General features: G+C 66.2%; 37 protein-coding genes (2 of these 37 only partly in view). 15 read left to right on the top strand and 22 right to left on the bottom strand.

The features are described from left to right. Positions 1–1814, bottom strand: the 5' portion of a protein-coding gene (locus ABWW33_RS18690) for a putative bifunctional diguanylate cyclase/phosphodiesterase (RefSeq protein WP_353403201.1). Its footprint begins 490 nt before the window's first position; 1814 of the gene's 2304 nt are visible here — the first part of the coding sequence; its start codon is at positions 1812–1814; its stop codon lies off the left edge, out of view. Positions 1815–2046: 232 nt separating this feature from the next. Next, positions 2047–2784: a PEP-CTERM sorting domain-containing protein gene (locus ABWW33_RS18685; RefSeq protein WP_353403200.1), complete on the bottom strand. Its 738-nt coding sequence runs from the start codon at positions 2782–2784 to the stop codon at positions 2047–2049. Between ABWW33_RS18685 and ABWW33_RS18680 the strand changes: the two genes are divergently transcribed. Then, entirely contained in the window at positions 2777–3076 is a 300-nt protein-coding gene (locus ABWW33_RS18680; RefSeq protein ID WP_353403199.1) for a hypothetical protein, read from the top strand. The genes ABWW33_RS18685 and ABWW33_RS18680 overlap by 8 nt on opposite strands. Before the next feature lie 30 nt (positions 3077–3106). Then, a complete protein-coding gene (locus ABWW33_RS18675; RefSeq protein WP_176651549.1) occupies positions 3107–3298 on the top strand; it encodes a hypothetical protein in 192 nt (63 codons plus the stop codon). Here ABWW33_RS18675 and ABWW33_RS18670 read toward each other — a convergent pair. From ABWW33_RS18670 to ABWW33_RS18655, 4 genes are all read right to left on the bottom strand, one after another. Continuing rightward, a complete protein-coding gene (locus ABWW33_RS18670) occupies positions 3295–4497 on the bottom strand; it encodes a XylR family transcriptional regulator (protein WP_353403198.1) in 1203 nt (400 codons plus the stop codon). The genes ABWW33_RS18675 and ABWW33_RS18670 overlap by 4 nt on opposite strands. A 241-nt stretch (positions 4498–4738) precedes the next feature. Continuing rightward, positions 4739–5794, bottom strand: a complete 1056-nt coding sequence (locus tag ABWW33_RS18665) for a helix-turn-helix transcriptional regulator (RefSeq protein WP_353403197.1) — start codon at positions 5792–5794, stop codon at positions 4739–4741. A gap of 280 nt (positions 5795–6074) precedes the next feature. Continuing rightward, positions 6075–6665 carry a PEP-CTERM sorting domain-containing protein gene (locus tag ABWW33_RS18660; RefSeq protein WP_353403196.1) on the bottom strand — a complete coding sequence of 197 codons (591 nt, stop codon included), beginning with the start codon at positions 6663–6665 and terminating at the stop codon, positions 6075–6077. Positions 6666–6722: 57 nt separating this feature from the next. Continuing rightward, on the bottom strand, positions 6723–9074 hold the full coding sequence (locus ABWW33_RS18655) for a dockerin (RefSeq protein WP_353403195.1): 2352 nt from the start codon (positions 9072–9074) through the stop codon (positions 6723–6725). A 229-nt stretch (positions 9075–9303) separates the two neighbouring features. Between ABWW33_RS18655 and ABWW33_RS18650 the strand changes: the two genes are divergently transcribed. After that, positions 9304–11931, top strand: a complete 2628-nt coding sequence (locus ABWW33_RS18650) for a glycoside hydrolase family 3 C-terminal domain-containing protein (protein ID WP_353403194.1) — start codon at positions 9304–9306, stop codon at positions 11929–11931. Between the two features lie 7 nt (positions 11932–11938). Here the strand turns inward: ABWW33_RS18650 and ABWW33_RS18645 are convergent, their stop codons facing one another. The 8 genes from ABWW33_RS18645 to ABWW33_RS18610 form a co-directional block, all read right to left on the bottom strand. Further along, positions 11939–13501 (bottom strand): alpha-N-arabinofuranosidase, encoded by a 1563-nt coding sequence (locus ABWW33_RS18645; RefSeq protein ID WP_353403193.1) that lies wholly within the window; start codon positions 13499–13501, stop codon positions 11939–11941. 16 nt (positions 13502–13517) lie between these two features. Further along, positions 13518–15131 carry a DUF5597 domain-containing protein gene (locus ABWW33_RS18640; protein ID WP_353403192.1) on the bottom strand — a complete coding sequence of 538 codons (1614 nt, stop codon included), beginning with the start codon at positions 15129–15131 and terminating at the stop codon, positions 13518–13520. Between the two features lie 121 nt (positions 15132–15252). After that, on the bottom strand, positions 15253–18324 hold the full coding sequence (locus ABWW33_RS18635) for a TonB-dependent receptor (protein ID WP_353403191.1): 3072 nt from the start codon (positions 18322–18324) through the stop codon (positions 15253–15255). 127 nt (positions 18325–18451) lie between these two features. Further along, on the bottom strand, positions 18452–20836 hold the full coding sequence (locus ABWW33_RS18630; RefSeq protein WP_353403190.1) for a hypothetical protein: 2385 nt from the start codon (positions 20834–20836) through the stop codon (positions 18452–18454). Then, positions 20833–23655 carry a beta-galactosidase GalA gene (gene galA, locus ABWW33_RS18625; protein WP_353403189.1) on the bottom strand — a complete coding sequence of 941 codons (2823 nt, stop codon included), beginning with the start codon at positions 23653–23655 and terminating at the stop codon, positions 20833–20835. Before galA ends, ABWW33_RS18630 begins: the two co-directional genes overlap by 4 nt. 22 nt (positions 23656–23677) lie before the next feature. Then, positions 23678–25990, bottom strand: coding sequence for an alpha-L-fucosidase (locus ABWW33_RS18620; RefSeq protein WP_353403188.1), 2313 nt, complete (start codon positions 25988–25990; stop codon positions 23678–23680). Between the two features lie 20 nt (positions 25991–26010). Further along, a complete protein-coding gene (locus ABWW33_RS18615) occupies positions 26011–28083 on the bottom strand; it encodes a beta-galactosidase (RefSeq protein WP_353403187.1) in 2073 nt (690 codons plus the stop codon). Beyond that, positions 28080–29666 (bottom strand): GH39 family glycosyl hydrolase, encoded by a 1587-nt coding sequence (locus tag ABWW33_RS18610; protein WP_353403186.1) that lies wholly within the window; start codon positions 29664–29666, stop codon positions 28080–28082. The genes ABWW33_RS18615 and ABWW33_RS18610 overlap by 4 nt, the downstream gene beginning before the upstream one ends. Before the next feature lie 401 nt (positions 29667–30067). Here ABWW33_RS18610 and ABWW33_RS18605 point away from each other — a divergent pair, with 401 nt between their 5' ends. The 3 genes from ABWW33_RS18605 (at position 30068) to ABWW33_RS18595 (ending at position 34781) form a co-directional block, all read left to right on the top strand. Beyond that, positions 30068–31225, top strand: a complete 1158-nt coding sequence (locus tag ABWW33_RS18605) for a glycoside hydrolase family 5 protein (RefSeq protein ID WP_353403185.1) — start codon at positions 30068–30070, stop codon at positions 31223–31225. A gap of 12 nt (positions 31226–31237) precedes the next feature. Continuing rightward, positions 31238–33406 carry an alpha-L-rhamnosidase-related protein gene (locus tag ABWW33_RS18600; RefSeq protein ID WP_353403184.1) on the top strand — a complete coding sequence of 723 codons (2169 nt, stop codon included), beginning with the start codon at positions 31238–31240 and terminating at the stop codon, positions 33404–33406. Positions 33407–33611: 205 nt separating this feature from the next. Beyond that, positions 33612–34781, top strand: coding sequence for an ABC transporter substrate-binding protein (locus tag ABWW33_RS18595; protein WP_353403183.1), 1170 nt, complete (start codon positions 33612–33614; stop codon positions 34779–34781). Positions 34782–34786: 5 nt separating this feature from the next. On the opposite strand, the gene ABWW33_RS18590 is transcribed toward ABWW33_RS18595, so the two are convergent. The 3 genes from ABWW33_RS18590 to ABWW33_RS18580 form a co-directional block, all read right to left on the bottom strand. Continuing rightward, the gene (locus ABWW33_RS18590; protein WP_353403182.1) at positions 34787–35233 is read right to left on the bottom strand and encodes an FKBP-type peptidyl-prolyl cis-trans isomerase; all 447 of its coding nucleotides are present in this window, start codon (positions 35231–35233) and stop codon (positions 34787–34789) included. Between the two features lie 37 nt (positions 35234–35270). Further along, entirely contained in the window at positions 35271–36227 is a 957-nt protein-coding gene (locus ABWW33_RS18585) for a GGDEF domain-containing protein (protein ID WP_353403181.1), read from the bottom strand. Between the two features lie 62 nt (positions 36228–36289). Further along, complete coding sequence (locus ABWW33_RS18580) at positions 36290–36904, bottom strand: TetR/AcrR family transcriptional regulator (protein ID WP_176651558.1); 615 nt, start codon at positions 36902–36904, stop codon at positions 36290–36292. 165 nt (positions 36905–37069) lie between these two features. Here ABWW33_RS18580 and ABWW33_RS18575 point away from each other — a divergent pair, with 165 nt between their 5' ends. From ABWW33_RS18575 to bcaP, 5 genes are all read left to right on the top strand, one after another. Beyond that, positions 37070–37951, top strand: coding sequence for an NAD(P)H-binding protein (locus ABWW33_RS18575; protein ID WP_176651559.1), 882 nt, complete (start codon positions 37070–37072; stop codon positions 37949–37951). Continuing rightward, on the top strand, positions 37948–39033 hold the full coding sequence (locus ABWW33_RS18570; protein ID WP_218087775.1) for an efflux RND transporter periplasmic adaptor subunit: 1086 nt from the start codon (positions 37948–37950) through the stop codon (positions 39031–39033). Before ABWW33_RS18575 ends, ABWW33_RS18570 begins: the two co-directional genes overlap by 4 nt. Then, on the top strand, positions 39030–42137 hold the full coding sequence (locus ABWW33_RS18565) for an efflux RND transporter permease subunit (protein WP_353403180.1): 3108 nt from the start codon (positions 39030–39032) through the stop codon (positions 42135–42137). The genes ABWW33_RS18570 and ABWW33_RS18565 overlap by 4 nt, the downstream gene beginning before the upstream one ends. Beyond that, positions 42134–43558: an efflux transporter outer membrane subunit gene (locus tag ABWW33_RS18560; protein ID WP_353403179.1), complete on the top strand. Its 1425-nt coding sequence runs from the start codon at positions 42134–42136 to the stop codon at positions 43556–43558. Before ABWW33_RS18565 ends, ABWW33_RS18560 begins: the two co-directional genes overlap by 4 nt. A gap of 172 nt (positions 43559–43730) precedes the next feature. After that, a complete protein-coding gene (gene bcaP, locus ABWW33_RS18555) occupies positions 43731–45170 on the top strand; it encodes a branched-chain amino acid transporter BcaP (protein ID WP_353403178.1) in 1440 nt (479 codons plus the stop codon). Here bcaP and ABWW33_RS18550 read toward each other — a convergent pair. Together ABWW33_RS18550 and ABWW33_RS18545 are read right to left on the bottom strand one after the other, a co-directional pair. Continuing rightward, the gene (locus ABWW33_RS18550; RefSeq protein ID WP_353403177.1) at positions 45154–45711 is read right to left on the bottom strand and encodes an Rrf2 family transcriptional regulator; all 558 of its coding nucleotides are present in this window, start codon (positions 45709–45711) and stop codon (positions 45154–45156) included. The genes bcaP and ABWW33_RS18550 overlap by 17 nt on opposite strands. After that, the gene (locus tag ABWW33_RS18545; protein ID WP_353403176.1) at positions 45705–46925 is read right to left on the bottom strand and encodes an amino acid aminotransferase; all 1221 of its coding nucleotides are present in this window, start codon (positions 46923–46925) and stop codon (positions 45705–45707) included. Before ABWW33_RS18545 ends, ABWW33_RS18550 begins: the two co-directional genes overlap by 7 nt. A gap of 126 nt (positions 46926–47051) precedes the next feature. Here ABWW33_RS18545 and ABWW33_RS18540 point away from each other — a divergent pair, with 126 nt between their 5' ends. From ABWW33_RS18540 to ABWW33_RS18525, 4 genes are all read left to right on the top strand, one after another. Further along, complete coding sequence (locus tag ABWW33_RS18540) at positions 47052–47570, top strand: Lrp/AsnC family transcriptional regulator (protein WP_353403175.1); 519 nt, start codon at positions 47052–47054, stop codon at positions 47568–47570. A 209-nt stretch (positions 47571–47779) separates the two neighbouring features. Further along, the gene (locus tag ABWW33_RS18535) at positions 47780–50251 is read left to right on the top strand and encodes a TonB-dependent receptor plug domain-containing protein (protein WP_353403174.1); all 2472 of its coding nucleotides are present in this window, start codon (positions 47780–47782) and stop codon (positions 50249–50251) included. 32 nt (positions 50252–50283) lie between these two features. Then, complete coding sequence (locus ABWW33_RS18530) at positions 50284–53748, top strand: indolepyruvate ferredoxin oxidoreductase family protein (RefSeq protein ID WP_353403173.1); 3465 nt, start codon at positions 50284–50286, stop codon at positions 53746–53748. A 165-nt stretch (positions 53749–53913) separates the two neighbouring features. Next, positions 53914–55494 (top strand): DUF3300 domain-containing protein, encoded by a 1581-nt coding sequence (locus ABWW33_RS18525; RefSeq protein ID WP_353403172.1) that lies wholly within the window; start codon positions 53914–53916, stop codon positions 55492–55494. Positions 55495–55513: 19 nt separating this feature from the next. Here the strand turns inward: ABWW33_RS18525 and panD are convergent, their stop codons facing one another. The 3 genes from panD to ABWW33_RS18510 all read right to left on the bottom strand — a co-directional run. Next, positions 55514–55873: an aspartate 1-decarboxylase gene (gene panD / locus ABWW33_RS18520; RefSeq protein WP_353403212.1), complete on the bottom strand. Its 360-nt coding sequence runs from the start codon at positions 55871–55873 to the stop codon at positions 55514–55516. 5 nt (positions 55874–55878) lie between these two features. Further along, positions 55879–57216, bottom strand: a complete 1338-nt coding sequence (locus tag ABWW33_RS18515; protein ID WP_353403171.1) for a spinster family MFS transporter — start codon at positions 57214–57216, stop codon at positions 55879–55881. Positions 57217–57330: 114 nt separating this feature from the next. Then, on the bottom strand, positions 57331–57671 hold the 3' portion of the coding sequence (locus ABWW33_RS18510; protein WP_353403170.1) for an acetyl-CoA C-acyltransferase. Its footprint extends 838 nt past the window's final position; the window shows 341 of its 1179 coding nt (coding positions 839–1179); its start codon lies off the right edge, out of view — the gene reads right to left on this strand; its stop codon occupies positions 57331–57333.

Below are 57671 nucleotides of genomic sequence, written 5' to 3'. Positions count from 1 at the left end.
AATTCCGGCGCGGCCATGTTGACGTGCACCCGGATCTGCGGCATGCCGGACGCCTGCAGCAGCGGCAGGTCGCGGCACACCTGCTCGATGACCCAGCGCCCGATCAGCACGATCAGCCGGCTTTGTTCGGCCACGGGGATGAACTGGTCCGGCGGCACCACGCTGCCGTCGGCTTTCCGCCAGCGGATCAGCGCCTCCAGCGCCACCACCCGCATGTCCTGCGTGTCGCATATCGGCTGGTATTCGAGGAAGAATTCATCCCGCTGCAGCGCATCCTGCAGCGCCGACAGCATCAGCAGCTGGGCCGCCACGGCGCCTTGCTGCATATCGTTTTCGCTGCCGAAGTAACTGACCAGGTTGCGGCCGTTGCGCTTGCTGACGTACATCGCCACGTCGGCCGCGTGCAGCAGGCGCGCCGTGTCGCGGGCGTGCTGCGGGAACAGGCCGACGCCGATGCTGGCCGATACCGACAGTTCGTGGCCCATGTAATTGAAGCGCGTGCGCGCCGCCGCCAGCACGGCCCCGGCCAGCTCGTCGAGCGCGGACTCGCCGAGGCCGGCCGGCGCCATCAGTGCGAACTCGTCGCCGCCCAGCCGCGCCACCACCGCACCGGCGGGCGCCAGGCCACGCAGCCGGTCGGCGAACTGGCACAGCACCACATTACCGGCGGCGTGCCCGAAGCCGTCGTTGATGGGCTTGAATTGGTCGAGGTCGATGTACAACAGGCCGAACGGACTGCCCTGCTCGCAGGCGGCGTCCAGCAGTTCATGAAAGTGGGCGCGATTGATCAGGCCCGTCATTTCATCGGTCTGGGCCAGCACCCGCACCCGCTCCTGCTGGATCATGCGCTGGGCGGTCTGGGCGATCAGCGCGCTGATCGATTCGGCCAGGCCCGGCAGCTGCGCCTCGCGCTGACGCGGCGCGACGCTGAAAAATTCCAGCACGCCGGCGCAATGCAGGGCGCCGTCGGCGGCGACATAGGTCACCGGGAAGAAGAAGCCCGATTGCAGGCCGCAGCGCTGCGCCGCCTGCACCCGCGCCATGTCGGCGTGCGTGGCGCTGGCGTCGACCCATTGCGCCCGGCCCTCCAGCCAGGTCTCGCCGACCAGGCCCTCGCCCGGCCTGACCGCCAGCGCCGTCGCCGCGGCGCGGAATTGCGCATAGTCGCGGTCGGCCGTGTGCCAGACATGCCGGCAGCGCAGCACCTCGTCCGCGCCGCTGTGTTCCAGCGCCCAGAACGCGCCCCAGTCCCAGCCCAGTTCCTCGCACACCAGGTGGATGATCTTGTAGACCGCCTCGTCGAAGGTGTCGGTGCCGATCAGGTAACGGGTCAGCGCGAAGTTGAAGCGCTCGCGCATGGCGGCGCGCTTGGCGCCGGTGATGTCGGTCAGCATGCCGGTGGCGACCGGCCGCTCCGCCGCCGCCAGCGCCTGCAGGCGCAGCCAGCGTATCCCCTGTTCGTCCTCGATGACGCGGAACTCGCAGGTTTCGGCGCCGCCGTGCCGGCTGATGGCCGACAGCGTTTCAGCCAGCAAGGCCGTATCCTCGGCCACCACCTTGGCAGCCCAGCGCTCGCCCGCGTCGCCGGCCCCGACGCCGAGCAACTGCAAGGCAACCGCCGACAGGCGCATCTGCGAGGTCTGGCGCACCATCGACCAGCGGCCCAGGCCCGCCAGCTCGTCGACGGGATCGGCGCCTGCCGTGAACGCGAGGTCCAGGCCGTGCGCGCCCACGCCGCAGGCCCATCCTGCCGGGTCGTTCTGCTGGCCCGGCGCATGCCGGATGGGACGAGGCGTTACAACGGAGTGCTCCATAGCGATTCCTGACAGTAGTTAAAGGCGTGCTCGCCTGCCAGCCGAACCGGGGCAATACGTTCAAAACGCCCTATTAACGATCACTTTGGCGATCGCGCGCACCACTGCATGGAATTCCTGCACCGCAGCTAAGCGCCGGGAGGCGGACGGCGGGCGCGACCTCTGGCATGGCATGGACATGCAGAATCCGTGCCAACTTGCAAACCGCTAGTTCAGGAATGGGAAAGGGACTTCAGGCCGACCGTGCGCGGCGGCGCGCCAGCCATGCCACCAGGCCCAGGCCGCCGAGCATCATTCCCCAGGTCGATGGCTCAGGCACGGCCGCCGTCAGCGACACGCCGTCCAGCAGCAGGAACGGTGGCGCGCCAGGCGCACCGCCTTGGGCCAGGAAGGACAGCGCCTGGCTGACGCTGGTCGCGGTGAAGCTCATGGTCGCGGTTTTCCAGCCGCTGAAGCCGCCGTCGGCAATGCTCAGCGCGCTGGTGTTCTGGCTGGCGCCGCCGAAGCCGACCAGCCAGGAGTTGCCGTTGTTGGCGCCATCGAAACCTACCTGCTGCGCCAGCGCGTAGTCGAACTTCAGCGTGTAGGCGCTGCCGACCGACAGGCCGTTGATGGTCTGCGACAGCGTGCCCGGGTAATACAAGGCGTCGGAGGCGAACACGTTGACGCCGTCGGCCGAGGCGCTGTAGCCGTTGCCTTGGCTCTTCAGCCAGATGGCCGAGTTGTAGGTGTTGGCGATGCTGCTGTCCAGCACAAAGTTGTAGCCGCCGTCGTTGCCATTGCTGCTGGTCCAGCCGGTCAGCGTGGTGCGGTTGGCGTCGTTGGTGACGGTGGAAGAAAGCTGCTTGTTGCTGCCGTTGGTGGTCGACTCGAAATTGCCGTTGGTGACCAGGTTGGCGGACGCGTGGGCAAAGCCGGCGCTCAGGGCGGCGATGGCGGACAGGGACAACAGAATAGATTTGATGCGCATGACGCAAGCTCCAGTATTGACGGTAAGTGGCGGGGAAACTGCCGGCGATTTTGGGGCCGACGACAGCTCGACGATGGCACTCATGTCGAACTGGGTTTTAGCATGGGCTTTTGTTAAAACCAACCAAAAGTCATTGCAACGAGGCCATTCTATCAGAATACCTTTTCAGAAACTAAAATATTCTAAAAACAATTTATATTTCTTTGTATCAATTACTTTGAGCGAATACAAGAACCTGCGGAGGTCTGCCAGCCCCCGCAATGCCGCGCAGAATTTTTTTGTTTTGTATTAATGTTTCCCTTTTTAAGCTTGGGAATTGAGCATGAACGGCGATCAGCGCACCAACAAAACCATCAGTTCCGCGGTGGAGCACGGCATCTGGCTGGCGAGCTCGCAGGGTTCCGCTGTGGCATGGGCCTATATGCAGGCGTATCACGTGCCGGTCGATGCGATACGCCGCGTGCTGGCCTACCCGGAAGCGCGCCGGAAGTCCGGCAGCGGCTGCTGCCGCTAGCCGGTGGCGGCCCGCAGTTCAGCCGCGCCGAACATCCGGTCCCGGTAGGTGCGCGGCGTGCAGCCCAGTTCGCGCTTGAACACCAGGTGCATATACTGGGTCGAACCGAAACCGCAGCCCAGCGCCACCTCGGCGATGCTGCGCTCGCCACTGTCCAGGCTGGCCTTGGCGGCGTCGAGTTTGCAGCGCAGCACGACGTCGTGCACGCTGCATCCCAGTTCCTGGCGAAAGTAGGTCTCCAGCGAAGAACGCGACACACCCAGATGCACCGCCACCTGGTGGCTCCTGAGACTACCGCAGGCATGCTGGCGGATAAAATGGCAAGCCCTCATCACCTGCGGATGCCCGGGTGGCTGGTGCAGGCTGGATGCGAGCGCGTTGACCCCGGCCGGCGGCACCAGCACCGGCGCGTTCGGCACGCGGACCCGATGCAGTTTCTGGCTCAACAGATGGGCCGCGGTGCGGCCCATCTCGCGCGCGCCGTGCATGACGGAGCTCAGCGGTATGGGGGTGAGCATGCGTACCAGCGGGTCGTTGTCGATGCCGATCACGGCCACCTGCGCCGGCACCTCGATGCCGGCCATGCCGCACGCCTGCAGCAGCTGGCGCGCGCGGGCGTCAGTCACGGCAATGATGCCGACCGGTTTCGGCAAGCTGCGCAGCCAGTCGATCTGGCGCAGGACCGCCTCGTCCCACGAACGGGGATTGGTCGCGCAGCCGCGGAAGATTTCGGCTTCGCAGCGGTCGCCCCACATCAGGCGGCGGAACGCATGCTCGCGTTCCTGCGCCCAGCGGTTGCCGCTGGCCTCGGGCAGGCTGAACATGGCAAAGCGCTGCAGGCCGACGTCGATCAGATGCTCGCGCGCCTGCTTGACCAGCTGGAAGTTGTCGGTCGCCACATAGGGCACGCCGGGCGGATACTGGTCTTCGACGGCGTAGGAACCGCCCACCGCCACCACCGGCAAGTGGCAGTCCGACAAGGCCGCCGCCACGCAGGGATCGTCGAAATCGGCGATGATGCCGTCCCCCTGCCAGTTGCCGATGCCGGCCAGCCGCAGGCAAAAATCCTCTTCCATGAACACTTGCCAGACCACCCGCGTGCTGCCCAGATAGTCGGCGATGCCTTCCAGCACCTCCCGGTCAAATGTCTTGTTGGCGTTGAACAGCAGCGCAATCCGGTATGTTTTCGTGGCCCCCATATCACGTCGGCGCCAGTTGGCGGTGCGGCAACCGGCTGCCGGCCCCCCGCAGCGTGCACGTTGGTATCCAGGTCATCGTCTCCTCCTTGTCGTTATTTTTTTATGTAACGTACCCTCTCGGCATGGCCGGAGTTTTCCAAGGAGAATAGGAAGATCTGCTGGATCGAGCTAGCTTTCAGGTCGAAATTGCTAGTAAAACGGGGATAGTTGAAGAAATGGTGACGATAGAGCCGAAGCCCGGCTAGCGCGGGCAGGCGCTGCGGAAGGCCTTGGGCGTGCAGCCATACTCTTCCTTGAACAGCTTGTTGAAGTAGGAAACACTGCCGTAGCCGACAGAATAGGCGATCTCCGCCACCGTTGCCGTGTCCTTTACGGACAGCAGCCGCGCCGCCTCCGTCAGGCGCAGCTTGTTCAGATAGCCGCTGAAGGTGAAGCCAAGTTCGGTCTTCAGAATGTCATAGATCTTGTTGCGGTTGACTCCGGTTTGCTCGATCACCTTCTCCAGGTCCAGCTCGGCATCGGCGTAGCTGCTGCCGATGAATTGCAGGATGGCCATCTTCTCCTTGTCGCGATGAGGCTCCAGAGATAATTGCCGATACGCAACAAAAGGCAAGTCTTTCTGCAGCTTGTCCTTGACATCGTCGATCAGCGCCAGCGCATGCTGCCTGAAAAACCACACGGCAAAGCCGCTCCAGGCCAGCAGCAGCAGCACTCCGTACAGCAGCAGGTAGCGGCGGTCGCGCCCCCTCAGTTCCAGTTCGCTGATCTGAACGTCCATGGTGGCCCCCCGCGGACTTTGGAAGGTGCTGCCGATGGCGATCTTGGGCACCCGGTCGAGCTTGTAGGTCTGGCGCGACAACGCCTGGTGAGCCATGGCAAACCACCACTGGGGAGTTTCCAGGCGGGTCAGGTCCAGCTCGACACGCGATTCGTTGTCGCTGCAGGAGAAATAGGCGAGCGGCGTGCGGTAGCTCAGAAATTCCGCCTGCTTGGAGATGCCACCGACGAAGGTGGGAATGCTGAGCGACAGCATGTTCGCCGGCGAACACTTCACCAGCAGGGAGATCGAGCTGTAGCGCGACAGGTCCACGTGGATCTCCTGTCCTTTGCGGTCGAGGAAAAACAATTCGGGGCCGGCAAAGGCGTCGACCGACTTCGCAATGTTGAAGTCAAAGCTCAGCCGCTGCTGGGTTTCATGCAGATGCATGATGGCATTGCCGCCCGGACGCGTATCCCAGCTGGGCTTGGCTTGCCAGGCCAGCGGGCTGTCCCGGGAGGGTAACAGGGAAAGCTGCAAATAGCTCTGTTTCAGGCAGATGTAGCCGAGGACTACGCTTGCTGCGATCAGACAAAAGCACACGACTAGTACTTTTTTATAAAATTCATGCATTGAAAGCCTGGATCAGAGAGTATGACGGTCGCACGTTGAGCTGGCTGCCGGTCCGGCGTTGCACGCGATGTTACCCGCTCGATGATCATATGGCAATAAGCGCACGGTCGGATACCCGCCAGCCCGCCGATGATAAAAAAAGGGCGGCCGAAGCCGCCCAAAACTACGGGAGAGGTAGTTGGAGAAATCAGACTTTCTTGCGGCGGTTCATGAAGGCCAGCAGGCCCAGGCCGGCGCCCAGCATCGCGTAAGTGCCCGGTTCCGGCACGGCGCTGACGTCGATGTTGTCGAGCTGGTTGAAGGCGCCCGAGCTCAGGCGCAGCTCGCTGATGCCGGTCTGCACCGTGTTCCAGCTTCCCTCGCCTTCCAGCACGCCGATCTGCCTGCCATCGGCCGACAGCGCGCTGCCGTCGGAGTAATAGTCGAAGCCGGCCAGGTTGAAACGGCCGCCGCCCACGCGGGTCACGGTCACGAAGGTATCCACGCCGTTTTCCATGCCGTCATGCCAGTTGTACGTCTGCGGCTCAAACGTGCCATCGCCGATGTGGGCCAGGCCGGACGCCGCGTTGGGCGCGTTCAGGGTCAGCAGGAAGCCGGCCTCCTCATAGGTCAGGTTGTTGCCGCTATAGCTCATGTTGGCCGGCAGCGGGCCGGTGTTGCCGTAGACGACGAGCTCGGCCAGGCCGTCGAATGTCAGGACGGCGGCGGCGGCGCTGCCGGCCACCGAGCTCAGGCCCCAACCCAGGACCAGGGCGCCGGCGATGCTTGTTAACTTCATAGGTTTCAATTTATTCTCCGAATAAGTGGATACATGCAGGTTGAGCCGGACCATGGGTCAGTAGCTGAACAGGACGCCGCGGCCGCCGCCGCTGAGGTACAGGCGTCCAGGTACGGTCTGGTCGGCCGCCAGCGTGCCGATGCCGCCGAACTGGTGCTTGTCATCGTTGAAGCGGGTCCAGGTGACGCCGCCGTCGTCGGAGCGGAACACGCCCGACACGTTGTTGATCACGCCGACCACGTACACCGAGGCCGAGTACTTGGCGCCGGCGGGCGCCTTGCCCAAGGCGATGGAAGTGGCGCCGTACACATCGGGCTGATAGATGGACTGCCCCCAGATCGGCGCAGCCGCGCTCAGCTTGGTCCAGGTCGCGCCCGAATCGAGCGAGTGCAGGATGCTCTTGCCGTCCACCACCCAGATGTCGCCCTCCACGTTCGGATTGACCGCCACCGACGTCGCGTAGAAATCGGCAGTCCACGAATTGGCCGCGAACGTGCTGCTCTCGGTGAAGGTGTGGCCGCCGTCGGTCGACGTATAGAAGTGCGCCGTTTCCGACCACTGCACCCACCAGGAGCCGCCCGAATTGTAGGCATACACCTTGTTCGGGTTCTTGCGGTCGGCCACCAGGCGGTAGGCGCGATCGATGCCCATATGATTCAGGGCCGGCAGATTGGTGTAGGTCCAGGTCGCCCCGCTGTCGGTGGTGTAGGCCGGCGTCGAATGGGATGGAGCCCAGATGACGTTGTTCAGTTTGGTGACCGCGAGGTTGCCCGCACCGCCGTCGTTGGCCGCCACGTCAGGATGGTTGGTCGGGAACACTTTCCAGGTGACGCCGGAATCGGTGGAATAGGCGCCGGCCGCGGTGCTGTTCCAGACGTGGCTGCCGGTCGTTGCCATATAGGCCGGATTGGACCAGGCCATGTCCGAACTGTAGGTGCTGTTGAACATGCCCCACGAGCCGCGTGAAGGCGACTTGAACAGTTCCGTCTGCACCGACGTGCCGACGTCGCCCGCGCTGCGCAGCAGCGTGTAGCCGGCGCCCGGAGGCGGCGCCATCAAGGCGCTGGTGGCGACTTCCTCGATGCCCTCGGAGGCATTGGTCCAGGTCGGCTTGGCCGCCGAGGCGTTGCGGGTTTCCCACACGCCGCCGCCATGCACGTGCAGGATGTGCTCGCGGTTGTTCGGGTCGATCTCGACGTCGTCGGTCCAGCCCGAGAAGCCCGCGTCGGGCAGGTGCGGGGCCATCGCGGCGATCTCGCGCCAGGTGGCGCCGGCGTCGTCCGACAGCTGCACCACCGGCTGGCCTTCGTAGTTGCCCCAGGAGTTGGTGACGCCCAGCGCGATGCGGGTGGCCGCGCCGGTGCCGGACACCGACAGGCCGCCCATGCCGAAGTTGACCCACTGCTCGGTATCGTACTTCTTCAACAGGGTCCAGTGGGTGCCGTCGAATTTGTACAGCCTGGACGGACCGCCGGCGCCGGGGCCGGTATCCCTGGTAAAGGCCACGTACATCATGCCGTCCTTGTTGCGCACCATGTGCGGCACGTAAAAGCCCGCCACGTCGGCGGGGGTGGCGATCCCGTTCCAGGTCGCGCCGCCGTCGGTGGTCTTGTACATGCTGTAGCCCAGGCCGGCCACCGCGGCATAGTCCGGCGCGACGGCCGTGTAGATGGTCTGGGTGGCGCTGCCGCTGCCCTTGGTGTCGGTGTCGAAGATCACCTGCTCGAATCCGACCACGCCGCTCCAGAAGACGGCGCTGATTTCAGCGTTGCTCATGTTGTGCGAGGCCAGCGACGTCAGCTGGTTCCAGGTCTGGCCGTAGTCGCTGCTTTTCCACAGGCCGTTGGCGCGCGTTGCGTAGAACAGGATCGAAGGCTTGTTGGGGTCCACCATCAACCGCTCGCCGACGGCGCGCCCCTGGTTGTTGCTGCCCGCCGAGAACGGCAGGTTGACGTGTTGCCAGTTGTCGCCGCGGTCGGTGGAAATGTACAGGCGGGCATTAGGGCTTTCCGACAGATACATGCCGGCGCTCATGTAGACGCGCTGGTCGTCGTTCGGATCGAGCGCCATGGTCTCGCTGCCGTGGTAGAAGCCCTCGGTGGCGCCGAAACCGTCGGTGATCGGCAGCCAGGCGTTGGTGGCCGCGTCCCACCGGTAGGCGCCGCCGATGTCGGTACGCGCATACAGCACGTTCGGGCTGGTCGGATGATAGATCAGGCCGGGGACGTAGCCGCCGCCGCCGAACTTCACGCTGGCCCATCGCGTGGGCGCCGGCGCCTTGGCGGCGCCGCCCATCTTGAGGGAGGCCGCTGTCTGCGTCGGTGCGGCGCTGTCGCGGTCACTGCCGCCGCAGCCTGCCAGCAGGCTTGCCAGCAGGCCTGTCATGACGGCGATTTGTCTCTTATTCATATTTTTAAGCTCCAAGGAAAATAGCGGATCTTCGGTCCTGGACACGACCGTTGCCGGTAGATGCTGCAACGTGATGTTTGCCCGTCCATGTCCACATCTTATTCATAAAAGCACTGTGTCCGAATTACAAAAAATGCCAACGCCGACATCATTTATCACAACCGCCATCGCCGCCGCTACCGCCCCAAACCAGCGGTGATAAGATCGGCCGCAACCATAGGGAATCATCATGAAATATCCATACCGGTCCGCCGCCATCGCAGCGGCTGTGGCCATTACCTTGTCCTGCCCTGCCCTCGCGGTGCCGGCCGGCGCCGATGCCGGGCAGCGGGCCAGGGATCTGCTGGCGCGCATGACGCTGGAAGAAAAAGCCAGCCAGCTTCAACATGACTCGCCGGCCATCGCGCGCCTGGCCATTCCCGGCTACAACTGGTGGAACGAAGGCCTGCACGGCGTCGCCCGCGCCGGCAACGCCACCGTGTTCCCGCAGGCCATCGGCCTGGCCGCAACCTGGAACGGCCCGCTCGTCGCCCGGGTCGCCGACACGGTGGCCACCGAGTTCCGCGCCAAGTATCTCGAAGCGGTCGCCGCCGACGGCGGCTCCGGCATCTACCGCGGCCTGACGGTGTGGTCGCCCAACGTCAACATCTTCCGCGACCCGCGCTGGGGCCGCGGCCAGGAGACCTATGGCGAAGATCCCTACCTGACCTCGCGCATCGGCGTGGCCTATGTGCGCGGCCTGCAAGGCGACGATCCCGGCGCGCCCAAGGTCTCCGCCACGGTCAAGCACTTCGCGGTGCACAGCGGGCCCGAGTCGGACCGCCACCGGGAAGACATCCATCCGTCGCCGCATGACCTGGTCGAGACCTATCTGCCGGCTTTCCACGCCACCGTGACCGAAGGCAAGGCCCTGTCCATCATGTGCGCCTACAACGCCGTGGACGGCGTGCCGGCCTGCGCCAGCGAGAGCCTGCTCAAGGACTATCTGCGCGGCGCGTGGAAATTCCAGGGCCATGTGGTGTCCGATTGCGGCGCGGTGGCCGACATCCACTCGGACGGCGCGCACCGCTACACCGGCACGCCCGAGCAGGCGGTGGCGGCGGCCATCAAGGCCGGCACCGACGTGTTCTGCGAATTCGGCGGGGCGCCGACGGCGGCCCCCGCCACCACGGTGCGCGCCGTCCGCCAGGGACTGCTGTCCGAGGCCGACCTCGACCGCGCCGTGCTGCGCCTGCTCGAGGCGCGTATCCGCCTGGGGCTGCTTGCGACGCCCGACCAGCGGCCGTTCAAGCAGATCACCGCCAAGGATTACGACACCCTGGCCAACCGCGGCCTGAACCTGGAGACCGCGCGTCAGTCGCTGGTGCTGCTGAAGAACGACGGCCTGCTGCCGCTGCAACGCGCGCCGCGACGCATCGCCGTGATCGGTCCGAATGCCGACAGCGTCGATGCCTTGGTCGGCAATTACAACGGCACGCCGTCGCGTCCCATCACCGTGTTGCAAGGCATCCGCGCCAGGTTCCCGAACGCCCAGGTGAACTACGTCGAAGGCACCGGCTGGGTCGCTCCGCCGCTGCAGGACGTGCCGGCGGCCAGCCTGTGCCTCGATGAAGCGTGCACCCAGCCCGGCGTCAAGCTCGAGCGCTTCGACAACCTCGGCCTGGAAGGCGCGCCTGCCGCGGTCCAGACCATCCCTCGGGCCGAATTCAGATGGGGCTGGCCGGACGCCTACGACCGCAAGAGCTCGGCGCGCTGGAGCGGCTACCTGCGCGCCACCGAGAGCGGCGTGCACAATTTCCGGCTGAAGAGCAACCAGGGCTATCGCATCCGCATCGACGGCCAGCTGGTCACCGACTTGTGGGACCTGGCCTGGCCGACCTCGAAAACGGAGCTCAGCCTTACCGCCGGCAAGGTCTACCGGATCGAAGTCGAGGCGCAGCAGGCCGGCTGGGACGGCGCGCAGCAACTGCAATGGACCAAGCCCAGCTTTGACGACACGGCGGCGCTGGAAGCGGCCCGCCAGGCCGACCTGGTGGTCTACGTCAGCGGCTTGAACTGGCAGCTCGAGGGCGAGGAAATGACGGTGCGCGCACCCGGCTTCGCCGGCGGCGACCGCACCAGCATCGACCTTCCGGCCCCGCAGGAAGCGCTGCTGGAACGGCTGGGCGCGCTCGGCCGGCCGCTGGTGCTGGTCAACCTGAGCGGCAGCGCCATGGCGCTGAACTGGGCCGACGGCAAGGTCCCCGCCATCATCCAGGCCTGGTATCCGGGTGGCGAAGGCGGACAGGCCATCGCAGAGCTCATCGCGGGCGACTACAGCCCTGCGGGCCGGCTTCCCGTGACCTTCTACAAGTCCGCCGCCGACTTGCCGCCGTTTAAAGACTACGGCATGCAAGGGCGCACCTACAAATACTTCAAGGGAGTGCCGCTGTATCCCTTCGGTCATGGGCTGAGCTACACGCACTTCAGCTATGCCGCCGGCGCGGCCACGCCGAAGGCGCTCTGCGCTCGCTGCGATGTCAAGCTCACGGTCGATGTGAAAAACGACGGCCCGCGCGCCGGCGACGAGGTGGTGCAGATGTATGTCACCCGGCCCGGCGACGCGGCGCCGAACAGCACGCTGATAGGCTTTGCCCGCGTCACGCTGAAACCGGGTGAGCGGCGGCAAGTGAGCTTCACGCTGGACGGCAAGGCATTGAGCACGGTCGACGCGGCCGGCAAGCGCAGCGTCGAGGCCGGTCCCGCCACCGTGTGGATAGGCGGCGGACAGCCGGCCGGGCCCACGGTCGCGCGCCCGTCGTCCGGCGTCAAGCTGCAACTGACCGTCAAGGGGCGCCGCGACCTGCCGCCGTTCTGAGGGATGCCTAAGGAGTCGCGGCCTGCACCGCCACCACCACGATAGACTTGGCCGGCAGTTTCATGGCCAGCTTGCCGCCCCTGGCCGTGGCCGCGAACGGCGCCGGCTTGACGACGTCCGGCGCGGCGAAGGTGTTGTGCGCATCCATCGCGCCGGCGGTCAGCACCGTGCCGGACGCCGAGGCGGCGCTGGCACCGTCGACGTCGACGGCCACCTCGGCCGCCTCCCTCGGGTTGGTGTTGACCAGCGCCAGATACAGCTTGCCGTCCTTGCCGCGCGCGGCCGAAGCGCTGACGGCCGGCATGCTGACGCCGCCGAACGCATACGACGGATTGTTCGCGAGCCGCACCGGCACCGAGCTCGCATCCTGGAACGGCACATACATCTTGAACGCATGATAGGTCGGCGTCAGCACCATGCTGGCGCCGTCGGTACGTATCATGGCCTGCAGCACATTGACCATCTGCGCGATGCTGGTCATGCGCACGCGCTCCGCATGGGCGTGGAAGATGTTGAAGTTGAGCGCGGCCACCACCGCGTCGCGCAAGGAATTCTGCTGCACCAGGAAACCCGACCGGCTGCCCTCCTCCGCGTCGTACCAGGTGCCCCATTCGTCGACCACGAAGGCCAGCTTGTTCTGCTTGTCATGCTGATCCAGCTTGGCGACGTTGGCGGAGATGAAACCCTCCATGCGCTGTGTCTGCTGCAGCGTCCAGATCCACCGGTCTTCGTCGAAGCCGGTCGCGCCGTACTTGCCGTTGCGGTCGGGGCCGGGCGAGGTGTAATAGTGGAAGGAAACCCCGTCAAGGCGGCCCCGGACCCTGGAGCTCAGGTAATCGGTCCAACTGGTGTCGTCGTCGTGGCCGCCGGCGGCGATGAACTGCATGGCGCTGCCCGGCGCCGGATGCAGGAAGCTGGCATAGCGGCTGTATTCACGGGCGTACTGCTCGACCGGCATATTGCCGCCGCAGCCCCAGGCCTCATTGCCGACGCCGAAGAAGGCGACCTTGTAGGGCGCCGGATGGCCGTTGCTGGCGCGCAGCGCGGCCAGGCTGGAGTTGCCGCCGGCGGTCAGGTACTCGACCCACTCGGCCATTTCCTGCACGGTGCCGGAACCGAGATTGCCGTTGACATACGCGTCGGCGCCGATCTGCTCGACCAGTTCAAAAAACTCGTGCGTGCCGACAGCGTTGCTTTCATCGACGCCGCCCCAGTTGGTATTGATACGCACCGGCCGCCCGGCGCGCGCGCCTATGCCGTCGCGCCAATGGTACTGGTCGGCAAAGCAGCCGCCCGGCCAGCGCACCACCGGCACGAGCAAGGCCTTCAGCGCGGCCACCACGTCGTTGCGCCAGCCGCGGGTATTGGGGATGGCGGATTCCGGCCCCACCCACAGGCCGCCGTAAACGCCGGCGCCGAGATGCTCGGCGAACTGGCCGTAGACATACTTGCTGATGACCGGGCCCGGCTTGGCCGACTCGATCGTGACGCCGACCTCGGCCGCCGCCGGCGGGAAGGCGAACGCGGCGGCCAGGCCGGCGGCAAGCGCCGACAATCTGATGATACTCATACTGGTCTCCCGGTTTTCAATAGCTGCCCATGCGGACCTTCAGCGTGATCGGCTGGCCGGTGAAATTGAGGCCATGATCGGCCTGGTCGCCATTCCAGTTGCGCTCCATGACCCACTTGTCCTGCGCATCGAAATGTCCTTCCTCGACGCGGGCAAACATATACGGCTTGCCGGCGTTGGCGCCGGTGCCTTCGAGATGGATACGGACATGCTGGCCGAACAGGACGAACTCGTTGTCGCCGATCTGCGCCACCGCCACCCCGCCCGACGGCGATTCGGTGCCCGGCGGGGAGTCCGTGATGTGGGCCGGATCGGGCTGGCCGCCCAGTTGCCACTCGCGGAAAGAGGCTTTGATATTCCAGCCTTTGAACTTCAGGGACTGCGGCGTGCGCGCCTCGGTTTCGGCCAGGCCGTCGGTGCGGCCTTCCAGCGCCCAGCGCGCCCACTGCCGCGCCATCGGGCGGAACGCGGCGTAGATCTTGCCGAAGGGCTCGGCCATGCTCTTGTCCTTCAGCTTCGAGCCCAGCGGATAGTTGCTGTAGTCGGCGTAGTCGACGCCGAACGGCGCCACGCCGATCGCGCCGCGCCCCAGGATCTGGTAGACGTAGCGCGCATAGTGTTGAGCGTTGCCCATCTCCGGCACGAACAGCGCGTTGTCCCGGCGCTGGAACTGCTCCAGCGTGGCGGCAACCTTGTCCGACTCGGACAGATAGATATCCGGTGCGACCACGTCGATATGCGGCGCCGCGGCCTTGTAGATGTCGATCACGTCGTAGCCCGGACCGCCGCTGGCGAAATTGCCCTTCCACGGCGCCATCGGCTCGAGCGGCTCGCGCAGCGCATTGTTGACGTACATCGGCAGGTCGTAGACCGCGCGCCCCGCCTTGGCCACTTGCTCGATGTGGCTGGCGATCGCATACGCATGGAAATATTCGTCGGCATACGGGCCGTACACTTCAGACCAGCTGCCGCTGGCCGCGCCGGGCAGCGGCGATTTCTTACGCTCCAGCACCGCCTGCGGCACCGGCTGGCGGAACGCGGCCTCGCCCGCCGGGCTGAAGTCGCGCACGGTGCCGTAGGTGCCGACTTCGTTTTCAACCTGCACCATGATCACCGTGCGCTGCGCGTCGATCTTCTTCAGGTGGCCCATCAGGGCGACGAAGGCCTTGGTGTCGGCCTTGATCGTCTGCTCGCTCAGCGGCGACAGGCAGTAGCTGTTCTTGCCGTCCTTGTCGATCATGCGCGGGAAGCGCTGGTTGTCGAACTTCACCCACTCGGGCGTATAGGCCGGCCCGGTGTTCTTCCAGGTGCCGAACCACAGCAGCACCAGGCGCACCTTGTTCTGGCGCGCCTCGGCCACCAGCGTGTCGACGTAGCTGAAGTCGAACGTTCCCTCGACCAGCTCGATCTGCTCCCAGGCCACCGGGATCTCCAGCGTGTTGGCGTGGGCATCCTTGACGGCGGCCCAGACTTTGCCCAGCGCCGCCGGATAGTTGCTCGAGTTGTGCGCCTGTACGCCCAGCATGGTGAACGGCCGGCCATCGACGATCAGCGCATGGCGGCCGTCGTTTTGCACCAGGTGGGGCAAGGCGGTGCCGGCTTGCGGGTAGGCCGCCGAAACGGCAAGCATACACAGGGTTCCAAGCAAATAGCGGGAGGTTTTCTTCATGAGATAAATTGCGAAAAGTGGCTGAATGGAATGGCCTCCCGCAGCCCGGCATCGGGCTGCGGGAGGCCGCGGAAGGCAGCGCTTAGAACGAATAGTTCAGCTGCGCCCCGAAGCTGCGCCCGGTGTAGAACGCGGAGCGTAACTTCATGCCGATGGCTTGCTGCATGTACTGCTTGTAGACCTGGTTGGTGAGATTGCCGACCTGGGCGCCCAGGCGCAGGTTGTCGGTGATCTTGTACTGGAACCCAAAGTCGACCTGGCCATAGGCGCCTCCCCAGGTCGGCAAACCGTAGTTGACCGAATAGGCCGTGCCCTTGTTCGGGCTGTCCGGGTTGCGGTCGATGCCGTCGCCGCCGGCCGTGCCGTAGGCATTGGTCGACTGCAGGTATTTGCCGCGCCAGCTGTAGGCCAGGCGCATCGACAGCGGGCCTTTGTCATACAACAGCGCCGCGTTGAACGAGTTCCTCGACAGCCCCGACAGCGGCATGTTGCCGAACACCCGGCCATCGGTGTCGCAGCCTTGCAGGTTGCGCACCTGATTGGCGTTCAGCGTATCCTTGGGCGTACACCAGGCGCCGGTCACCGGGTCGTGATACGTCGTGCTGCTGTCGATATAGGTGTAGTTGCCCGACACGCCGATGCCGGACCACAGACCGGGCAGCTTGTCGAAATATGTCTGGAAGCCCGCTTCCAGGCCGCTGACGCGCGCGTCCATCCCGTTGACCGGCCCGCTGACCATGAAGTCGTAGGTTTTTCCGGCGACATCCTGGAGCGGGTAGACCGCGGTCTGTCCGATGACCAGGTCCTTGAGGCGCTTGGTGAACAAACCCAGCGTCGCCGAACTGGCGCGGCCGAAGTAGTACTCGGCCGTCAGGTCGATATTATTCGCCATCACCGGCTTCAGCGCCGTATTGCCGCGCAGGTTGCCGGTGTACGAGATCGAATCGACCACCGGCTGCTGGTTGTCGCCCGGCGGGGTATGGGTTTTAACGTCCATGCCCAGCGTCGTGTAGGCTTGCAGCTGATAGAAGTCCGGCCGCGACATGCCACGCGACAAGGCCATGCGGAATTGCAGTTCGTCGCTGACCTTCATCCGCAGATTCAGGCTCGGCAACACCTTGACGTAGTCGTTCTCGAAGCTCTGCTTCTCGGACGAAGCCGGTATGTCCGGCACGCCCGGCAGCAACGGTTTCTTCGGCGGATCGAACAGCGTGTAGCCGACCGACTCCGGATTGGTGCGCACCACGCGCACGCCCACATTGCCGTCGATCGGATAAGGCGCCTTTTCGAAACTGAAACGCAGCTGGGCGTAGGCCGCCTGGGTACGCTCGTGCTGCTCGTTCAGGCCGGTGGCGTTGCCAAAAGGCGGCAGGCTCCAGCTGCAGTCGTTGGTACGGCCGGTGGCATTGGCTTCCTGGCACAGCGTGGTGAAGTAGCCGTGCAGCTTGGCGATGGCGTCGAGCGAGCCGGTCAGCGCCATGTCCGGCACGATCACCGCGGCCGGCATCGGCGCGGTGCCGCCGAAGAAGTTGTTGAACTGGTGCAGGCTGGTGTTGCCGGCGAAGCGGGGATCGCTCAGGGCGGCGAACTTGGCCAGCGGCTGCCACGAGTTGGGGCCGACCGCCCATCCCTGCGAGATCTGGGTCCATTCCGAATCGTGGGTGGACTGCGTCAGCGACGAGCGCTCGGTGGCCCGCAAGCCGAAACGCAGGTCGTTGAGCACCGGGTTGTCGAAGGTGTACTTGGCGTCGATGCGCGCCGTGTTCATCTTGGCCGTCGCCACGTCCTTGTGCACCTGGGTGAAGCCCCAGTAGTAATGCGACGGATCGGCCAGGAAATCCTGGGCCGCCTTGTCGAAGGTGAAGGCCGGCACGCTGCCGCCCAGACTCACCGCCTGGCTGGGTACCCAGCCGCCCAGGCCGATCGTGTTGTCGTAACCTTGCGTCTTCGCTTCCACGTGCTGCAGGTCGGCCTTGAAGGTCCACGCGTCGCTGGCGCGCCAGCTGCCGGACCAGGACACGTCGCGCGTGTCGGAATCGCGGCCGCTGGAGCGCGCATCGGTGCCGAAGCCCAGGCCGGTGCCGAAGTTCACGCCGCTGTTGGTGATGTCGCGCAGCGTGCCGGTCACCAGGGCGCCGCGGTCGTCGAAGACGGCGCCCGGATCCACCGTGAGGGTGGCCGGGTTGGTGCCGACGAAGAAGGAATTCTCCCCCGTATGCATCTTGTACTTCGAGCGCAGGAAGGTCAGGTAGGACATCAGGTCGCCCTTCTTCCACTGCACCGCGCCGTACAGGCCGTCGCGGGTGCGCTCATAGGTGTTCGAGCCCCACGACGCGCCCGGCGTCACCCAGCGCATCTTGTTGTCGCCGGCGACCAGGTCGTTGCGCGAAATGTAGGGGCTGATCGACATGCTGTCGCTCTGGCTGGCGATCTTGGAATGCGCCAGGTCGATCAGCAGGCCGAATTGGCCCAGGCCGGTTTCCCAGCGGTCCGAATACAGGCCCGACAGCGACGGCGGCGACACCTTCTTGCGCAGCGAAGAACCGGAAACGTCGGTCGACAGCGCGAACTTGCGTCCCTTGGAATCGAACGGCAGCGCGGTGCGCAGGTTCACCAGGCCGCCTATGCCGCCTTCGATCTGTTCGGCGGACGGGTTCTTGTACACGTCCACGCCGCCCATCAGCTCGGGCGGCACATCCTCGAAGCTGAGCGAGCGGCCGCCGTTGGCGGAAAACGAGTCGCGGCCGTTGAACTCCGAACGGACCTGGCCCGAGCCCAGGCCGCGGATCGACACGCCGGTGCCTTCGGCGGCGAAGTGGGCGATGCCGTCGCCCACGCCCTGCTGCGGGTCGACCCGGTTCATGGTGCGGTCGATGGTCACGCCCGGCATGCGTTGCAGCACCTCGGTCACCGATTTATCGGGCAGCTTGCCGATGTCATCCGCGACCACCGAATCGACGATCTCGTCCGCGTTTTTCTTGATGTTCTGAGCCGAGTCCAGCGCGCCGCGCTGGCCGGCGACGACCACCGTGATCGTCTTGTCGTCGCCTGCGCTCTTGGCCGCCGGCGCGGTTTGCGCCAGCGCTGCGCCGCTGGCCATCAGCACCAGCTGGGCCACGCCAAGCGCGATTGCCGTCTTGTTTAAATTTGTCATTTTATTTGTCTCCTTGTTGTCTCTGCACCTATGCAGCAGGGTTCATTCTCTGGAATGCCCCCTGACGCAACAAGTCCAAAAACCGTCAACACCGGAGCGAAATTGCGCAAATGACGAGACTGGGAGATCAGCGGCGTTGTTCGTCCGTGGCGGCGGCCGGCTGTTGCCATCGAACGACAATGCGGGCCTGGTCGCGCATCACCAGCAGCTCCGGTGCGCGACCGTCCGCCAGCAGCGTCTGCAATGAGGCGAGCCCGGCGATCGGCGCAAACGCGCCCTGCGCGTCCCGCCCCGCGCCGACGATGACGTCGCGCGGATGCAGGCCGGCGGCCTCGCCACGGCTGCCCGCTTGCACCGCCAGCACCCGCAGGCCGGCCGCCGTCCCCAGTCCGGCGGCGGACTGCTCGCCCAGCGTCTCCACCGGCTTGAGCAGCAGTCCCTCCAGCGTGCCGGCGTTCTGCCGCGGCGACGCCGGGCCGGCGGCGACGGTGGCGGGCAACGGATAGGCCGGCGCGGCGGCCAGCGCCTTCAGGCGCGCGGGGCGCACGCCGAAGTCGTGCATCGGGAAATTGACGAAGCCGATGCGCGCCGCCAGCGCCGCGTTGGTGACCGTGTAGTCGCCGTCGGCCGGCGCGGCGAAACCCGGATCGCCGGCGGCCGAGCCGGCATCGGTGCCGCGCGCCTGCGCCTCCGCCAGGCCGGCGCCGCCGACGAACAGGTTGCGGTCGACGCTGCGGCCCCAGCGCTCGATCTCGACCGGCTGGTACGGCGCCATCACGATGTTCGACTCGAACACGTCGCCGCTGTCGGCAAACCACACATGCGGGTGGAAGGTGCCGTTGACCATGATGTTGTTGCGCACGACGCGGGCAAAACCCTCGCGCAGTTTCAGGCCGCCCGCCAGCAGCAGGTTCTCTTCGATCAGGTAGTTCGAGGCGCCGTCGTCCAGGTCGACGTCCCAGCCGTGGTCGCAGCGGAAGCGGTTGCGCCGCATCACGATCGGTTCGACCGCGTCCAGCAGCGGCAAGCGCGGATCGGCCGCCACCCGGCGCTCCATCTCCTTGCGGTCCGGATCCCAGTAGCGGTCGCGCCCCCAGCTGTTGAAGGCGCCGTGGTCGCCCGACTCGCGCACCGTGTCGAACACGTCGTTGTAGGTGATGCGGTGCCCGCCCCAGGTGCCGTCGCCGATGTTGATGCCGGCGCGCGGCACCCGGTAGATCGTGTTGTGGTCGACCGTGATGCGCGCCGCCATCGCGATCTGCACGCCGGCCGCCTGGCGGTCGATCAGGCCGATGTCGTGGATCAGGTTGTCCACCGCCGCCGAATCCCGCGGATAGGCGTCGGTGCGCGGGCCGGGCGCCGGGTCCAGCTCGGCCTGAGCGAGGTGCTCGTGGTATTCAAACAGCGGCGAGCGCACCGCCTGCGCACGGCCCACGAAGGCCACCGCCGTGCCGCCGATCGCATGGATGTGATTGCCGGTCAGCAGCACCTGCCGCGCGCGTCCGCTGACCACGATCGCGTGGCCGCCGAGATCGCTGAACTCGCCATCCTCGATGCGCACGTCGCGCGCGTTTTCTATCGTCACCGCGCCGACGCGGTAGAACTTCCAGTCCGAGCGCAGCAGCGGCTCGGCCGCCTTCAGGAAGGTCGGTTCGGTGTCCTGGAAGCGCAGGTTGCGGATGCGCACGTGGCCCACCTGCGCCGTGCGGCCTTCGATGCGGATCAGGGCTTCGTGCGCGCCGGCGCGGAAGCCCGCCGCCGGTGGTCGCGCGGCGTCCAGCGGCTTGAAATACAGCCAGCCCTGGCGGCGGTCGTCATACCATTCGCCGGGCGCGTCCAGCTCTTCGAACACGTTCTCGACGTAGCGATCGCGTTCGCTGGGCGGCATGATCCGGTTGTTGCCCGTCTGGGCGCCGTAGGCCAGGCTGCCGTCGGCGTTCTTGCCCAGTATCGGCACCTGCAGGCCGCCCCAGCGGTTGCCGTGCAGCGCGTGCAGCACCGCGCCGGCCGGATCGCGCCAGCGCGCCACGCGTTCGGCGCTGGTGGCGTCGGCCGCGCCGCCGAAACCGGCCTGCGCCGGGTCGAGGTTCGGATAGCGGGCGCGCACCAGCGGCTGCTGCTCCAGCCACAGGCGCTGGAACGGCGGGCCCGCATAACGCGCGCGCCAGACGCCGTCGCGCCACGGCTGCCAGCGCAGCGCCGGCAGATGCACCGCGCCGCTCAGCACCACCCGCGCATCGGGCGCGGCGGCCAGCACGAAGGGCGCGTCCTCGCTGCCGGACAGGCGCTCGTCGATCACCAGCGGCGCCGCCAGCTCATAGGTGCCGGCAGCCAGCGTGATCCGGCGGATGCGGCGGTCGGTCCGCGCCCGCCGCAGCGCCGCCGCCAGCGACTTGCCGTCGCCGACCGTGATGCCGACGTTGGTGTCTTGTGCGACGGCGGGGGCCGCGGCATCGGCGGACGCGGCGGCCACCATGCCCGCCAGCGCGAGCAGGATAGCCGCCGCCCTCATGGCGCGCCCTGCTCCACCAGCACCGGCCCGATCAGGCCGGACGGCTGGTTCGGCTGCGCTTCGAGCAGCACGGTGAGCGTGCGCTCCGCCGCCCCCTTGGGCACCGGCAGAGACAGCGGTCCGGGTTCCGGCGTGTTCTTTTCGCCCAGCTTGACGCCGTCCAGCCACACCTCGGCCCTGCCGGCGATCTGGCCGAACACCAGGTGGGCGCGGCCGTCGTTGCGGTCGCCGCGCAGTCCGACCGAGGCGCGGTAGCTGCGCCAGCGCAGCGCCCCGGGCGCCTGCTTCAGCGGTGGCGCGCCCCAGGCCCAGCTGTTCATGTCGCTGTCGGCCAGCATCAGCTTGGGGTCGGGGCGGTCGGCCTGGGCCGGCGAAATGCGCCAGCCGCCGATGCGCACCACCGGCTGGGCCTCGGGCACGGCCGGCAGCGGCGGCACCGCCCGCACCGCCAGCACGGCCTCGGCCGATTGCAGCCCGTCGGCGCTGGCGCGCAGCGTGAGCCCGCCCTGGCCGCCGCGACGGCTCTGGACGATCACCTGCGCCAGGCCGTTGTAGAGGTCGCGCTCGGGCGCCTTTTCCGATTCGTGCGAGTTGGGGTCGCCGTTGCCGACGCCGATGATGGCGCCGGCGCCGGCCGCCTCGAAGCGCACGTGCAGATTGGCGGTCGGCACCGGATGGCCCTGGGCGTCGACCGCGCTGACCGTCACCGGCACCGCGTCGGCGCCGTCGCCGGCCAGCGCGGCGCGGTCCGGCGTGAGCACCAGCCGCGCCGGGGCGCCGCTGGTGTCGACGCTGTCGCGCCCGATCTCGGCGCCGCCGCGCAGCGCCACCGCCTCCAGCCTGCCGGGGGCGTACGGCACCTCGAAGGTGGCCATGTCATACGGATCGACGTCGCGCTCGCCGATCACGGCGCCGTTCAGCAGCAGGCGCACGCGCGGCGCGTTGGTGGCCACCAGCACCTTGACCGGCTGGCCTTCGCGGCCGGGCCAGGTCCAGTGCGGCGCCAGCTTGACCACGGTGCGGTCCTTGCGCCACAGCGCCTGGCGGATGTAGAACGCCGTCTTGGGAAAGGCGCACAGGTCCAATATGCCGAAGAAGGAGCTGGCGCTCGGCCATTCGTGTGGCGTCGGTTCGCCGCGGTAGTCGATGCCGGTCCAGACGAAGCCGCCGGCCAGGAAGGGCCGCTCGTTGATCAGCTTCCAGCTGCGGCGCTGGGTCTGGCCCCAGTTCGCGGCGTCGTCGTCCAGGCTGGCGACCAGGTGGCGGTTCCAGTCGGTGGTGTACTCTCCGCGCGACATGAAGGCCGAGGTGTCCTCGGAGCTGAACACCGGCTTGTTGGGGAAGGCTTGATGGAAGTGGTCGTATTCCCACACCTGGTAGTTGATGCCGGCGACGTCGAGCGCCTGGGCGGCGTTCTTGTCGGCGAACAGGCCGGCGTTCATGGCCGCCGTCACCGGACGCGTCGGGTCCAGTTCCTTGACCGCGGCCACCATGCGGCGCGCGATCTGGTAGCCGGTCTCGCTGCCCTGCAACTGCTCCTCGTTGAAGATCGACCACAGGATCACGCTTGGGTGGTTGCGGTCGCGCTGCACCAGCCAGCGCAGCTGCTGCAGGTAGTCCGCCGACGGATTGAAGTTGCGGTTCTCGTCCATCACCATCATGCCCAGGCGGTCGGCCAGCTCCACCACTTCGGCGGCCGGCGCGTTGTGGGCGAAGCGGATCGCGTTGACGCCCATCGCCTTCAGCTGGCGCAGGCGGAATTCCCAGATCGCGTCCGGCACGGCGACGCCGACGCCGGCGTGGTCCTGGTGGATCGCCACGCCCTGCAGCTTGAGCGGCTGGCCGTTGAGGAAGAAGCCGCGCGCGGCGTCGAAGCGGATGGTGCGGAAGCCGGTGCGCAGCTCGTTGCTGTCGATCTCGGCCGTGCCGTCGCGCAGCACCGTGCGCACGCGATACAGTTCGGGGTGTTCCGGGCTCCACAACTTCGGATTGCGCAGCGCCAGCGTCAGCTGCGCGCTGGCCTTGCCGAGCGTGCCCACCCGCACCGGCACGCTGCCGTGCGCCACCTCGGCGCCGGCCGGGTCATATACGCGCACGTCGAGCGCCGCCTTGCGCGGCGTCTCGGCGCTGCTTTCCACCTGCACCGTCACCGGCAGCGTCCAGCGGCCGTTTTGCATGACCGGGTTGGCGTGCACGCCGTCGGTGGCGATGTGCAGCGCGTCGCGCTTGACCAGCCAGGTGTGGCGGTAGATGCCGGCGCCCTCGTACCACCAGCCCTCCATCACTTCGGCGTCGGCGCGCACGGCGATGGTGTTGACCTCGTCGCCGTAGCGCACATAGGGGGTGATGTCGAGCGCGCGGCCGTTGTAGCCCGACCAGTTGCGGTTGACGACGATGCCGTTCACCCACACCGTGCTGTGGGTGGCGACGGCGTCCAGCTGCAGCTCCAGATGGCGGCCGCGGTCCGAGGCCGGCAGCGTGAAGTAGCGCCGGTACCAGCCGATGCCGCGCGGCCGGTAGCCCTGCGACTTGTTTTGCGCGGCGTCGTACGGACCTTCCACCGCCCAATCATGCGGCAGGTCGACCCGGCGCCAGTCGGAGTCGTCGTAGTCGACCTTGGCCGGCCCGTGCGCCTCGCCGGTCTGCGCGCTGAGGTAGCTGGCGCCGTGGCCCTTGATCGACGGCAGGGCCACGTCGCCCTGCAGGAAGCGCCAGCCGGCGTCCAGCGACAGGCGCTCGGCGGCATACGCCTGGGTGCCGCCGGCCAGCAGGCCGGCGCCGGCCAGCAAGGCCAGGACGGTGAAGCGCTTGCTATACATGGTCAATCTCCAGTCGATACGCTCAATCGGCGCCGGCCGGAATCACGGACAACTCCGCGACGCTGGTCGTGCCGTTGCGCCAGACGTCGTCCAGCGCGGTGAAACGGAAGTAACGGGCGTTCACCGCGGCAAAGCGCGCCTGTTGGCTGTCGGGGTTGTTGCGGATGTTGGCGAAGGTACCGCGCTCGATGGCGGCGGTCCAGTGCACGCCGTCCTCGCTGGTGTCGAAGCGGTAGTTCTCGACCGTGCCGTTGAGCTGCCCGTCCTGGCGCGGCACGTAGACCAGGCCGCCGATGCGATGCACCTGGCCCATGTCGACCGTGATGGCATGCGGCAGCTTCAGGTCGGCATCGCCGCCGGTATCCCAGTACGTGGCCGGATCGCCGTCGATGGCGAACCCGGCCGGCTGGCCGGCTTGCTCGCGGTCAACCGCCACCACCTTCCAGCCGCGCGGCGACAGGCCGATGAAGTCGCGCCGGCCGACCACGCCGAGGCGGCCGCCCGGCAGCAGCCGCGCGGCCCGCACCACGCCGCTCGCCGCCAGCGCCAGCGGCGCGCTGTAGACGGCCGAGCCGGCGTTGGGCGCCGAGCCGTCGGTGGTGTAGACCAGCGTGCCGCCGGCCGCATGGCTGATGGCCACCCTGCCCTCGGCATCGCGGTCGGCGATGGCCGGCGGCAGCAGGTCGGTCGACTGCAGGTACAGTCCCACCTCGGCCAGCGTCGGCGCCAGCCGCGCGCCGGTGATGCGCACCCGCACGCGGTCGGTGCTGACCGGCGCCCGCAGGCGCACCAGCCGGCGGTGGCCGACGGTGGTCAGCTCGTCCGAGGCGATCGCTTGGGCCGCGATCCAGGCCGAGCCGTTCCAGGTCTCGATCACGAACGACTCGATGCGCTGGCCGCGACGGTCCACCGCCTCCTGCAGCGACACCACGTCGAAGCGGACCGGCTTGGGCAAGGCCAGCGTCAGCGTGCCGCCGCTGCGTCCCGGCGCCGCCTCCCACCAGGTGTCGAGCTTGCCGTCCAGCGCGGCGCCGGCGGCGTGACCCGGCGCCGCGTGATCGGCCGACACCTTGGCGCCGGCCGCCAGGTCGGCGGCGAAGGTGGCGCGCAGGATCTCGGCCGTCTGGCCCAGCGCCGTGACCTGGTCGTCCGGCAGCAGGCCGCGCTGGTCGGGCGACAGGTTCAGGATCAGGTTGCCGTTGCGGCCGATCGACGAGTAAAAGATGTCGACCAGCTGGGTGACCGGGCGCGGCCGCTTGTCGCGGGCCCAGAACCACTGGCCGTTGGCCAGCATGGTGACGTTGGTCTCGGCCGGATACCACCACAGGTGCGATCCCGGCTTGAGCTGGTCGCGGCCGCCGAGCTCGCCGTGCATGTCGGGCCAGCGGAACTGCTCGGGCGCGGACGGCAATGGGATCACGCTCCACTCGGTGGTGCGGCCGTAGCCGCTTTCCGTACCGACCCAGCGCACGTCCGGCCCCTTGCCCATGATGACGGCCTGCGGCTGCAGCTTGCGGATCAGGTCGTACCACGCCTCGTAATCGTAGGTTTCCGCCACGCTGGGGTCGGGATTGGCGCCGTCGAACCACACCTCATGCACCGGGCCGTATTGGGTCAACAGCTCGTAAAGCTGGTTGAGGAAGTAGCGGTTGTAGTCGTTGACCCGGTAGCGGTAAGACTGGAAGCCCGGCGTCGGCGCCCGGCCTTTGGACGGGTCGCTCTGGAAGCTGGCCGGATCGGTGGGGATGGCCGACATCACGGCCGGGCTGCCGTTGCCGTAGTAGCCGGCCGGATTGGACGGGTTGGTCTTGAGCTGGTACAGGTCGGCCGGCGACAGGTAGATGCCGAGCTTGACGTCGGCCGCGCGCGCGGCGTCGGCCACTTCGCGCACCAGGTCGCCCTTGCCGCCGCGCCACGGGCTGGCGGCGGACGAGTGCCCGGTGTAGCGGCTGGGCCACATCGCGAAGCCGTCGTGGTGCTTGGCCACCAGCACGATCATCTTGCCGTCGAACTGCTTGACGGCGCCCAGCCACTGCCGCGCGTCCAGCGCGCCGGGGTTGAACAGCGCCGGAGCCTCGCGGCCGCTGCCCCACTCCACCTCGTTGAAGGTGTTCACGCCGAAGTGCAGGAAGAAGGTGCGCTCCAGCCGCATCCAGGCGCTCTGGTTGGGACGCGGCAGCACCTTGGCCGCCTTCTCGGCCTTGACGGCCTCGCTGTCGCCGTCGGCGATCACATGTTGGGTCGCATAGGGAATCGGGCTGCTCGCCGCCTGCGCGCCGGCCGCCAGCGGCAGCAGCAGCGCGGCCGCCAGCGCGGTGATGGTGTTTCGTTGCATGGAGATATCCTATCTACGGGTTATTTGGCCAGCAGCTCGACGCCGAGCGGCTCCAGCCGCAACGTGCCCGACCACTGCTTGCCGCCGAGCACGCCCGTCATGGCGCCGTCGATCGCCACGTCGCGGGCCTCGCCGGTGGTGTTGACATACAGCGTGCGGCCGTCGACCGTGCGGGCGTAGACCCCGTCCGGCGTCTTCGGCCCCGGCACGATGCCCAGGCTGGCGTACAACTGGCGGTACAGCGGCCGCATGATCTGCGGCTGGGCCGGCGTGGCGACGTAGATCGCCCTGCCCTTGCCGTAGTTGTTGACGGTGATCGCCGGCGGCGTGCCGTCGACGTTGCTGAAGCGCGCCAGCGCCTGCGCCGTCGACGGTTCGAGCACCTCGTAGTGGCCGATGCTGCCCTTGACCTCCTCGTCGCCGATCTTGACCTGCAGCGTGCCGCCGTTATAGAACTCGTTGGTGCGCAGCCCGAACACGTCGGTCAGACGGCCCGGCAACGGCGTGTCGAACCATTGGTTGTGCTCGTTGACCTTGTCCGACCATGCGGTCATGATCACCGTGCCGCCGTTGCCGACGAACTGGCGGATCGCATCGGCGCTGGCCTGGTCCATCAGGTACAGGCCCGGCACCACGAGCAGGCTGTAGCGGCTCAGGTCTTCATGCGCGATATTGATGACGGCGACGTCGATATTGTCCTTGAACAGCGGTTCGAACGCGTTGTGCGCCTGCGTCAGGTACGGCGTGTTGAGGTAGGGGCGCACGGTGTTGGTGTTGTCCGGCCCGACCGGGTTGGTCGCCTGCATATTGTCGAACGAGTAGGCGAAGGCCACCTTCGGCTGGGTCATGCGCGGGAAGCCCAGCTTTTGCAGCTTGTCGAAATCGGCCGCGATGGTGGCGAACTCGCCCAGCTTCCAGGACGGCCGGTCGTCGTGGTCGAGCAGGCCGAACAACGCCTGCTCCTCGCCGCCCAGGTGGCTGTTGTAGGTCCACGCCAGCACCGCCTGCGATCCCAGCAGCAGGCCGAAATGCGCCCACATGCGCGAGCGGCCCTTGGTGCCGTAGTAGCCCGGACCGCCGGCGGTGAATTCGTTGAACCAGATCGGCGTCGACATGCCGCCCTTCATCATCAGCGCCTCGAAGCCGGAGCCGACCGGCGAGCCGGGATAGAAACCCATCGCGCCGTAGTGGGCGTAGTCGCGGTAGCTCGACAGGTAGTCGAACCCCTTGCGCCCGGCGCTGTCCCACAGGTTGGAGATGGCCGGCTTGTCCGGGGTGTTTTTCCTGCGGATCGCCTCCAGGTCCTTCAGGGTGGCGATGGTGACGTCGGACCAGTAGCGGCGCAGGTCGATCTGCCGCTCGTAGGCGCCGGGGCCGTCGCCGTACGGCAGGCGCACCTCGTCCCAGGCGCCGATGCGGCGCGACCAGCGCTGCGTGGCCCATGCCTGGTTGAGCGCCGCGATGCTGCCGTACTTCTTCTTCAGCCAGCCGATGAAGCGCTTGCGGTCGGCCTCGGAATACGACATGAAGCCGTTGCCGATCTCGTTGTCGAAGCCGATCGCCAGCAGCGCCGGGTGCCTGGCGTAGCGGCTGGTGAGCTTGTCGGCGAAGCGCGCCACCAGGCGCTTGTAGTCCGGGTCGCTGATATTGTCCATGTAGCGCTCGGCCGCATCGAGGTGCGTGCCCTGCTGCGTGACCAGGTCGACGCCGGGGTATTTGTGGTGCAGCCACAGCGGCGCCGGCAGCCCGGCGATGTCGACGATGACGCGGATGCCGGCGGCGTGCATCTGGTCCATGATCCAGTCGAAGGTGGCGAATTCGAACTTGCCTTCGGACGGTTCGAAATAGTCCCACGACAGGTCGCCCATGCGCACCACCTTGAAGCCGGACTGCCGCATCAACGCGATGTCGCGCGCGATCTGCGCGCGGCTGCGGTCGACCGGCTGGTAGCAGGTGCCGACGAACAGCTGGCCGGCGCCGGGCCAGTCCGGATGGCCCGGCGCGCCCTGCGCCCAGGAAGGGGCGGCGCCGGGGCCGAGGGCGGCCAGCGCCAGCGTGCAGGCGGCGGCCAGGTGTTTGAAGCGCTGCGTCATTTTCCATCCTCCTTGGTCAAGGTCACCAGCGCGATGTCGTTGCTGCGCATCGGCACGGTGAGGGCGAAAGCGCCGTCCTTGCCGATCCGGACCACGCGGTCGGTCTCCGGCGCATCCTTGGTCAGCGCGTGCAGCTGGTCGACCTGGGCCGGCGTCAGCGTCTTCGGCGCGCCCATCTCGATATAGGCCGAGTACGCGTCGTTGGCGCGGAAGCCGCTGCGGCGCACCTGCAGCCGGTACTTGCCCGGCTTGACATGGCTGACCCGCATCGCGACCGGCGCCGACGGCGACGACGGCACGACGCGGCTGTAGAACGGCCGGTTGCTGACCTTCTGCTCCGGTTGCTGGAAGTCCCACACCAGCGCGGCCACCGTGTTGCCGTCCGACGTAGCCATCACCTGCGCGTCCTGCACGGGAATCTCGTTGCCGCGCAAGGCATGCAGGTATTTGTAGGCGAAGTAGGCCGGCTTGCGTACGCCCTGCGGATTCATCAGGCCGAAGCCGCCTTCGAACGGCTTGGACGGCGGGCCCGGTTCTTCGAACAGGTCGGTGTAAGTCCAGTAGCTCATGCCCTGCACCAGGCCCTTGGTCCCCTTCAGCTTGCTGAGGATGTACGGCGAGCTGATATAGGAATCGTGCACCAGGTCGCGCGGCGTGTAGCTGGTGCTCCACTCGGTGAAATACATCGGCAGCGTCGGAAACTTCGAGGCGGCTATCTGCTCGCGCACGCGCCGCACGTCGCCGATGATGGCGTCCGGCGACGGCGACAGCTTGGTGTCGCCCTCGCCCTTTTCATCGAGGAAGCCGCCGTCGACGCCGTAGGTGTGGGTGGTGACGAAATCGACCGCGGCGCCGCTGCGCGCCACATGGTCGAGGAATTCCGGCACCCAGGCGGCGCCGGCGGTCGACGGTCCGCCCACGCGCAGCGCCGGGTCGATCGCCTTGATCGTGTTGGCGGTCAGGTCGTACAGCTCGAAATAGGCTTTCTGGTCGGCGCGCTCCCAGAAGCCGTCCAGGTTGGGCTCGTTCCACACCTCGAAGAACCAGCTGCGCACCTCGGCCTGGCCATAGCGCACCTCGATGTGCTGCACGAACGCCGCGATCAAGTCCTTCCAGGCATCCGGCTTCGGATGCGAGGTGTTGCCTTGCCAATAGAAGATCTGGTTGTCCGAGGTCGCCATGGCCTTGGGCGTGAAGCCCAGCTCGACGAAGGGTTTGATGTTGCGCGCCAGCATACGGTCGTACAACTGGTCGATCTTGGTCCAGTCGTAGACGGTCTTGCCGTTCTCGACGCGCACGGTGCCCAGCACGTCGTGGAAGATGGCGTGGAAGCGCAGATAGCGGAAGCCCAGCTCGTCGACCGTGGTCCGCAGTTGCGCCATGCTGTCGTCGCGCAGCAGCGTGCCCGGATAGTCCGAGCCGACCGACAGGTCGAAGAAACGATCGAGCGGCTTGAGCGCCTGGGCGGCATCGACGAGGATGCGGCGCGGCGCCGGGTGACCGGCGTCCGCCACCGGCGCGGCCGACAGCGGAAGGCAGATCGAGGCAAGTGCTGCCAGACAGGTACGACGGAAATGCTGCATTGAGTTGCTCTCCTTGTTCATTTTTGCTGATTATTGGCGGGATGCTAGCATCCGCGCTGCGCGGCCGACATAGCGAAAGGGGAGCGTTGCGTTATATTGTGAGTCGTTTAGTGATTTTCGTTACGCCGATCGCCTCCCTGCTGACGGTTCCGCCAACCGGGTGAATTCTGCGGGCTGGCGCCAGGGACGGCAATTACAAAAAATACCGGCAACGCGTACGTTTTCTCGCAAACATCCCAGCCGCCCGGCTGGCAGAAAATCAGCAGTGATCGCATTCGGCAATTTCATTCACGCCTTGACGTTTTTTACAATTGCCGTCCTATAGTGTGGCGTGCAGGATGACGTCAAGGCTGAGGCGGTCCGTCGCCATGCAGCCTCCAACAACAACGGAGACCTGGCTCATGAAACGATCTTTTTGTTCACTCGCGTCCGTCGCGCTGCTGGCGGCGGGTGTGTCCGCCTGCAGCGGCGGCTCGACCACCTCGTCAAGCGTGGAGCCCACCGCCCTGCTGGCCAGTGTCGACACCGCGGCGCGCGGCGCCATGCGCAACCTGACCAGCACGGAACTGTCGAAACTGATGTCGCCCGGCATTAACCTGGGCAACACGCTGGAAGCCATACCCAACGAAACCGCGTGGGGCAATCCGGTGCCGACCCAGTCGCTGATGAACGCCTACAAGTCGGCCGGCTTCAAGACCGTGCGCATCCCGGTGTCGTGGAGCCAATATGCCGACGCCAACAACAATATCAGCGCGACCTGGCTGGCCCACATCCGCCAGGTGGTCGACTACGCCCACAACGCCGGCCTGTACACGATCGTCAACATCCACTGGGACGGCGGCTGGATGAATCACCCCACCTACGACCAGCAGGCGGCGATCAACGCCAAGCTGACCAAGTTCTGGACGCAGATCGCCAACACCTTCAAGGACTACGACGACACCTTGCTGTTTGCCGGCAGCAACGAAGTAGGCCAGGACAACACCTGGGGCCCGCCGACGACCGAATACGCCGCCGTGCAGAACAGCTTCAACCAGACCTTCGTCAACGCGGTGCGCGCGACGGCCGGCAACAACGCCAGGCGCCACCTGGTGGTACAGGGCTACTTCACCAACATCGACAACACCGCCGCATTCAATACGATGCCCCACGATACCGTCGCCAACCGGCTGTTCATGGAGGTGCACTACTACGATCCCTACCATTTCACGCTCGACGGCGGCAGCAATATCTGGCAATGGGGCGCGAACGCGGCCGACCCGTCGGCCGTCGAGGCATGGGCCAACGAGCCGTGGGCCGACGCCGAATTCCAGAAGATGAAGACCACCTTCGGCGACAAGGGTGTGCCGGTGATCCTGGGCGAATACGGCGCGGGCATGAAGAGCAATTATCCCGGCATGGATGCCTACCGCAAGTATTGGGACCAGTACATCACGCAGTCGGCCTTCCAGCACGGCCTGGTGCCGGTCTACTGGGACACGGGTGGTATGATCGACCGCAACACCGGCGCCCAACTCGACCCCGACGTGATCGCCATGATCGTCAAGGCAAGCCGGTAGGAAGAGGCCTGCATGCGCAAAAATATCGTCGTCATGGTCGCGGGCTGGCTGGCCCTGCTGCTCTCCTTGCCTTCGTCTGCCGCCGGCCAGGCCACCTGGATATGGTATCCCGGCGATTTCGAGATCTGGCTGAGCAATCAGATGCAGGTCAAGCGGGTCGAGCGCGACGCGCTGTTCCTGCCGTTCTGGCGCCTGTACAGCCATCAGCCGCAAGTGAACTTCACGCGCCGCGTCGACTTGGCGGCGGCCGAGGAGATTGCGGTAACGGCGGAGGGTCAGTACAGCGTCGCCATCGACGGCGGGTCGGTCCAGGGCGACCAGCGCCTGATCCGGGTGCCGGCAGGCCAGCACGTGATCAACGTTCAAGTGTTCAACCAGGCGGCGCCGCCGGCGATCTATGTGAAGGGTGCGACGGTTCAATCCGATGCCGGCTGGACGGTGGGCCCGACGCCGCAATACCAGCCGCCCAACGGCGTTCCCGTCCACGCGGCGAGCTGGAACTTCGATGGACCGGATCAACGGCCGTCGGACTACCGGCTTGCCACGACGGAGCTGCCGGCGGTGGCGCTGAAGCGCTCCGCGCACGCCACACTGGTCGACTTTGGCCGCGAGACGGTAGGCTTCGTGAAATTGAAAGGACTACGGGGACGCGGCAAAGTCGTCCTGCACTACGGCAAGTCGCTGGACGAGGCGCTTGCCGTCGATACCGGCGAAACTCTCGACAGCTACGCGGTGGACGGCAAAGGCGGCGATTTCGTTGCAGATCGATCGCGGGCACTTCGCTACGTCAACGTGCTGACGGACGAAGGCATCACCGTCGCCGACATCTCCCTGATGTACGAATACCTGCCCCTGCGCCAACGCGGGACGTTTAACAGCTCGGATGCCGAGTTGAACCGGATCTGGGACGTCGCCGTTCGTACGCTGGAATTGAATACCAGGGAATTCTTCGTCGACGGCATCAAACGCGACCGCTGGGTCTGGGCCGGCGACGCGGCGCAGGCCTACCTGATGAACTACTATGCATTCTTCGACCGCGATGCCGTCAAGCGAACCACCTGGGCCTTGCGCGGCGCCGATCCGGTGGACATGCATATCAATACGATCATGGACTACTCGCTGTACTGGTTTATCAGCATCCAGCAGTATTACCAGTACACGGGGGACCAGGCGTTCGTGCAAAGCGTGTATCCGCGCATGGTGTCCTTGATGGAGTTCGTGCTGGGCCGCCGCAACAAGCAAGGCATGCTGGCCGGCTTGCCGGGCGATTGGGTATTTGTCGACTGGGCGCCCATCCCCAAGAATGGGGAACTGGCCGTGATCCAGATCCTGCTGGCGCGCAGCCTGGAAGCGATGGCCGAAAGCGCCGTGCTGGCGCAGGACGCGGAGGGTGCGGAGCGCTATCGCGCGCTGGCGTCCGGGCTGAAGGACAGGATCATGGCCACCTACTGGGACAAGGACAAGCAGCTGTTCATCCATGGCCGCAACGGCGACCAACTGAATCCGCTGGTGACGCGCTACCCGAACATGTTCGCCATGATGTTCGGCTATCTCGATGCGGGGCAACTGGCGTCTGTGAAGAAGAACGTGCTGTTGAACGACAAGGTCCTGAAGATCACCACGCCGTACATGCGCTTCTACGAGCTGGCGGCGCTGGCCGAAAGCGGACAGCAGACCTACGTCACCGGGCAAATCAAGGATTACTGGGGCGGCATGCTGAAGCAAGGCGCCACCTGCTTCTGGGAGCAGTACGATCCGGCCAAGACAGGCACCGAGCAGTACGCGATGTACGGCAAGCCCTTCGGCATGAGCTTGTGCCATGCATGGGGAGCGAGCCCGGTCTACTTGCTGGGCAAATATTACCTCGGTGTGCGCCCCACCCAGCCCGGCTATGCCGCCTACGTCGTCGAGCCGCAATTGGGCGGTCTGAAATGGATCGAGGGGAAAGTACCGACGCCGCAGGGCGACATCGCGGTCTTTGCCGACGAGCGCCAGATCAAGGTGACGGCAGCCGGCGGCAACGGCGTGCTGCGATTCAAGAGCCGCCAGCCCCCACGCAGCGCGGACGGCGAGATCCGCGCAGACGGCGCCGGCGGCTACGAGATGAAGCTGGAAAGCGGAAGAACCTATGTGGTGAATTACGCGGCGCCGGTGGATCCAGTCGCGCGTCCCAAGGATTGATGACCGTGAGGCTCGCAGCCACGTAGGGGAAAACCAGCGCGCTCTCGCCGAAGTTGACATACTGCGGCATCGCGAACAAACTTTGCGGATGCTTACAACCCTCGCAACACTCCCTTTCCGGCCAGGCCCACTGCTCCCATGCTGGCTGGCATGCGGACTGATCTGTGCGGCGCTGGGACTGCCGTCCGTTTGCGCCGCCGAGCAGTTGGCGATCGACTATATTGTCTCCAACACCCGCCAGCGCACCGCGTGGATCAGCGTCATCAATCAGTTTTCCGCAGCCAACCCCGACATCCAGGTCGAACACCATGGCTATCCGCAGGAACAATACAAGCGCGATTTCCTCCCCCGCTTGCGGACCGGACACGCCGACCTGGCATTCTGGTACGCGGGCGAACGCTTGCGGGACGCCGCCAGGAACAAGCTGTTGTCCCCGCTCGACGCCGACCTGATCGCGCTGCTGAAGAAAAAGAAGTTCGCCCCGGCCACCATCGAAGGCACCCGCGTCGACGGCGAGGTCTACGGTTTTCCGATGTATCACTATGTTTGGGGGCTGGTTTATAGCAAATCCTTGTTCAATCGCCTCGGCCTGCGGCCGCCGAAGACCTGGAGCGAGTTCCTGCAGACCTGCGAGCGCCTGAAGGCGGCCGGCGTGGCGCCGCTGGCGCTGGCGGCCAAGGATGGCTGGCCGGCTGCCGGCTGGTTCGACTATCTCGACTTGCGCATCAACGGCATCGACTTCCACCGCAAACTGTTGCGTAGTGAAGTCCCCTTCACCGACGCGCGGGTGCGCCAGGTGTTCGATGTCTGGGGCGACCTGCTGCGCAAAGGTTACTTTCTTGAAGCGACGCTGGATCAGGAAACCGATCGCGTGCTGCCTTACCTGTACCGTGGTCGCGCGGGCATGGTGTTGGCCGGCAGTTTTTTCGCTGCCCGGTTTCCCGCCGCGGTCGCCGCCGATATCGGATTCTTCGCCTTTCCAAGCTACTCTCCGGACATTCCGAACTACGAAGAAGCGCCTCTCGACGTGCTGGTCCAGCCTGCGGTGGGACGCAATCCCCGTGCCCGCAACCGCTTCCTCGCCTTCCTGGCGGACAGCGGCGCCCTGCGCCAGATCGCCGAAGCCGACGAGACCTTGTCGGCGCAGGCGGACCCTTCCGCGCCGCTGCCTTTGCTGGGCGAAGCCAGCAACGCCATACTGGCGGGCGCGGCGGGACTGACCTACTTCTTCGACCGGGATGCCAAGGTGGAGCTGGTCGGGCCGGCCTTCGACGGCCTGCGCCTATTCCTCAAGCCGCCCTACGACACGGACCAGGCGGTCCGCCATATCGAGAAAGCGCGTCAGAAAGCCAGGTCGCCCGACATTGCCGAGTGAGCCGCTCAGCGTACGTCCAGCAGCTCGACCTCGAAGATCAGGTTGGCGTTCGGCGGTATCGGGCCTGCGCCGCCTGCGCCGTAGCCCATGCTGGCCGGCACGATCAGCGTGCGCTTGCCGCCAACCTTCATGCCCTTGACGCCTTCGTCCCAGCCGGGGATGACTTGTCCGGCGCCGAGCTGGAAGCTGAACGGAGCGCGCCCGACCGAGGAATCGAACTGCGCGCCGTGCTGCGCCTGCGCAGTCGGCTCGTACAGCCAGCCGGTGTAGTTGACGACGGCGGTCGCGCCGGCCACCGCTTCCTTGCCGCTGCCGGCCTGGGTATCGATCTTTTGCATGGGCACAGTGTCGGCCGCGGCCGAGGCCGCTTGTGGCGCCTTGGCGCGCTCGCAGCCGGCCACGGCCAATGCCAGGGTGAGGCCGATGGCGCAGGAGGTAAGCAGTTGTTTCATCTTGTTCTTTCGTGTGGAATGCAAAAAGGGCGGTTGATCAAGCCTCGGTGTCGCAGACGCGGTCGCGCCCTGCGGACTTGGCCTGGTAGAGGCGGCGGTCGACCCGGTCCAGGAAGACGTTCGGGTCGTCCTGGGCACCGGGCACGATGGTGCCGACGCCCATGCTGACGGTGACCGTGCGGCCGGCGCCGGAACGGGCGTGCGGGATTTCCTTGTGCGCCAGCAGCTTGCGGCAGCGGTCGGCCACGTTGCGGGCGGCGCCCTCGTCCGTGGCGGGCAGCAGCAGTATGAATTCCTCGCCGCCGAAGCGCGCGCACAGGTCGCGCGAACGGGACGCGCACGTGTCCAACGCCCGGGCCACGCGGCGCAGGCACTCGTCGCCCTGCACATGGCCGTAGTGGTCGTTGTACTGCTTGAAGTAATCGATGTCGATCACCACCAGCGACAGCGGTTCGCCGGTGGCGCGTGCCTTGGCCCATTCGACCGGATAAAGGGTATCGAACATGCGGCGGTTGGCCACGCCGGTCAGGCTGTCGCGGTAGGACAGGACTTCCAGTTCGCGTTGGAGTTGCAGGATCTTGTCTTCGGACTGCTTGCGTTCAGTGATGTCGAACATGAATCCCACCAGCGAATCGACGCTGCCGTCCTCGCGCCGCACCACGTGCACCACGTCGCGGATCCAGACATAGTCGCCATCGCGCGTGAGTGCGCGGTAGTCGGCTTCGTGGTCCACGCCCTTTTGCGATTGCGCCACGCAGAAATCGACCGTCTTCTGGCGGTCTTCCTCGTGGATGCGCTCCACCCAGTCGTTCACGGACAGCCAGCTGGACTGTTTCCAGCCCAGCAGCTCCTCGATCTGCGGACCGATATAGCTGAAACTCATGGTGGCCCAGTCGATCCGCCAGGGGATCGCCCGGGTGGATTCAAGCAGGGTGCGATAAACGCTGGGGTCGCTGTGGGCGGCGGGTGCGGAGTCGAGGTGCGGAGAGGTCATGAATCAGTCGAATAAGCGGAGACGGCGTCATTGTGCACTAGAAACGCAGACGCCGCTGCTTGCTAAGCGCCCCTGGCGAGGGTCGAACTGGTCGCGGCATTCTGCAGCAGCAGCTTCACCGTATCCCGGGCGTTGACCAGGATCGCCTCCGACGCAGCCTGCCCGGACATCACCCCGGCAAGAGACACCGCGCCGACAAGGACGGACACTATGCTCTCGGCCAGCCCGACATAATCCTGGTAGTCCAGCCGCATCAAATACGCGGCAATGAACTTCACGAAGTGTGAGTATCCTTCGAATACCACGGCCTTCAACTGGCCATCCGCATGGCGAAGCTCGCTTGACAGGTTGGAGAGCGGGCAGAGATCGTCGAGTTCCGTACCTTGAAGCTGCTGCAGATACCGGTGAACGATCGCATCGACGGCATCACGGGGCGATTTGCCCGCGACAGCCGCTTCGAAACTTGCCAAAGTATCCGCAAAAGCCAGGGCATTTGCTTCCGCCACCAAATGCTCTTTCGACTCGAAATGCCGGTAGAACCCACCCTGGGTCAGGCCCGCCGCAACCATGAGGTCGGAGATCGCCGTGGCAGCGATGCCTTCGCGCAGAAAAATGCCCTTGGCAGTCGCCACGATCCGCTTCCTTGACTCCGCCGCTTCCACTTTCGATTTACGCATTCCGTTTCTCCTGTGACACATTATTCTCACTAAGATTATACCAACAATCTTAAAAATAGGCTGACACGCCATAAAAAGCAAGAAGGATATTTTTCTTGACTCAATTTAGATGTCGTCTATAATCCAAATAAATTCAACACAGCCTCACTCAATCTGGAGAGCGTCATGGAACGACGTAAATACCTCATCACCGCCGCCACCGGCAAGACCGGTGTGCACACCATCCGATACCTGCTGAGCAAAGGCCGCGCCGTGCGAGCCATGGTGCACAGCGAAGACGAGCGCAGCGAAGCGTTACGGAAAATGGGCGCCGAAATCGTGGTTGGAGACCTGCTGGAACACGACGACGTGCTGCGCGCCGTGGACGGCGTCAACGCGGCCTACCTGTGCTACCCGGTGCGTCCGGGCTTCATCCAGGCGACCGCTTATTTCGCCGACGCCGCCCAACGCGCAGGCCTGGACGTCGTGGTCAGCATGTCGCAGATCTCCGCCCGCGACGATTCCGAAAGCCACGCGGCGCGCGACCACTGGATCGCCGAGCGCGTGCTGGACTGGTCGGGCGTGCCCGCGGTTCACCTGCGCCCCACCCTGTTCTCGGAATGGCTGACCTTCCCGTGGGTGCGCGACCTGCTGGTCGAAGAAGGCAGGATCGCCATGCCGCTGGGCGGCGGCCGTCACGCGCCTGTCGCTGCCGAAGACCAGGCGCGCCTGATCGCGACCATCCTGACCAATCCCGCCGCGCATACCGGCAAAACCTATCCGCTGCATGGCCCCGTTGAATACAGCCAAAAAGAACTGGCGGAAGAACTGAGCCGCATTCTCGACCGCCGCATCGTGTACAGCCCGGGCACCCTCGAAGAATACGAGCGCCACCTGAAGAAATACCACCTGCCCGAATTCCTGATCCAGCACTTCCTGGCGATAGCGGTCGACTACCAGAACGGCATCTTTGCCGGCGTCGACGGCGTCATCGGCGAGATCACCGGCCAGGCGCCACAAACCGTCGAGCAATTCGTCAAAACCAACATCGGAGCCTTCAAACCATGAACACCCCCATCGCCATCCGCGGCATCGTCGGCGCAACGTTGCTGCTGGGCCTTGCGGCCTGCAGCCATCCGGCATCCCAACCCGACTCCCCAGCCAAGGTCGCCTGGTTCACGGCCGCATCCGCGAGCGGGGGCAGCGCCACCTTCACCGGCGTGGTCCATGCGCGTACCGAAAGCAACCTCGGGTTCCGCGTGGCCGGCAAGATAGTCGAACGCCTGGTCGATCCTGGCCAGGCGGTGCGCAAAGGCCAGCCGCTGATGCGCATCGACCCGGTCGACTACGAGCTGGCCGCAGCCGCCGCACACGCCGCCGTCGAAGCCGCGCAAGCGCGCCAGGCGCAAGCCGTCGCCGAGGAAGCCCGCCTGCGCAAGCTGCTGGCCTCCGGCGCCGTCTCGACCCAGGCGTATGAACAGGCCAAGGCCGCCGCCGGCACCGCGATCGCCCAAGCCAACGCCGAAGCCGCCCGCGCCCGCCAGACCGACCACCAGCGCGACTACGCGGTACTGCTGGCCGACATGGACGGCGTGGTCATGGAAGTGCCGGCCGATGTCGGCCAGGTGATAGGCGCCGGCCAGACCGTCGTCAAGCTGGCGCGCGAAGGCGCGCGCGAGGCACTGGTCTACCTGCCGGAAAATGCGCTGCCCCTGGCCAGGCGCCCCGCCTCCGCCGTCCTGTACAGCGAACCGGACCAGTCCTCCCCCGCCACGCTGCGCGAACTGGCTTCGGTGGCCGATCCGCAAACCCGCACCTACCTGGCCCGCTATACGCTGGGCGGCGAAGCCGGCCGCGCGCCGCTGGGCGCCACCGTGACAGTGCAAATGGACGGAGGCGCAACGCCGCAAATCAGCGTGCCGGTCAGCGCCCTGGTGGATCAAGGCAAGGGCACGGGAGTGTGGGTGATCGACAGCAAGAGCTCGACCGTCAGCCTGCGTGCTGTCAAGGTCGCGCGCCTGGGTGAAGAACAGGCGCTGTTGTCGCAAGGCCTGGCGCCGGGCGAACGCGCAGTCGCCTTCGGCGGCCATCTGCTCAAAGCCGGCCAGAAGGTCTCCCCGCTGCCGGCCCAAAGCGGGAGCGGATCATGAGCGGCTTCAATCTCTCCGCCTTTGGCGTCCGCGAACGCGCCATCACCCTGTTCCTGATCATCGCCATCGTGGCGGCCGGCGCTTTCGCCTTCCTGCGCCTGGGCCGCGCGGAAGATCCGACCTACGTGGTGAAGGTGATGACGATCACCGCCGCCTGGCCCGGCGCCACGGCCGAGGAAATGCAGCGCCAGGTGGCCGACCGCCTGGAGAAGCGCCTGCAGGAACTCGATAGCTACGACCGCGTGGAATCCACCTCGCGCCCCGGCATCGTCATCATGAAGCTGTACCTGAAAGACGATACCGAGGCCAAGGCGGTCGAGGACAGCTTCTACCAGGTGCGCAAGAAGCTGGGCGACGAAGCCCTCAACCTGCCGCGCGGCGTCGTCGGCCCCATCGTCAACGATGAATATTCCGACGTGTACTTCGCGCTGTTCTCCCTGACCGGCAAGCAGCTGCCGCACCGCCAGCTGGTGCAGCAGTCGGAAGAAATCCGCCAGCGCCTGCTGCGCGTGCCCGGCGTGCAGAAGGTCAACATCCTGGGCGAGCAGCAGCAAAAAATCTACGTTGAAATCTCGCATCAGCGCCTGGCCACGCTGGGCATCAAGGCGCAGGCAGTCATCGACGCGCTGGGCAAGCAAAACGACGTGGCCTCCGCCGGCTTCGTCGACACCAAAGGCCCGCGCGTCCAGCTGCGCCTGGACGGCGCCATCAACAGCGTCGACGCCATCAGGGACATTCCGATTGCCGCGGGCGAGCGCACGCTGAAGCTGGGCGATATCGCCGACGTCAAGCGCGGCTACGAAGACCCGGCCAGCTTCGTCATCCGCAACCAGGGCGAGGCCTCGCTCGACCTGGCGGTGGTGATGAAGAAGCGCTACAACGGCCTGGAGCTGGGCAAGGCGCTGGTCGCGGAACAGAAGTCCATCGCCGCCTCGCTGCCGACCGGCATCGAGTTCAAGCTGGTGGCGGACCAGTCCCGCGCCATCACCGATGCCATCGACGAATTCATGATCAAGTTCGTGGTCGCGCTGGCGGTGGTGATCGTGGTGAGCCTGGTGACGCTGGGCTTCCGCGTCGGCATCGTGGTGGCCGCCGCCGTGCCGCTGACGTTGGGCGCGGTGTTCGTCATCATGATGATGACCGGCCGCGACTTCGACCGCATCACGCTGGGCGCATTGATCCTCTCGCTGGGCCTGCTGGTGGACGACGCCATCATCGCCATCGAGATGATGGTGGTGAAAATGGAAGAAGGCCTGGACCGCATCGCCGCCGCCACGCACGCCTGGAGCTCGACCGCTGCACCGATGCTGTCCGGCACCCTGTTGACCATCATCGGTTTCCTGCCGGTGGGCTTTGCCCGTTCGACCGCCGGCGAGTATGCGGGCAACATCTTCTGGGTGGTGGCGTTTTCGCTGTTGACCTCGTGGGTGGTCGCCGTGTACTTCATCCCTTACATGGGCGTCAAGCTGTTGCCCGATATTCCAGCCAAGGGCGGTGGCCACGACGCCATCTACAACACCCCGAACTACCAGCGCATGCGCTCCCTGGTGCGCTGGTGCGTGGACCACAAATGGCTGACCGCCGGCGTGACGGCGGCGCTATTCCTGCTGGCGGGCGTGGGCATGGGCGCGGTGCAGAAGCAGTTCTTCCCGGATTCCGAACGTCCGGAACTGACCATCGAAGTCAATCTGCCGCCTGGCAGCGCCTTCGGCGCAACCGATGCGGTCGTGCACGACATCGAAGAGGCATTGAAGAAGGAACCGGAGGTCAAGATCGTGTCGAGCTATGTCGGCCAGGGTACGCCGCGCTTCTTCCTGGGGATCAATCCCGAGCTGCCCAACCCGGCCTACGCACAAATGATCGTGCTGACTGAAAATGCGCATGACCGCAATGCGCTCAAGGTGAAAGTGCAAAAGATGATCGCGGACGGCCGCTTCCCGCAAGCCCGTGTGCGGGCGGCCCAGTTCGTGTTCGGCCCTCCCGTGACCTATCCAGTGCTGTTCCGCGTCGCCGGTCCGGACCTCGGCCAGGTGCGCACCATCGCTGAACAAGTCCGTGCCATCATGGAGAAAAACCCGGACACGCGCGGCGCGCACCTGGACTGGGGCAATCTCACCCCGACCGAGCACCTGGTGCTGGATCAGGAGCGCCTGCGCCAGGTCGGCCTGAATCCGCGCGATGCCGCGACGCAGTTGCAGGCCCTGCTGAACGGCCTTCCTTCGACCCAGATCCGCGAAGGCCTGCGTTCGGTGGAAGTGCTGATCCGCAGCCCGCGCAATGAAGGCAAGGGCTTGAAGGACATCGCCAACCTGACGCTGACCACCGCCGGCGGCGCCGCCATTCCGCTGTCGCAGGTGGCCCGCATCGAAACGCGCATGGAGGACGCCGTCCTGAAGCGCTACAACCGCGAGCCGTTCATCGCGGTCCAGGCCGACGTGCGTGACGGCAGCCAGCCGCCCGACGTCACCAACGCCATCCTGCCGCAGCTGGCCAGCCTGAAAGCGAGCCTGCCGGCCGGCTACCACATCGACACCGGCGGCTCGGTGGAAGAAAGCGCCAAGGCCGATGCCGCGCTGGCCAAGCTGTTCCCGCTGATGATCATCCTGATGCTGCTGGTGATCATGCTGCAGGTGCGCTCCTTCGCCACCATGTGGATGGTGTTCGCCACCGCTCCGCTGGGCCTGGTGGGCGCCGTGCCGACGCTGCTGCTGTTCGACAAACCGTTCGGCTTCAACGCGATTCTCGGCCTGATCGGCCTGGCCGGCATCCTGATGCGCAACACGCTGATCCTGGTCGACCAGATCCAGCACGACATCGCCCACGGCGCCAGCAAGTACGAGGCCGTGGTGGAGTCGACGGTACGCCGTGCGCGTCCCGTGATACTGACCGCGGTGGCGGCCATGCTGGCCTTCATCCCGCTGACCCATTCGAGCTTCTGGGGCCCCCTGGCCTATGTGCTGATCGGCGGCGTCGGCGTCGGCACCGTGCTGACCCTGCTGTTCCTGCCGGCCCTGTATTCGCTGTGGTTCAAAGTCAGCAAACATCAACAAGCGCCTGAGGTGCACACCGAGGTCCTTCACCTCGTTGAAAGGGAAATAGCATGAAAACCGTCCATCCACTGAAAACCGTACCCGTCATCCTGGCCGGCCTGATCCTGTCGGCCTGCTCGCTGGCGCCGGTCTACGAACGCCCCGCGCTACCGGTCGCCGGCAGCTGGCCAACGCCGGCGGATGCCGGCGGCCAGGCGGCCCACGACATTCCCTGGCAGGACTTCTTCCAGGACCCGCAACTCAAGCAGGTGATCGCCATCGCGCTGGACCACAACCGCGACCTGCGCGTGGCGACGCTGAACATCGAACGGGCCCGCGCGCTGTACCAGATCCAGTCGGCCGACCGGCTGCCGGCCGTCAATGCCGGCCTGTCCGGCGCCCGCCAGCGCGTCCCCGACCAGGTGGCGCCCGGCGGCAAGGGTGGCACCGCCAGCGTTTACACGGCCGGCCTGGGCGTGACCGCATTCGAACTGGATCTGTTCGGCAGCGTCCGCAATATGAGCCAGGCGGCGCTGGAGCGCTATGCCGCCACCGAACAGGCCCAGCGCGCTGCACAGATCAGTCTGGTGGCGGAAGTCGCCTCCGTCTACGAGGCGGTGCTGGCCGACGAGCGCTTGCTGGCCCTGAACCGGCAAACGCTGTCCAGCCGCACCGAATCGCACCAGCGCCAGATTCAGTTGCGCGAGCAAGGCGCCAGCTCCGAATACGACCTGCGCCAGTCGGAATCGCTGCTGCAGGCGGCCAGGGTCGCGCTGGCCCAGGCCACGCGGCAGCGGGCACTGGACGAGAACGCGCTGGCGGTGCTGGCCGGCCGCAGCGTGCCGCCGGCGCTGCTGCCGGCCCATGGCGCCAGCTGGGACAGCAACGTCATGGCCGAGCTGCCAGCCGGGCTGCCGTCCGAACTGCTGACGGCGCGCCCCGACATCCGCGGCCAGGAAGCATTGCTGCGCGCATCCAACGCCAACATAGGCGTGGCGCGCGCCGCCTTCTTCCCGCGCATCACGCTGACCGGCGCCTTCGGTTCCTCCAGCAGCGAGCTGTCCGGCCTGTTCGACTCCGGCAGCCGTTCATGGAGCTTCCTGCCGCAGATCACGCTGCCCATCTTCGACGGCGGCCGCAACCGGGCCAGGCTGAACGTGGCCAAGACCGACAAGGACATCGCCATCGCCCAGTATGACAAGACCATCCAGGTCGCCTTCCGCGAAGTGGCGGACGCGCTGGCCGGACGCGCCACCCTGGGCGACGAACTGCGCGCGGTCAAGGCGCAGGAAAATGCCGAGCAAGTCCGCTACGACCTGGCCAGGCTGCGCTACGAAGGCGGGGAAGCCAGTTACCTGGAATACCTGGACGCGCAGCGTTCACTGTTCAGCGCACAGCAACAGACCATCCGTACCAGTTTGGCCGAATTGCAAAACCGGATAGGCCTGTACAAGGCACTGGGAGGCGGCTGGACCAACGGCCCCGCCAAGGGTTGACGATGTGAGCGCGGTACTGGCAGCCAAATGGCCAACGTCATTGATGAAAACGGCACACCATCGCACCGAAACTATTGCTTCGGCACCTAGCCCATATTTCCAAACATAATTCTGAAAGGCTACGCCGATAATCTTCTCCGTTCGCCCACCGCATCTAACCTGGAGAAGCAGCGTGAGTATTTTCAGAACCAAGAATCTCGACGACATGATCGCGGCCAGCCGCAAACCGGGCGGCCTGGCCAAAGTGCTGGGGCCGTTCGACCTGCTGCTGATGGGCATAGGCGCCATTGTCGGCACCGGCATTTTCGTGCTGACCGGCACTGGCGCCGTCACCGCCGGACCGGCGTTGGCGCTGTCGTTCGTGGTGGCCGCCATCGCCTGCTGCTTCGCCGCGCTGTGCTACGCGGAATTCGCCTCCGCCGTGCCGGTCGCGGGCTCGATCTACACCTACACCTACGCCACGCTGGGCGAACTGGCCGCCTGGATGATAGGCTGGGACCTGCTGCTCGAATACGGCCTGGCCACGTCGGCGGTATCGGTTGGCTGGTCCGGCTACTTCCAGTCGCTGATCGCCGGCTTCGGCATCCATCTTCCGCTCGCCCTGACGGCCGCCCCCGGCGCGCTGCCCGGCGTCACCACGTGGATCAACCTGCCGGCGCTGTGCATCATGCTGGTGCTGAGTGCGATGCTGAGCTGGGGCGTGCGCGAGTCGGCCCGCCTGAACAACGTCATGGTGGCGATCAAGGTCGGCGTGGTGCTGCTGTTTATCGCCGTCGGCGCGCGCCACGTGCAGCCGGCCAACTGGCGTCCGTTCATGCCGTTTGGCTACAACGGCATGCTGAGCGCCTCCGCGCTGGTGTTCTTCGCCTTCATCGGCTTCGATGCAGTGACCTCGGCCGCCGAGGAGGTCAAACGCCCCGAGCGCGATCTGCCGATCGGCATCATCGGCTCGCTGGCCGTGTGCACGCTGCTGTATGTCGTGGTGTCGGCCATCATGACCGGCATCGTGCCTTACCAGCGCTTCCTCGGCGTCGACCATCCGGTCTCGCTGGCGCTCAAATACGCGGGCGAAAACTGGGTGGCCGGCTTCGTCGACCTGGGCGCGATCCTGGGCATGACCACCGTGATCCTGGTGATGGCCTACGGCCAGACCCGTGTCATCTTCGCCATGTCGCGCGACGGCCTGCTGCCGAAGCGCCTGTCGAAGGTGCATCCGCGCTTCCACACGCCGTTCTTCGCCACCTGGCTGGTGGGCATCGTGTTCGGCCTGATCGCCGCCGTGGTGCCGCTGCACGTACTGGCCGAGTTGATCAACATCGGCACCCTGGCCGCGTTCTGCCTGGTCTCGGTGGCGGTGGTCATCCTGCGCAAGAAGCGCCCGGACCTGCACCGCGCCTTCCGCTGTCCCGGCGTGCCGGTGATTCCGGCATTGGCCGTGCTGTTTTGCGTGACGCTGATGACGTATCTGAGCGCGCTGGCCTGGATCGCCTTCCTGGTCTGGCTGTCCGCCGGGCTGATGGTCTATTTCGGCTATGCGCGCAGGAATTCGGTGCTGCAGGCCTCCGGCGCGAAGGCCTGGCGCGGCGACGCCGCGGTCACTGGAACGCCGTGAACGCGTCCGCGGCCGGTGCCGCGATCGGGTTCAGGCGGCGTTTGCGCGGCATGGGCAGCGGCTGCCAGCGGGCGGCCGACGTCAGGCCGATCTGGCTGAGCGTGAATTGCCGCAGGTGCGCCAGCAATGCGACGTTGATGTTCAGCGTGGCCTGGCTGATGAACAGGTCGGCCGAACGGCAAAACAGGTCCGTCTCGGCCGTCGCGCGCGGATCCCGCAGCTGGACCAGCGGTCCGGCCAGCGCGATGAATACCGTCTCCAGCGTCACCATCGCGGGATCGCAGCGCAGCGTCCAGCCGCCCCGCTGCCCCGCCGGCATGTGCTGCGCGATCTCGGCCTGGAATTCATTGCCGATCAAGCCGGCGCCGCGCAGCGCCTCGCAGGTCGCGGCGGCCGCGCGCTCGGCCAGCCCGGTATCGCGCACCAGCTGCTCCAGGCTGGCCGGGCGCGGCGCGCGCCGGATCAGGTAGGCCAGCACCCTGGTTGCCGCCTGGACCCGGCGGTGCAGGCGCGCGTCGCCCAGCAGATAGCGGTTCAGCATGGCCGGCCTCCTGCGCCGCCGCGCCGCAGCACCTCGGCCAGGGCGGCGGCCACGTATTCCAGGTTGGCCGGCGTCAGCGCCGCCATGCACAGGCGGCCGCTCCCCACCAGATAGACGCCATGGGCATCGCGCAGCGCCGCCACCTGCGACAGCGACAATCCCGTATAGCCGAACATGCCGCGCTGGCCAAGCAGGTAATCAAAGTCGTGGCCCGGCGCTTGCGCGGCCAGCCGCGTGCACAGGCCGGCGCGCATGGCGGCGATGCGCAGCCGCATGGCTTCCAGTTCGGCCGCCCATTCGGCGCGCAGCGGCGCGCTGCCCAGCACCGCCGCCACCACCGCGGCGCCATGTCCCGGCGGACTGGAATAGCTGCGGCGCACGGCGGCCTTCAACTGGCCCAGCACCGTGTCGGCCTGGCTTGCGTCCGGACAGACCACGCTCAGCGACCCGACCCGTTCCCCATACAGCGAAAAATTCTTCGAGCAGGAGCTGGCGACGAAGAACGTCATCCCTTGCTCGGCGAAATGGCGCAGCGCGTAGCTGTCGTCCTCCAGGCCGGCGCCGAAGCCCTGGTAGGCGATGTCGAAAAAGGGAACCAGCTTGCGCTTGCGCAGCGCGGCCGCCAGCTGCCGCCATTGCTCGTGACTGAGGTCGGCGCCAGTCGGATTGTGGCAGCAGGCGTGCAGCAGCATCACGTCGCCTTCCTGCATCGTTTCGCATGCCGCCAGCATGGCGGCAAAATCGACATCGCGCTGCTCGCGCCGGTAATAGCGATAGCTGCCGATGCCGCAGCCGGCGCCGGCAAAGATGGCGCGGTGGTTGTCCCAGCTCGGGTCGCTGACCCAGACCCTGGCCTGGCCGAAAAACTGCTGCAGGAAATCGGCGCCCAGCCGGAGCGCACCGGAGCCGCCCAATGTCTGCACGGTGGCGATGCGCCCGCCGGTCACCGCCTCATGCCCGGCGCCGAACAGCAATTGCTGGATCAGCCGGCGGTACGCCGGCGCGCCTTCCATCGGCAGGTAGGGTCGCGCCGGGGAGCGTGCCAGCAGCGTTGCCTCGGCCCTGGCGACGGCACTCATCACAGGCAGCACGCCGCTGCCGTCGGTGTAGACGCCGATGCCAAGATTGACCTTGGCGCTGCGCTGATCGCGGTGGAAATCTTCGTTCAGGGTCAGGACCGGATCGCCGGGATAGCCTTCGATATGCTGGAACATCGGATTCTCCTTTGACAGTGTGTGCGGCCCAGTCTATCGCGTGGTTTATGCAATATGTGACGGTTTTGTGTGCAATACTCGTGGCTTCACGCACGTTTTGTGCATAACCATCCCGTGAGGATTTCCATGACCGCCATTTCCGTAGACCGATACGACATCCAGCTGCTGACCGAACTGCAGCGCGATGGCCACGCCACCAACAGCGGCCTGGGTGAAAAAGTGCACCTGTCGGCGTCGCAAATCAGCCGCCGGGTGCAGCGGCTGGAGGAAGCGCGCGTGGTCGACCACTATGCCGCCATCCTCGACCCGGTAGCGGTGGGCCTGGACGTGATGGTGTTCACCCAGGTCACCATGGACCGCCACAACGACGCGGCCATCGCCAAGTTCGAGCGCGAGGTGCGCAAGCTGCCGCAGATACTGGAGTGCTTCTCGCTGACCGGCGAGGCGGACTACCTGCTGCGCATCGTGGCGCCGGACCTGGCCGCGTTTTCCGAGTTTGTGTCCAAGCACCTGCTGCGCCTGCCCGGCATCACCAACGTGCATTCCAACGTCACGCTGGACAAGGTCAAGCAGACCCACGTGCTGCCGCTCGACCATGTGATGCAGCCGGTCGAAAGCAAGAAGCGCATCAAGTTCGCGCCCTGAGCGGCTCCGGACTTTTGTTGAAATCATGCACAAACCGTGCATGAAACACGGTATTTCTCGATAAGAACCGTCACATTGTGCACGGACCGCGCGATAAACTTTTCATCAGCTGGCGAGCCTTGAACGCCATGCGATGCATCAGTAGCGCAGTCCCAACGGTGGTGCGACAGCGCCGCCGCCACAACTATTTCTAATCGAGAGAACCGCACATGAATCGTCGTCCATGTAATCCCCTTTCCTCCGACACCGGCAAACTGCGTCTGGGCCTGATGGCCAGCGCCTTGTTGATGGCGTTACATCCAGTCCAGGCGCAACAGGCAGACACCCCCACCTCGGTGGTGGTGCTGGGCTCACGCTCGGTCGCCAAGACGGCGCTGGATACCGCCTCGCCGGTCGACCTGATCAACATCAAGGACATGCAGAGCGCCGGGCCGCTGGAGCTGGGCAAGCTGCTGCAGACGCTCGATCCGTCGTTCAACTTCTCCTCGACCTTCATCAGCGACGGCACCGACATCATCCGTCCGGCCACCCTGCGCGGCCTGGGCCCCGACCAGCTGCTGGTGCTGGTCAACGGCAAGCGCCGCCACCAGCAGGCGCTGGTCAACGTGCAGCAGACGGTCGGCCGCGGCTCGGCCGGCACCGACATCAACGCCATCCCGCTGTCGGCCATCCACCACATCGAGGTGCTGCGCGACGGCGCCGCCGCCCAGTACGGTTCCGACGCCATCGCCGGCGTGATCAACATCGTGCTCAAGTCGCAGACCAGCGAAACCCAGATCAGCAGCGAAATCGGCACCACCGCCGAACATGACGGCAACCTGGTGTCGGGCAGCGTCAATCGCGGCTTCACGCTGGGCGAGGATGGCGGCTTCCTCAACCTGTCGCTGGAGGCGCGCCGCCGCGGCGAAACCAACCGCGCCGGCGTCGACTCGCTGCGGGTCGACCCGCCCCGCGTCACCCAGCGCATCGGCGACAGCCTGGCCAAGGACAGCTACCTGTGGTGGAACGCGGCGCTGCCGGTGGACAAGGACGGCGAGTTGTACGCCTTCGGCGGCGTGTCCAGGCGCACCGGCGATTCGGCCGGCTTCTTCCGCCCCGGCGGCGACGGCCGCAACGTGCCGGCGGTCTATCCGAACGGCTTCCTGCCGAACATCATGACCACCGTGAAGGACGCCTCCTTCGCCTTCGGCTACCGCCGCGACCTGCCCGGCGAGTGGAAGTTCGACCTCAGCGTGAACCACGGCCGCAGCGAACTCGATTTCCATGAACGCAATACACTCAACGTCAGCTACTGGTATGAGCCCAAGGCCGATGGCGGCATCTACGCCGAATCGCCGCTGGAAGCCGATACCGGACGCCTGAAGTTCCGCCAGACCACCTTCAACGCCGACCTGAAAGGGCCACTGGTGCTGGGCGGCCAGAAGATCTTCCTGGCCACCGGTTTCGAATACCGCAAGGACGGCTACGCGATCGAGGCCGGCGACCCGGTGTCCTACCAGTACGGCCGCAGCAACAACCCCGCCATCAAGATCGTCGACCAGGCCGGCGGCATCGCGGCCTCGGGCACCCAGGGCTTCCCCGGCTATACGCCATCCACCGCGGTGGACGACAGCCGCCATAACATCGCGCTGTATCTGGATGGCGAGAGCCAGTTGACCGGGCAGCTGCTGGCCGCCGCCGCCGTGCGCCACGAGAAGTACTCGGACTTCGGCAACACCACCACCGGGAAACTGAGCCTGCGCTACGACCCGTCGCGCGTGCTCGGCCTGCGCGGCAGCGTATCGACCGGCTTCCGCGCGCCGAGCGTGCAGCAGAAGTTCTACAGTTCGGTGTCGACCAACCTGAACGCGGCCGGCGTGCTGACCGAGACCCTGACGGCGCGTGAAGGCAGCGCCGTCACCACCGCGCTCGGCATCCCGCCGCTGAAGCAGGAGACCTCGCGCAGCGGCAGCATCGGCCTGGTGCTGCGCCCGGCCGCCAACATGTCGGTGACGGCCGATCTGTATCGCACCGATATCAAGGACCGCATCGTCTTCTCCAGCAATATCGCGCCGGAGTCCGGCCCTTGCGCCACCGCCGCCGACTGCCCGGTCAAGGCCATCCTCGATCCGCTCAAGGTCGGCCAGGCCCAGTTCTTCACCAACGCCATCGATACCCGCACCACCGGCCTCGATGTGGTGGCCGAGCACACCAGCAGCGTCGCCGGCGGCAAGCTGGTGCTGTCCGGCCAGCTTGGCTTCAACAAGACCGAAGTCACCAAGCGCCATTCGCAATCGAGCCTGCTGAGCGGAACCCAGCTGTTCGACGACGCGCAGGTCACCCTGATCGAGCATGGCCAGCCACGCGTGCACCACGCGGTGGCGGCCGACTACAGCACCGGCCCGTGGAACCTGAACACCCGCGCCAGCTATTACGGTTCGGTGCAGGGCCAGGGTTTTACCGCGCCCTACATCCAGACCTGGGATGCCAAGTGGCTGGTGGACGCGTCGGCGCGCTACAACTTCACCAAGCGTATCAGCCTGACGGCCGGCGCCACCAATCTGTTCAACACCTATCCGACCGCATGGGACAAGACCAAGGCCTTCCCGTTCCCGCAGCTGGGCTTCACCTACTGCTGGGAGACCTGCCCGATCGGTATCAACGGTCGTCAAATGTATGCGCGCGTCGACGTGGCATTCTGATTAGCGCAACAAAGGAAGCAAAAGGAGCTTAGATGGGATCGAGAGAACAACTGCCGCCGCCTGGAGACGAAGTGCTGGCCGATGCGGACTACCGCCTGGAAGACAAGCTGCGACGCCAGAGCGGCCGCATTTTCATCACCGGCACGCAAGCACTGGTGCGCTTGATGATCAGCCAGCGGCAGGCCGACGCCGCCCGCGGCCTGCGCAGCGCGGGCTTCGTCAGCGGCTACCGCGGCTCGCCGCTGGGCGCGGTCGACCAGGAAATGTGGCGCGCCAGGCGGCAGCTGCAGGAACACCAGATCGAGTTCCTGCCCGCCATCAATGAAGACCTGGCGGCCAGCGCGGTCCTCGGCACGCAGCAGGTGGAGAACGATCCCGCACGCACGGTCGACGGCGTGTTTGCCATGTGGTACGGCAAGGGTCCCGGCGTCGACCGCTCCGGCGACGCGCTCAAGCACGGCAACGCCTACGGCAGCTCGCCGCATGGCGGCGTGCTGGTGGTGCTGGGCGACGACCACGGTTGCGTGTCGTCGTCCATGCCGCACCAGAGCGAGCAGGCGATGATGGCCTGGGGTATGCCGGTGCTCAATCCGGCCAATATCGAGGAGTACCTGGAATTCGGTCCCTACGGCTGGGCGCTGTCGCGCTTCAGCGGCGCCTGGGTCGGGTTCAAGGCGATCTCCGAGACAGTCGAAGGCGGCGCCGTGGTGCAGATTCCGGCGCCGCGCAGCTATGCCGATCCGCTGGACTATGCTCCGCCGCCAGGCGGCCTGCATGTGCGCTGGCCGGACCTGCCGGGCCTGGGCATCGAACAGCGCATGGCCGACAAGCTGGAAGCGGTGCAAGCCTTTGCCCGCACCCATGCGATCGACCGGATGGTGGTGGCCGCGCCCGGCGCCACGCTGGGCATCATCAGCGCCGGCAAGGCCTACCTGGATCTGCTGGAGGCGCTGCGGCGCATGGACCTGGGGCCGGAGCGGCTGGCACAGCTGGGCATACGGCTGTACAAGCCGGGCCTGACCTACCCGCTGGAACGGAGCCGGCTCGCCGCGTTCGCCGACGGCCTGCGGCAGTTGCTGGTGGTCGAGGAAAAAGGCGCGGTGATCGAGGATCAGCTCAAGACCCTGCTGTACAACCAGCCGCCGGCCAGCCGTCCGCAGGTGCTGGGCAAGACCGACCTGCAAGGGCAGCCGCTGCTGTCCGCGCTGGGCGAGCTGCGCCCTTCGCGCATCGCGCCGGCGCTGATCCGCTGGCTGGCGCCGCAGCTGCCGGCGCTGGGGCTGGAACAGCACCTGCCGCGCTTCTGCGCCGCCGACCTGCTGTCCAACGCCGGCGACGCGGTCAAGCGCACACCCTACTTCTGCTCCGGCTGTCCGCACAACACCTCCACCAGGGTGCCGGAAGGCAGCCGCGCGCTGGCGGGCATCGGCTGCCACTTCATGGCCACCTGGATGGACCGCGACACCGTCAACCTGACCCAGATGGGCGGCGAAGGGGCGCCGTGGGTAGGGGCCTCGCGCTTCACCAGGGAGCCGCACGTGTTCCAGAATCTGGGCGACGGCACTTATTACCACTCCGGCTACCTGGCGATCCGCCAGGCCATCGCGGCGCGCACCAACATCACCTACAAGATCCTGTACAACGATGCGGTGGCCATGACCGGCGGCCAGCCGGTGGACGGAAAATTGACCGTGCCGCAGATCGTCCAGCAGGTCAGCAGCGAGGGCGCGGCCAAGGTGGTGGTGGTGACCGACGAGCCGGAACGCTATGCCGGCGTTGATCTGGCGGCCGGCGTCACCGTGCATCACCGCCGCGAACTCGATGCCATGCAACGCCTGCTGCGCGAGATCGCCGGCGTCACCGTGCTGGTGTACGACCAGACCTGCGCCGCCGAGAAACGCCGCCGCCGCAAGAAGAACCGCCCGGACCTGACGGTGTTCCCCGATCCGCCGCGCCGCATGGTCATCAACCCGGCCGTGTGCGAAGGCTGCGGCGACTGCGGCGTGCAGTCGAACTGCCTGTCGATCCTGCCGCTGGAGACGCCGCTGGGCCGCAAGCGCCAGATCGAGCAATCGTCCTGCAACAAGGACTATTCCTGCGTCGAAGGCTTCTGCCCCAGTTTCGTGTCGGTGGTGGGCGGCAGTCTGAAAAAGCCGGCCGCCACCACCAGCCTGGAACAGTTGGAACGCCTGCTGGCGGCCACGCCGCTGCCCGCGCCGTGCGCGCTGGAGCGGCCGTTCGAAATGCTGGTGGCCGGCGTCGGCGGCACCGGCGTGGTCACCATCGGCGCGCTGATCGCCATGGCGGCCCACCTGGAAGGCAAAGGCGCGTCCACGCTGGACTTCATGGGGTTCGCCCAGAAAGGCGGCGCGGTGATGTCGCATCTGCGGGTGGCGCGCTCGACGTCCGAGCTGCACCAGGTGCGCATCGACCTGCAGCAGGCCGACGCCGTGCTGGCCTGCGACCTGGTGGTGGCGGCGATGCCGGACGCCCTGTCCGTCATGCGTCACGGCCATACCCGGGTGGTCGGCAACGAGCAGGAGATCCCGACCGCCGAATTCACCCGCAATCCCGACGCCAGCGTGCAGCTGCCGGCGCTGCTGGAAAAGATCGCCCACGCGGCCGGCGCCGAACGCGTCGACACGCTCAACACCCACCGGCTGGCGGCTCGCCTGCTGGGCGATCCGATCGCCGCCAACATCCTGATGCTGGGCTATGCGTGGCAACGGGGCCTGGTGCCGGTCGGCCTGGCGGCGCTGATGCGCGCGATCGAACTCAATAACGTCGCGGTGGACATGAACAAGCGCGCGTTCGCGGTGGGCCGGCTGGCCGCCACCGACCGCGCGGGACTGGCCGCGCTGGGCGGCGCCGGGTCCAGGGTGATCCAGTTCGCGCCGCCGGCGTCGCTGGACGAGACCATCGCGCTGTGCTCCGGTTTGCTGGAAAAGTACCAGGACGCCCGCTATGCCCACCGCTACGTGGAGGCGGTCGGCAGGGTGCGGTTGCGCGAGCAGTCGCTCAACCGCAACACGCCGCTGGCAAAGGCGGTGGCCCGCAATCTGTACAAGGTCATGGCCTACAAGGACGAGTACGAGGTCGCGCGGCTACATGCCGACCCGGCGTTCCGGGAACAGATCGCAGCGCAGTTCGAAGGTGAGTACAAGCTCGAATTCCATCTGGCGCCGCCGCTGCTGGCCCGCAAGCGCGCGGGCTCCACGGTGCCGGCCAAGATGCGTTTCGGCAGCTGGATGTTGACGGTGTTTCAGCTACTGGCGCCGCTCAAGGTCTTGCGCGGCACGCCGTTCGATCTCTTCGGCTACACCGGGGAGCGGCGGCGCGAGCGCGCGCTGCGCGAGGACTACTTCCAGCTGACGGCGCGCATCGCGGGAGAACTGAGCGCGGACAACCACGCCGAGCTGCTACGTCTGGCCCGTGTACCGGAACGGATACGCGGCTTCGGCCACGTCAAGCTGGCCAGCATGGCGCAGGCCCGTTAGCGGTCAGTCAACCCGGGGGGCGCTTGCGTCTCCCGGCTGCCCTGACGGCGCGGCGCCTTGCGAGATCGATCAGTGCAGCCCCGCGCACGTTACAACAGCTTACAGCTTTCTCTACAGATGATTGTTAATCTTGTTTCATATTTTCTTGAGGAAGGATTGTCAATCATGGGCGTTCAAGCGAAAAATTTTAAAACCGCAGTGTCCTCGACACTGATTCTGAGCCTGCTTACTCTTGCCGGATGCAACAAGCCCGCCGACGCGCCACAGCAAAACAGCGCGCCTGCATCGACTACTGCTCAAGCTGCGCCGTACACGCCCCCGACTGCGGAGCAGCTGTCGCAGATGGTCGCGCCGATCGCCCTGTTTCCGGACAAGCTGGTCGGCCAGGTGCTGGCGGGAGCCACTTATCCGGAGCAAATTGTTGCGGCCAACCAATGGCTGGCACAGAATCCCTCCTTGAAGGGCGATGCGCTGCAAGCCGCGGAAGCCAGTCAGCCGTGGGACGTCAGTGTCAAATCGCTGACCACCTTCCCCAGCGTTCTGAACCAGATGGCGGGCAACGTCCAGTGGACCAAGGAGCTGGGCGAAGCCTATGTGAACGACCCGAGCGACGTGATGAACGCCATCCAGGCCTTGCGTTTGCGCGCCCAGCAGGCGGGCAACCTGAAAACCTCGCAGCACCTGCGGGTATCGGCGACCGCCCGCGCATCGGCGCCGCCGGCTCAGATCACGCAATCCCCTTCGGAACCGATGGTCTATTCAGGGCCGGCGGTGATACCGCCGCCGCCGCAAACCATCGTCATCGAGCCGGCTGAGCGGGACGTCGTCTATGTTCCTCACTACAACCCTGCGGTCGTGTATGGCGAGCCGGTGCGGGTGTACCCGGGCTGGGTTTCCCAGCAGCCGGCCTATACCAGCGAGAACGTGGTCACCACCGGCGTGATCTCGTTCGGCGTGGGCGTGTTGGTGGGCGCGGCCATCAGCCACCACGACTGGGGCTGGAATTCGTGGGGCGTCAACTGGGGCGCACCCAGCCCCAGCTATGACGGTGGCTGGCACCGTCCAGCAGTGGTGTACAACAACTCGACGTATGTATCGAAATCAGTGACCGTCGTGAACCATGTCAACAATATCAATAATATCAACGTCACCAATAATAACTACCGAACGACCAACAATGTAGTCAACCGTACTCAGAACGTCGCCATCAACAGCGCTTCGCAGCAGCCGAGTGGGGTGATGAGTATGCCGCACTTCACGTCCCACGATGCCGTGCCCGGCCCGCATCCGTCTCCGGCGGCACCGGCAATGCACGCCGCGGTTGCTCCCCACAGCGCGCCCACTCCGCCGATGGTTCAGCATGATCTGCACCAGCAGCCGCACGTGGCGCAGGAAATACCGGCCGCGAAAATGGCTCCACCTGCCGCGAAAGAGCCCGCGCATGAGGAAAGCAGGATCGACCGGGTGCCCGCCCAGGCGATGGCGGATCGCGCGCATCCGGATGCCACGCGTATGCCGCCGGTCCAGCATGCCGACGCGGGCATGCCGCACCACGCCCCACCGCCGCCCCGGGAAATCAACAGTCCCGATCGGCCGCAGGCTCATGTCGCGCATCAGGATATGCTGGCCATGCACAACGAGCATCCCCATGTCGCCACGCAGCCGGCGGCAGCCAAACATCCTGCGGAGAAGCACGACGAAAAAAATCACCACGACAAGCACGACGTTCAGGAGCACCACAGCTAGCGCCCTCTTCCATCGCACTTTATTTTTTCATTCCAGTAATCCTGTTGCGCTGGTCAACGAAAACGACTTTGGGGAGGTAGCTGCCGATCTGGTCTTCCGTCATCGGTGCGTAGGTACAAATAATCAGCAAGTCGCCCAAATGGGCACGGCGGGCGGCGGCGCCATTCAGGGAAATTTCCCCGCTGCCTCGCATCCCGGGAATCGCGTACGTCGAGAAACGTTCGCCGTTGTTCACGTTGTAGAGCTCGATTTTCTCGTTGACCCGGATATCGGCCGCTTCCAGCAAATCGACATCGATCCCGCAGGAGCCTTCGTAGTGCAGGTCGGCCTGGGTGACCGTGACGCGATGAAGCTTCGAGCGCAGCATAATGCGTTGCATGGACATCATGATTTTCCCAAAGTGGCCAGTTCGGCAGCGTCCGCGCGGACGCTGTCATTTCCCTCGACCGGCAGCATCTCGCGCGGCAGCAGGCTGGCGGCGCGCCAGAACAAGCCGGCCGCCACCAGCGAAAACAGCACGGCGATACTGAGCGCGTAGCGCAAGGAGTCGCTCGCCATGCCGAAATGCGCCACGAAAAAGTCGCTGACCATGCCGGTCGCCAAAGGACCGAGGCCCAGGCCGAACAGATTGAGCACCAGCATCAGCACGGCCGAGGTGAAGGCGCGCATGCTGGCCGGCACCAGCATCTGCGCCACCGCGATGACCGGCCCGTAATACACCAGCATCATCGTCAGCGAGATGGCGGCCATCGTCAGCGACAGCGTGAGCGACTCCACCAGGTATTGGGCCAGCGCCGCCGGCACCATGATCAGCAGCGCCACCGCCACCACGCGCAGGCGGCCGCGCGGGTCGCGCTGGCCGAAATAGTCGGACAGGCGGCCGCCCAGATACATGCCGACCGCGCTGCCGACGCCATTGAGCACGGCCAGGTAAAACGATACCTGCGACAGCGTCAGGCCATGCACGCGGACGTAGAACGGCGCGCTCCAGGCATTGACCGAGTACCAGGCGAAGGCATGAAAGGCGCCGGCAGCCGTGAGATAACGGAACGCGCGCAGCTGCCACAGGTGGCGCAAGGCTTGCGCCACCGTCGGCGCCACCGCGTCCGCCAGCTTGGGCGGATCGTAACGGCCGCGCTGCGGCTCGCGCATGGTCAACAGTACCAGCGGCGCCAGCAGCAGCCCCGCCCCGCCGATGATGGCGAAGGCGGCCCGCCAGCCGACCGCCTGCTCAAGCGCCCCGGCGCAGGAAAATCCCAGCATCAGGCCGGCCGGCAGCGACAGCCCCCAGAACGCCAGCGCCGTGGCGCGCGTCTTGGGCGGATAGATGTCGGCGATGATCGAATGGGTGGCGGGAATACTGCCTGCCTCGCCGACCGCCACGCCGATGCGGAACAGCACCAGCCCGGCGAAGCTGCTGGCCAGGCCGGTGAGCGCCGTCATGCCGCTCCAGATGGCCAGCGAACCGGCCACCAGCCGCGAGCGGTTGGCGCGGTCGGCCAGGCGGGCGATCGGCAGGGCCAGCGTGGCATAGAACAGCGCGAAGGACAGGCCGGTCAGCGCGCCGAGCTGGGCGTCGGACAGGCCAAGGTCGCTCTTGATCGGCACCTGCAGGATAGACAGGATGGTGCGATCGATATAACTCAATACCGACACCAGGAACAGCAGGAACAGCACATAGCGGCGCTCCCGGATTTGTTGGCGTGTGTGCGTGACGAGCATGATGACCCTTGTGGCAGTAATGGACGGCGCCCTGACGCCGCGCCCCGTCCGGGGGCGCGGGTCCGGCGATAAAAACAAGCATATCGACCGACTAGTCGGGTGTCAATCTTTTCCTTACAACACTTCGAACAGGCCCGCAGCCCCCATGCCCGCCCCGATGCACATGGTGACGACGACATATTTGACGCCGCGGCGCTTGCCTTCGATGAGCGCATGGCCAACGAGGCGGCTGCCGGACATGCCGTACGGATGGCCCATGGCGATCGCCCCCCCGTTGACATTGAAAATGTCGTTCGATATGCCGAGCTGGTCGCGGCAGTAAATCGCCTGCACGGCAAAGGCTTCGTTGAGTTCCCACAGCCCGATATCGTCCACCGTCAGCCCCGCCCTTTTCAACAGCTTGGGCACCGCGAACAAGGGACCAAGCCCCATTTCCGCAGGCTCGCAACCGGCGA

Source organism: Duganella hordei, from assembly GCF_040369125.1.
In the GTDB taxonomy this organism is placed as follows: Bacteria; Pseudomonadota; Gammaproteobacteria; order Burkholderiales; family Burkholderiaceae_D; genus Rugamonas; species Rugamonas hordei.
This window is presented reverse-complemented; position numbering and strand designations above follow the sequence as displayed.

Coding starts and splice junctions, on each gene's coding strand:
- ABWW33_RS18680 (WP_353403199.1), top strand. CDS start 2,777: ATGCGCATGACGCAAGCTCCAGTATTGACGGTAAGTGGCGGGGAAACT.
- ABWW33_RS18685 (WP_353403200.1), bottom strand. CDS start 2,784: ATGCGCATCAAATCTATTCTGTTGTCCCTGTCCGCCATCGCCGCCCTG.
- ABWW33_RS18675 (WP_176651549.1), top strand. CDS start 3,107: ATGAACGGCGATCAGCGCACCAACAAAACCATCAGTTCCGCGGTGGAG.
- ABWW33_RS18670 (WP_353403198.1), bottom strand. CDS start 4,497: ATGGGGGCCACGAAAACATACCGGATTGCGCTGCTGTTCAACGCCAAC.
- ABWW33_RS18660 (WP_353403196.1), bottom strand. CDS start 6,665: ATGAAGTTAACAAGCATCGCCGGCGCCCTGGTCCTGGGTTGGGGCCTG.
- ABWW33_RS18655 (WP_353403195.1), bottom strand. CDS start 9,074: ATGAATAAGAGACAAATCGCCGTCATGACAGGCCTGCTGGCAAGCCTG.
- ABWW33_RS18650 (WP_353403194.1), top strand. CDS start 9,304: ATGAAATATCCATACCGGTCCGCCGCCATCGCAGCGGCTGTGGCCATT.
- ABWW33_RS18645 (WP_353403193.1), bottom strand. CDS start 13,501: ATGAGTATCATCAGATTGTCGGCGCTTGCCGCCGGCCTGGCCGCCGCG.
- ABWW33_RS18640 (WP_353403192.1), bottom strand. CDS start 15,131: ATGCTTGCCGTTTCGGCGGCCTACCCGCAAGCCGGCACCGCCTTGCCC.
- ABWW33_RS18635 (WP_353403191.1), bottom strand. CDS start 18,324: ATGACAAATTTAAACAAGACGGCAATCGCGCTTGGCGTGGCCCAGCTG.
- ABWW33_RS18630 (WP_353403190.1), bottom strand. CDS start 20,836: ATGAGGGCGGCGGCTATCCTGCTCGCGCTGGCGGGCATGGTGGCCGCC.
- galA (WP_353403189.1), bottom strand. CDS start 23,655: ATGTATAGCAAGCGCTTCACCGTCCTGGCCTTGCTGGCCGGCGCCGGC.
- ABWW33_RS18620 (WP_353403188.1), bottom strand. CDS start 25,990: ATGCAACGAAACACCATCACCGCGCTGGCGGCCGCGCTGCTGCTGCCG.
- ABWW33_RS18615 (WP_353403187.1), bottom strand. CDS start 28,083: ATGACGCAGCGCTTCAAACACCTGGCCGCCGCCTGCACGCTGGCGCTG.
- ABWW33_RS18610 (WP_353403186.1), bottom strand. CDS start 29,666: ATGCAGCATTTCCGTCGTACCTGTCTGGCAGCACTTGCCTCGATCTGC.
- ABWW33_RS18605 (WP_353403185.1), top strand. CDS start 30,068: ATGAAACGATCTTTTTGTTCACTCGCGTCCGTCGCGCTGCTGGCGGCG.
- ABWW33_RS18600 (WP_353403184.1), top strand. CDS start 31,238: ATGCGCAAAAATATCGTCGTCATGGTCGCGGGCTGGCTGGCCCTGCTG.
- ABWW33_RS18590 (WP_353403182.1), bottom strand. CDS start 35,233: ATGAAACAACTGCTTACCTCCTGCGCCATCGGCCTCACCCTGGCATTG.
- ABWW33_RS18585 (WP_353403181.1), bottom strand. CDS start 36,227: ATGACCTCTCCGCACCTCGACTCCGCACCCGCCGCCCACAGCGACCCC.
- ABWW33_RS18580 (WP_176651558.1), bottom strand. CDS start 36,904: ATGCGTAAATCGAAAGTGGAAGCGGCGGAGTCAAGGAAGCGGATCGTG.
- ABWW33_RS18575 (WP_176651559.1), top strand. CDS start 37,070: ATGGAACGACGTAAATACCTCATCACCGCCGCCACCGGCAAGACCGGT.
- ABWW33_RS18570 (WP_218087775.1), top strand. CDS start 37,948: ATGAACACCCCCATCGCCATCCGCGGCATCGTCGGCGCAACGTTGCTG.
- ABWW33_RS18565 (WP_353403180.1), top strand. CDS start 39,030: ATGAGCGGCTTCAATCTCTCCGCCTTTGGCGTCCGCGAACGCGCCATC.
- ABWW33_RS18560 (WP_353403179.1), top strand. CDS start 42,134: ATGAAAACCGTCCATCCACTGAAAACCGTACCCGTCATCCTGGCCGGC.
- ABWW33_RS18550 (WP_353403177.1), bottom strand. CDS start 45,711: ATGCTGAACCGCTATCTGCTGGGCGACGCGCGCCTGCACCGCCGGGTC.
- ABWW33_RS18545 (WP_353403176.1), bottom strand. CDS start 46,925: ATGTTCCAGCATATCGAAGGCTATCCCGGCGATCCGGTCCTGACCCTG.
- ABWW33_RS18540 (WP_353403175.1), top strand. CDS start 47,052: ATGACCGCCATTTCCGTAGACCGATACGACATCCAGCTGCTGACCGAA.
- ABWW33_RS18535 (WP_353403174.1), top strand. CDS start 47,780: ATGAATCGTCGTCCATGTAATCCCCTTTCCTCCGACACCGGCAAACTG.
- ABWW33_RS18530 (WP_353403173.1), top strand. CDS start 50,284: ATGGGATCGAGAGAACAACTGCCGCCGCCTGGAGACGAAGTGCTGGCC.
- ABWW33_RS18525 (WP_353403172.1), top strand. CDS start 53,914: ATGGGCGTTCAAGCGAAAAATTTTAAAACCGCAGTGTCCTCGACACTG.
- panD (WP_353403212.1), bottom strand. CDS start 55,873: ATGCAACGCATTATGCTGCGCTCGAAGCTTCATCGCGTCACGGTCACC.
- ABWW33_RS18515 (WP_353403171.1), bottom strand. CDS start 57,216: ATGCTCGTCACGCACACACGCCAACAAATCCGGGAGCGCCGCTATGTG.